We start from the raw sequence: 57,671 nt of genomic DNA on the forward strand, positions 1-57,671 counted from the left end.
AGCGCATCCAGCCACCTTCGGGCTCCAGCACCACGCGATTGCCGCCCGGCGGCAGATCGACTTTGAGGGTGTGCTGTACGTCGAGTACGAAATCCAGATTCAGTGCGCCGTCATCGGGCGTCATCAACGGCCCCAGGCTGAAGTCACCGGTTGGCCCGATCGAGTAGGTCATTGAGCCGGTGTATAACCCGGAAGACATACCCAGCGGATTGGGCGTGCGCAGTTCATAGGCGAAATCGAGGGTATCGAAGTACATCGACGGGATGCTGAAAGCCGCGACTTTGCTACACGCCGCTTCAACCGGCGCCTTCCAGAAAAAACGATAGCGATTGTCGCCATAAGCACCGACGCCGCTGTATTGGCATGGCGCAGGCGCATACACCCAACTGCTGCCGGTCCAGAGTTTTTGATGACCTTCAAGCGGGTCCGTCACCCCGACCAGTTTGTAGGCTGGATCGCTGAGAATGTACTGCGAGCCGATGCCGATGATGCGCACTTCCACCGTTTCGGCTTCCCCGGTTTCGGCATTAGTCACGGTCAACGGCCGCCAATTGGCCGGCACCCTCAGATCAATGCTGTCATTGGGCATCAGCGCCCGGGTGGAATTGAAGCGCACCGGCAACTGGATGCTGAACATATTGTTGTCTTTGCACTCGGACGGATAGCCTTCGCAGTAGCCGCTGTTCGGCGTCTGGTTGACGAACACGTTCTTGTTCGGTTGTGACGAATCCGGCTGAAACAACGCGCGAATTTCGCGACTGGCCGCCTCGATTGCCGGCGTGGCCATCACCAGGCACAAGCCCAGACCACAAGTGAGTCTTTTCATCGGATCAGCCCGCCTTCTGTTCGGTGGAGGTGACATCGGCCAAGGTATCCGGCGTACAACGCAGATCACCGATCATCAACACGTTGTTTTCCACGCGCGCCGCGTCCGTGTTCAAACGGAACCGGCAGAGCAATTGATCGCCCTGGCGCACTTCCAGCGTCGGCGCACCGGCGTTCATTTCCATCGAGAAGAACCCGTCCACTTCGCTCACGCCACGGCTGGCGTGGTTGATGATGTGGTGGCCCTTGAGCGGTTGGCTTGAGGGGTCGATCAAGCGACCGAGAACGGTCAGGGTTTTCATCACGCGGATCTTTCGATAATCGACGCCGCCCTTGTTCAAGTGATAACTCATGCGCGCCGGTTGAATCGCGGCGGCGGGCACATCGTTGCCTTCAAAATCGAAGCTCACCGTGCCGTTTTTGTACGCGGTGATCGGGATGAAGTTGCGCCCCGGCCGCAGATTGGCGCTGCCGCCGCTGAGGTCGTCGGCGCGCAGGGCGATGTCGTCCAGGTCGGACTCGACGTCGACAATCATTCCGGCGCCACCTCGGTCGTGTTGACTGGTCATGGTCAGGTGTTGGCCGCTCAGGGCAACGGTGCTGTCCAGGTTGAGGCCGCCGGTGAGGTTGCCGTTGAACGATGAGCGCTGCACAAAGCCGTCACCGTTGACCGCGTCGCTCTGGAAGCTGCCAGTACCGGAAAGCCCCAAACCATAGGTGTCGGCGATCGCCGTGGCCGAGACGCTTTGCAGCAGGTGGTCTTGCAAATCCTTGCGGTACGTCAGGGAGGCATTGTTGTCACGCCCGCCATCGCGCGAAGTGCGAGAGCCGAGGCTGCCGGAAATCTGCTCGCCCGGAGCGCCCAACGCCAGGCTTAGACTCAGATCGACCCCACGATTGCGGGCATCGCCGCTGCTGAAACTGCCGGGGCGGTCGAACACCGAAAACCGCCAGTTGGCATCGTTGCCAAACAATTCGCCGCGCTGGGTCCAGCCCAGATCAACAGCAACACCCTCGACGTTGCCGTCACTGTGCGACACCCGTGCATTGATCGAGCTTTTGTTGCTGACCCGGTGATTGACCGACAGCGCCGAGTTGCTGGTCTGGCCGATGAATACGTTGCGCTGACGCACGCGAGTGCCGTCCGGCAAGGTTTCGTAGGTGTTGGTGGTGTCGAGCCAACTGCGGTTGTGGGTGAGAAAAATACTGCCCGATCCGTAGCTGTACATGCCTTGCAGATCGAGACCGGTGCCGTGGTCTTCGGTCTGATAAAGGTTACCGAACACGCTGGTGTTGTTGGCCAGCGTCCAGTCGATCGAAGTGCCGTACTGCAATTTTTCGCTGATCTGCCGCCCGGAGAATCCGACGATGGCTCGCGGATGCAGCAAGTAGTTGAACGCAGCGCCAGCCGTCATGCCGCCGGACGCCTGGTCGTCCCAGTTGCTCCACAACTTGCTCTCGCGCCCGGCGAAGACGTTGTAACGCCAGCGTTCGTCGTGATTGCGCCAATTGTTCGGTTTGTAGATCAGTTCGGACGTGGTGGAGGTGATCTGGCCGTCTTCGATCAGGCGCACTTCAACTTCATAGATGCCGCCGGGTAGCGGTCGGGTATCCAGCGTTTGCAAACCGGCATCGACCGGTTGCGTGTTGATCAGCATGCCGTTGCGATAAATCTCCACCGAAGCTTGGCGGTTAGCGGTGACATAGAGCGGATAAACGCTGGGTTTCGGATTGTCAATGGCGAGGCTGTCGGAACTGCCGTACATGGCGCCCACTGCGGTGTCCGGGCTGGCGCCGAACGAACGCGGCTGGCGAGTCAGACCTTCAGAGTCGGGCATGAAATAGCCAAGCCGCAGGAAGCTGCCCTGCAGCTCTTTCTGGCTGTAGAGCTCTTGCACGGCGTGATACATCTGTTCGTCCGAACCGCCCAGACGGGCCATTTGCACGTTGAGACTTTGCGTCCAGTTGCCCAGGCTGCTGCTGGTGACCAGCCCGTAGCGGCCACCGAGATCCTGATCCTGGCCACCGTTGAGATTGAGCTGGTTGCGTACGATCAATCCGGTGCTGCCGGCTTGTGGTTGCAGGTAATAGCGCGGGGCCTGGCTGTCGCGCTCGGCATTTTCGGTGACGATCGACACCAGCGAATTTTCCAGGTTGTAGTGCACGGCGAGCATCTGCTCCGGGCAACTGCCCTGGCAGGCGCCCAAGGCAACACCGCGACCGAGATAGTCGGCCCAGACATCGCGCTCGGTGGCGCTGAAGTTGCTGTCGATGTTTTCGGTAAATTCGAGCAGGGTGATGCGATCATCGCGTGACAACACAATCATCGCCTCGCCCAGAAACTGTTGGTCCAACTCAACACGCACCGCCAGTGGTACATCAAAGAAGTGCTCTTCGAATTCGCTCGGCAACCCTTTCGCCTGCGCCAGCAAGTTACGCGGCGTGGTGCCGGCGGAGTTGGAAGCCACGGCTGCGCTGGCACAAAACAAAAGTGCAAGCGCCGCCGCGATGGGTGTCATCGGGAACATGAACTCTTACTCTGATTACGAAATGTGGAAGTCCGAGGGGGCAAGCACACGGCTTGCCCCCTCGGTGAGCGTTGACCTGGGGTCAGCGCTGGTTGTCGACGCGCTCGATCAAGGCGTCGCGACCGGAGGAACAGCGTCGAAGGTCATCGCAACCACACCGGTGTAATCGCCCGGCTCAAAGGAGCCGCCGACCGCGCTGATATTCAGCGCTGCACGGAAGTTCACATCCGACTCGGACTCACCCACTACCAGTTGTGGCGTCTGATTGAGGACGCGGTTGTTCAGCGTGACTTTCAACGGGATGTTGCTGGAACCGGAGATCAACTTGGCTTCACTGTCCAGGCTGGCGTGTACCGAGCCGTTGTTGTTACGCACGTCGAAGAAACCGTCGACTTCGTCCATCTTGCCCTTGCTCGGGTTGTAGTCCATGCGCTGATCCTTGTTGATCAGATCAGGGTTGGTCGGCACTACATAAAAGCCGTTGGTCGGCACATGAGCGACGATGTTGATGGAGTGAGCGGCTTCACCAGCGGCGAACGCTCCCGAGGAACCCAGTGCCAGAAGAGCCAACGGAGCAGCGATTGCGATTTTCTTGAACATCGTTCAGTACCTTGTTTTCTTGATGAGAAGGAAGAATTGAAAGTTCAGGTAAACCCTCAGGGGAGTTGAGCCAGGTCAACTTGAACTTTCAATGCCGGAGCATCATCGACTGTTGCCTCCGGAATGTAAGCAAGTAACTTCCTATAACCTCGTAGTTCGACAACCTCATGACCCGCAAGAAAAAAGAACAAAAAAACGATATTCAAAACAGTGGCTGTAAGTTATGCCCTACATACAGATTCAGTTAAAAAACCATACAGCAGCTTCGCCCAGACATAGCAGCACTTAGTTATATATTTAGAATACTTGCTCGATTAAATAGAGTGATGACTTTAACTTCAAAGTTATCCTTTGCGAAACCCTGGTGAAAATTAAGCTGTTGCATTCTCTGCAGAGATCGCCGCTCGTCAGCCGCCAGCAGGTCGGGGAAAAAACGTCTTGCGCCGGCCTAAAGATATATCTTAAGTTGTATCTAAACACGACGAGAGAAGACAGAAATGAGAGACCATCATTCCCCCCACCGCGAACACGGCGACGGCCGTGACGGCTTCGAGAAGCGTCCCGGTCGCGAACGCGGCGGCCGTGGCCCACGGGTGTTCGCACCCGGCGATCTGAAACTGCTGTTGCTGGCATTGATCGCCGAACAGCCGTGCCACGGCTACGACCTGATCCGCCAGATCGAAGGCATGTTCGACGGCGCGTACAGCCCAAGCCCCGGCGTGATCTACCCGACCCTGACCTTCCTGGAAGAAAGCGACCTGATTGCCGGCGACGCCGAGGGCGGCAAAAAACGCTACAGCGTTACCGAGGCCGGGCGTTTGTCGCTAGGCGAACAGGCCGTGGCGCTTGATGGCGTGCGCATGCGTATCGACGTCAGCAAACGCTCACTGCGCGGCCATGACCGCCCCGCCGAAATCCACGAAGCGGTGCACAACTTGCGCCATGCCCTGCAAATGCACCACGGGCGCTGGAGCCCGGAAGAAATCCTGCGCGTGCGTGACCTGCTCAACGACACCGCCAAAGCAATCGTCGACGGCCCTGCCGTTCAACCTGCCTCGGAGAAAGCCGAATGACTGCAGTCGATACCCAAACCATTCACCGCGTGATGCACGAAATCAAACGCCGCAAGCTTGAAGTGCTGCGTGTGGTCGACCTGACGCCGCGCATGCGCCGCATCACCCTCGGTGGGCCGGAACTGGCCGGCTTCATCAGCCTGGGCACGGATGATCACGTCAAACTGCTGTTCCCGCAGAACGCCGAACAGACGGCGGCACTGGAGACGATGGTACTTGGCGCTGGCAAGGACAACGGACCAATGCCCGAAATGCGCGACTACACACCGCGTCGCTACGACCTGGACAAACTGGAACTGGACATCGATTTCGTCCTGCACGGCGATGGCCCTGCCTCGACCTGGGCTGAGCAAGCCAAACCGGGACAATTCCTGCACATCGGCGGGCCGCGCGGCTCGATGATCGTGCCGGACATCTTCGACAGCTATCTGTTGATCGGTGACGAAACCGCCCTGCCCGCCATCGCCCGTCGCCTCGAAGGTCTGGCGGCGAATCGCAAGGCGCTGGTGGTGATCGAAGTGGAAAACGGACGCGAGCAACAAGTGCTGGAAAGCGCAGCACAGGTCAATGTGATCTGGGTATTGCGTGAAGGCGGCAAGGACAACCTGCTGACCACCGTCAAACAGTTGCAGGTGCCCCAAGGCAATCTGTACGCGTGGGTGGCGACGGAAACCAAAGTCTCACGGCAGATTCGCCGGGTGCTGATCGATGAGCACGGGCTGGATGAGCAACTCATCAAAGCCGTCGGCTACTGGCGCGCTGAAGGCACTCCTGAAGAGGAGTGACTTTTTGGTATTCACCCTCCACTTGAGGGGGGAACTTAATTGTGGTGAGGGGATTTATCCCCGATGGGCTGCGCAGCGGCCCCAGAACCTGCACCAGGGTGAGTAATCCGTGGAGGCAGGTTTCAGGGCCGCTCCGCGCCCCATCGGGGATAAATCCCCTCACCACAGGTTTTGCATGAATTCAGGACTGCGATCCGCGCCAGCGGTCGAGGCCGATTACCAGCAACCCGATCACCACAAACCCCACCAATATCCCCCCGGCATTAATAAACACCTGTGGATAACCCAACACCGCCACATCAATGAACGGATACGCATACGCGCCCAGCAAATGCCCGCGCAGCAAGGCGTAGATGAAATACACCAGCGGATAAATCAGCCACAGTGGCAGATGCCACAGGCGCAATCTGCCCTTCGGTACGCAAAACCACCAATACCCCAAAAACAGCAGCGGCATTACGTCGTGCAGCAATTCATCAGCAACAAACTGCCAACCCTCCGGATGCCACAAATGCCGTAGCAAAATACTGTAGGCCAGACCGACCACGACAATACTCACGGCAATCCCGCTACTCACCCACGGCTTTAAAAACCAGCGGCGTGCGGCGGATTCGCGATCAGTTACAGCGCAGGTCAACACCGTCGCCACCAGCGTGTTCGTCCAAATCGTGAAGTAACTGAAAAAGCTCACCAGCCCGCCCAACAGACTGGCGTTGACGCTCAAACGCGCGAAGAAAATCAGATAAAGCTGAATAGCCAATCCCGCCCAACCCAATACGGCAGCGCAAGTGATCAGGCGTCGCCGCCAGACGGCGTCCATCTCAGAGCGGTCGCTTGGTGCGCATCAACTTCACATACAGACGCTCGACCTTTTCGCGCGCCCACGGGGTTTTGCGCAGGAACGTCAGGCTCGACTTGATGCTCGGGTCGCTTTTGAAGCAGCGGATATCGATGCGCTCGGCCAGCCCCGACCATTCGTAATGGCTCACCAAAGCGTTGAGGATCTGTTCAAGCGTCACGCCGTGCAGCGGATCGGGGGTTTGTTCGTTCATGCCAGGCCTTTGAGCGAAGTGAAAATGCAGAAGCCGCGCACCTTAGCCGAGGGGGTGATCGGGTGGAAGGCCTACCTTCAAATGTAGGCCAACCCGCAAAGATCGCAGGCCAGCACACGGCCCACAATGCGCCCGTTTGCCGCACTGTTACCGATTGCGAAATGCTGCATGTCTGCAAAAGCCCTTTGTCTTTTTGTTACAGATCATTATCCTGCCGCCCTTCCGCTGAAACGCTTCACTGCCTGCGACATATTGAAGCGCTCGAATTGCATCCCGAAAACACCAAAAAAAGACTTATCCATGCCCGATTTTTCCTTCTCCCGAGACAGCGCTACCTCAGTACTGCGCACCCTTGGCGGCTGCACCGCGCTGGGCCTCGCCACCTGCGCTCAAGCGGCGCCCGCGTTCGACAGTGACTCACCGTGGATGCTCGGTGACTGGAACGGCACGCGCACCGAACTCTCGGAAAAAGGCTACGACTTCAAACTCGATTACACCGGCGAAATGGGCAGCAACCTGCACGGTGGCTACGATCACGACCGCACCGCGCGTTACAGCGATCAGTTTGGCCTGGGCACTCACCTGGACCTGCAAAAAATCCTCGGCTGGGACGATGCAGAATTCCAACTGACCATCACCAAGCGCAGCGGCAACAACATCAGCAACGACCGGATCAACGATCCGCGCGTCGGCGGCTTCACTTCCGCCCAGGAAGTCTGGGGCCGTGGCCAGACCACGCGCCTGACGCAGATGTGGTATCAGCAGAAATTCTTCGATCAGAAACTCGACATCAAGGTCGGCCGCTTCGGCGAAGGCGAAGACTTCAACAGCTTCCCGTGCGACTTCCAGAACCTGGCGTTCTGCGGCTCGCAGGTCGGCAACTGGGTCGGCGGCATCTGGTACAACTGGCCGGTCAGCCAATGGGCGATGCGCGTCAAATATCACCTGACCCCAGAGCTGTACGCGCAGGTCGGCGCCTATGAGCAGAACCCGTCGAACCTCGATCGCGGCAACGGTTTCAAACTCAGCGGCAGCGGCACCCAAGGCGCGATCCTGCCGATCGAGCTGGTGTGGACGCCGAAGCTCAATGGTTTGCCGGGCGAATACCGCGCCGGTTACTACTACAGCAACGCCAAGGCCACCGATGCTTATAAAGATCAGAATGGCCAACCGGCCGCCCTCAGCGGCGAAGCCTACCGCAGCGCATCGAGCAAACACGGCGTGTGGCTGGGCATTCAGCAGCAAGTCACCAGCGTGGCCAGCGACAACTCGCGCGGTTTGAGCGTGTTCGCCAACGGCACGATGCACGACAAGAAAACCAACGCCATCGATAACTATGTGCAGGCCGGCATCACCTACAAAGGCCCGTTCGATGCTCGTGCAAAAGACGACATCGGTTTCGCCCTCGCCCGCGTGCACGTCAACCCGGCCTACCGCAAAAACGCCGAAGCGAGCAATCAGGCCCACGCCGTTTATGACTACGACGATCCGTCGTTCCTGCCGCCGCAAGACACCGAATACAGCGCCGAACTGTATTACGGCGTGCACGTGACGAACTGGCTGACCGTGCGCCCGAACCTGCAATACATCCGCCACCCCGGTGGCGTGAACAACGTCGACGACGCCCTGATCGGCGGGATCAAGATCCAGTCCTCGTTCTAAACAACACCACGGATCAAATGTAGGAGCGAGCCTGCTCGCGAAAGCAATTTCAACTTCACCAAAGAAGTCGACTGACACACCGCTTTCGCGAGCAGGCTCGCTCCCACATGAAATTCGTTAGCTAGACAAGTTTTTATCTGAACCATACCCGCGCCCAATCGTCATCTACAGTGACTACAGCGCGGGACTACATAAACGTCACGGAGAATCACACTATGAGCACCGAAAGTGCTTCGAGTCGGGGCCGTCTGCTACCCAGCCTGCTCGGCATTCTGCTTCTACTGATGGGCCTGGCCATGCTGGCCGGAGGGGTCAAGCTGAGCATGCTCGGCGGCTCGCTGTACTACCTGCTGGCCGGTATCGGCATTGCGCTGACCGGTATTCTGTTGCTGCTGCGCCGTCGCGCCGCGCTGGGCCTGTACGCCATCGTGCTGTTTGCCAGCACTGTTTGGGCGCTGTGGGAAGTCGGCCTGGACTGGTGGCAACTGGTGCCACGTCTGGCCCTGTGGTTCGTTCTCGGCTTCGTGATGTTGCTGCCATGGTTCCGTCGTCCACTGCTGCTCGACGGCCCGGCGCCAATGGGCACTCGCGGCTTGACCGTGGCTGTGGTGCTGGCCGGCCTCACCGCGCTGATCAGCTTGTTCACCCACCCGGGCGAAACCTTCGGCGAACTGGGTCGCGACACCGCCGACACCACCAGCACCGCACCAGCGATGCCGGATGGGGACTGGCAGGCCTATGGCCGCACCGAATTCGGTGACCGTTACTCGCCGCTGAAGCAGATCACCCCGGCCAACGTCGGCAAGCTGCAAGAAGCCTGGCGCATCCAGACCGGCGATCTGCCGACCGCTGATGACCCGGTTGAGCTGACCAACGAAAACACCCCGCTGAAAGCCAACGGCATGATCTATGCCTGCACCGCGCACAGCAAAGTGCTCGCGCTGGACCCGGACACCGGCAAGGAACTGTGGCGCTTCGACCCGCAGATCAAGAGCCCGGTCGGCTTCAAAGGCTTCGCACACATGACTTGCCGTGGCGTGTCGTACTACGACGAAGCCGCTTACGCCAAGACTGAAAATGCTGCGTCCGCCGTTATCTCCGAAGCTGGCAAAGCCGTTGCTCAGGCCTGCCCGCGTCGTCTGTACCTGCCCACCGCTGATGCTCGCCTGATCGCCCTGAACGCCGACACCGGCAAGATCTGCGAAGGCTTCGGCAAAAACGGTGTGGTTGACCTGACCCAAGGCATCGGCCCGTTCACCGCGGGTGGCTACTACTCCACCTCGCCTGCCGCGATTACCCGTGATCTGGTGATCATGGGCGGTCACGTTACCGACAACGAATCGACCAACGAGCCATCGGGCGTGATCCGCGCTTTCGACGTGCGCGACGGTCACCTCGTATGGAACTGGGACAGCGACAAGCCAGACGCCACCGAGCCTTTGGCACCGGGCGAAATCTACAGCCGTAACTCGGCCAACATGTGGTCGCTGGCCAGTGTCGACGAAAAACTCGGCATGGTTTACCTGCCTCTGGGCAACCAGACTCCTGACCAGTGGGGCGCTGACCGCACTCCTGGCGCCGAGAAATTCAGCGCCGGCGTTGTCGCGCTGGACCTGGCCACCGGTAAAGTGCGCTGGAACTACCAGTTCACTCACCACGACCTGTGGGACATGGACGTTGGCAGCCAGCCAACCCTGCTCGACATGAAAACCGCCGACGGCGTGAAACCTGCGCTGATCGCCCCGACCAAACAGGGCAGCCTGTACGTCCTCGACCGTCGTGACGGTACGCCGATCATCCCGATCAAGGAAATCCCGGTACCGCAAGGCGCCGTGAAAGGCGACCACACCGCACCGACCCAGGCCCGTTCGGACCTCAACCTGCTGGCCCCGGAACTGACCGAAAAAGCCATGTGGGGCGCGAGCCCGTTCGACCAGATGCTGTGCCGCATACAGTTCAAGGAACTGCGTTACGAAGGCCAATACACCCCGCCGTCGGAACAGGGCAGCCTGATCTACCCGGGTAACGTCGGTGTGTTCAACTGGGGCGGCGTGTCGGTCGATCCGGTGCGTCAGATCCTGTTCACCAGCCCGAACTACATGGCCTTCGTGTCGAAAATGGTGCCGCGCGAGCAAGTCGCCGCCGACAGCAAACGCGAAAGCGAAACCGCTGGCGTGCAACCGAACACCGGCGCGCCATACGCGGTGATCATGCACCCGTTCATGTCGCCACTCGGCGTACCGTGCCAGGCCCCGGCCTGGGGCTACGTTGCTGGTATCGACCTGACCACTGGCAAAGTCGTGTGGAAACGCAAAAACGGCACCAGCCGCGACAGCTCGCCAATCCCGATCGGCTTCACCCTCGGCGTGCCGAGCATGGGCGGCTCGATGGTGACTGCCGGCGGCGTCGGCTTCCTCAGCGGCACCCTCGACCAGTACCTGCGTGCGTACGACGTGAACAGCGGTAAAGAGCTGTGGAAATCGCGTCTGCCTGCGGGCGGCCAAGCGACTCCGATGACCTACACCGGCAAGGACGGCAAGCAATACGTCCTGTTGGTTGTGGGTGGTCACGGTTCGCTGGGCACCAAAATGGGTGACTATGTGATTGCGTACAAACTGCCGGAATAAGCGTTAGCGGCGGTAAAGAAGAAGGCGATGTCCCGCAAGGGTCATCGCCTTTTTTGTGCCTGGCGAGATGAGCATATGGCAGCGTCTCAATCGCCAATCGGTATAGACAACTGTCAACTCTGACAGTCGCCACGAGAGCGTTTCTTGCCGATCATCAATGACAGGTGCACGCAATGACGCACCTATAGATGAGCGGAGCCCTCCGATGTCCATCACCCCGCATTTTGGCACTCACTGGATCGAAGCGCTGATCAACGGTGACCTGCACCTGCATCAGTTGCCGGATAACCTCACGCAAAAAGAAGCCGCGCTGATCCGCCGCGAAGCGCTGCAACACATCAGCGGTATGTCCCTGGACACCATCGGCCGTTACACCTTCGATCCGCAACCGGCAAAGTGCGAAAACTTCATCGGTGCCATCCAGATACCGCTGGGCGTTGCCGGGCCGTTACTGATCAAGGGACAGGCCATCACGGCGCAGGAACCTCTGTATGCTCCCATGGCCACCAGCGAAGGCGCGCTGATTGCCAGCGTATCCCGTGGTTGCAGTGCAATTCACGCGGCCGGCGGCGCGCTGGTTCGGGTCGAAGACATCGGCATCACCCGGGCACCGGTGTTTCGCTCCACCGGTATCTTGCAGACTGAAACTTTCCTGGCCTGGATCAGCAGCCACTTTCAGCAGATCAAATTGCTCTGCGAACAGGACAGCAGCCATCTGCAACTGCAAGACATTGTGCCGGCGGTGGTCGGCACCTCGATCTACCTGCGCTTTCGCTTCCACAGCGGCGATGCCATGGGCATGAACATGGCGAGCATCGCCTGCGACCGGGCGATCACTCAACTGATCAGTCCAGAAACCGGTGTGCCGTGCATCAGCATCTCAGGCAATTACTGCACCGACAAAAAACCTTCGCGAGTGAACTTCCTCAACGGGCGCGGCAAGCGCATTCATGCCGAAGTCCATCTGAGCGCCGACATCCTGCGCGACATTCTCAAGACCGACGCCACCTCGTTATGCGAGGTGCAATACCGGAAAAATCTGCTGGGCTCGGCCATGGCTGGAACCATTGGCTGCAACGCCCACCACGCCAACATCCTCGCCGCTTTCTTCATCGCTACGGGTCAGGACGTCGCGCAAGTGGCTGAGAGTGCAATCGGCATCACTTGTATCGAAGCCTGCGAACATGGCGCGATTTACGCCTCGATTCTGTTGCCTGATACGCCACTGGGAACCGTCGGCGGAGGCACCGGCCTGAGCACCCAACGTGAAGCACTGGCGCTGATGGGCATCGTCCCCGGCACCCGCGCGCCGGGTGTTGACACCCGGCGTCTGGCGGAAATTCTCGGGGCCCTGGTGCTCGCCGGCGAACTGTCGATCATGGCCGCACAGGCCTCTCATCAACTGGTACAGGCGCACAAGCGCCTGGGCCGCTGAAACATGCGCGTGATCCACGCCAGGGCACCAGGAAAAATCATCCTGATGGGCGAACACGCCGCCCTTCACGGCTGCCCGATACTGGCCTGCTCGGTAGGGCTGTATTGTCAGGTATGGCTACAGCCGCGTCAGGACGGGCAGCTCAAACTGCAACTGCCCGACCTGGCACTCGAAGCCGTTTATCCACCGAGTTACCTGGCCGATTACGCGCGCGATGTTCGGCAAGCATGGGAGCTCTATTGCAACACCCCCAACCCACAGACCTTTGCTCGACTGCGGTGTGACGACCGCGATCATCTGGTCAAATGCGCCATCGGCGAAATCCTCCTGCATGTGCCCGCGCAGGACTGGCGCGGCTTCAGCCTGCGCGTCCAGTCGCAGATTCCGCTCGATGCCGGATTCGGCAGTTCCGGCGCCCTTGCGGTGACGCTGATGGCCGCGTTGTCACGGCTGTTCCGGCTGAACGCGGCGCACCATCCGCTGGAATCCCTGGCGATGCAGGTCGAACGCTACCAACACGGCCAGCCTTCGGGGATCGATCACAACACCAGTCTGCGCGGCTCGCTGGTCGAACGTCGGCGCGATCCCTATGGCGCATATCATTTCACCTCGTGGTCCGACACCAACCTGAACCTGCCACTAGCAGATCTGCGCATTTACCATACCGGCGGCGCCCGTGAGAGCACCGGCCAGATCATTGCCGCTACGCGCCATCGACTCGAAGGCAGCAACAATCCGCTTTTGGCCAGCCTGTGGCGCCATACCGAACGTTTTCGCGCCCTGTTGCAGCAATCGCCCCCGCCGCTCGACGGCTTGAAAACCGTGGTGCGGGCCTACGAAGCGGATCTGGAAAGCCTGGGCGTAGTGCCCGCCCCGATCATGGAGGCGATCCGAGCCATCGAAAAATCCGGCGGCGCAGCCAAGATCTGCGGCGCGGGTGGATTGTCCGGGGATCAGGCGGGCGCGCTGTTGGTGATTGACGCAGCAGACCTGCCAGAGCTGGCGCGCTATCAGCGAATCAACGCGGCACTGGCGGTGCCTGGGCTGGAGCTCAGCGAGTCATGAAGCGCATCAGTGTCTCGTCCCCCGCCAACATCGCGCTGATCAAGTACTGGGGCATGCGCGACGTACAAAACACGGAGCCCAACAATGCCTCCCTTTCAATGACCCTGAACCGCTGCGTCAGCCGCTGCACCCTGGCGACCCTGCAACGCGGTGTGAGCGATGAAATACTCTGGCAAGTCTCCAGCGGCGCATTGGTACCGGCTGACCCGACACTGCGCCAAGGTATCGAGCGCCATCTGCAAACGCTGCGGGAACACTTCGACCACTGGCAACCCTTGCGCATCGCCACGACCAACAGCTTCCCCACCGGCGCAGGCATCGCCTCCTCGGCGGCGGGGTTCAGTGCACTGACGGTAGCCTTCGCCGTGCACTGCGGGCACTCGCCGCAGCACCCCGACCTCAGTGATCTGGCACGTCGCTCCGGCTCCGGCTCGGCGGCACGCTCAGTGCTCGGCGGCTTCGTGCAATGGCCGTGCGATGCTCTGCTGCTGTCAGGCCCCGCGCGACAAATCGCCCCGGCCCACCATTGGCCGCTGCGCGACCTGATCGCCGTGGTCGACCCTCGCCCCAAAACTGTCAGCTCCCGCCAGGGCCACCTCGCCGCTGCAAGCAGCCCCTTCTATTCGACCCGTCTGGATCGGCTCCCGGAGCGCCTGGACAACCTGCGTCGGGCCATCCTCGAACGCGACTTCGACACCTTGGCCGATCTCGTCGAGCGCGAAGCCGTGGAACTGCACATGATCGCCATGACCTCGCAACCGCCAATTTTCTACTGGCAACCCGCGACCCTGGCGATCCTCGCACGGGTACGCCAACTGCGCAGCGAAGGCCTGGAGGTTTGCGCCACCATCGACGCCGGTCCCAACGTCCACGTACTGTGCACCGCGCAAGATAGCCCCGGAATATTCGCCGAACTACGCAAACTGCACGGCATCGAACGCTGGATCCTCGACCAAGCGGGCGACGGCCCGAGGCAATTGCATGAACATCTGTTTTGATGAAGACAGACTCTTGATAGGGGGCATTATTCGATTGCGTAGATACTGCCGGAATAAGCTTTAGCGGCGGTAAAAGAAAGGCAATGTCCCGTGAGGGGCATCGCCTTTCTTTGTACGTGCAATTTCTGAATACACCGGAGAAACCTGGGCCGCCGGATCCGGTTTTAGAATATTTCGTATGGCTTTTCAGAAACGCCCTACAGCGTACCTCAAACCCTTGTAATAGGATGTTCCGCTGACTACAAGGAGTGTCACGTATGGCTAACCATGGTTACATGACCATCACCGGCAAGGCTCAAGGATTGATTTCGGCGGGTTGTTCAACCCAGGATTCTATTGGCAACAAGTGTCAGTCCGGGCATACCGACGAAATTATGGTGCTGTCTTACTCCCATAACATGGTCAACATTGGAAATATCAATAAGCCAACACATAATCCAATTATCATCACCAAAAATGTTGATAAATCCTCGCCACTCCTCGCCCAAGCACTCTCAACTAGAGAAAAAATAGACTGCACAATTAGCTTTTATCGAGTCTCTCCTTCCGGCATGCAGGAAAGATTCTATTCAGTTTCGATCAATGGCGGGGTTATTGCTGACCTGACACTTGAAATGCCTCATTCCATTTTGCAGAACGATGCCGAACCGCAAGAACATATAGCCATCCGTTACCGAGATATAACTTGGACCCACCATGCTGCTGGCACTAGCGGATATGGCACATGGGGAAATAACGAATGAAACCACTGAGCGAGAGTTGCACGCCTGGTAGTTGTGACTACTGGATGGTCAGTGCCGCCGCTGGAAAACTTGGAAACCAAGCCAGCACATTAGGTGTTAGACACATCAAAGACGGCATGCTGCGCTTGCAGTTCAACCGCGAAATCGCCTATTACGCCAAAAGCATTGTAGATGACGTTGCTCAGGGCAAAAAAACTCCTGAACAGGGTTTTCAGGAACTGAAGAACGAACAAAGTAGTTTGCTTAGTCAGTCATGGGAAATAGCCAAAAAAGGTGCCGGCGCTATCGCGGGTGCAATGCAGGTTATAACGGGCGGGGGGATATGCTATGCCTCAGCAGGTACGCTGTGTCTCGTGGCTGGAGTGCCAATGATGGCCCATGGAGCAAATAACATTTATGAAAACGGACGCAATCTTCTAGAGGATCGAACTGATACAGAAGGTCCTGTCAGGAAGGGTTATCAAGCCATAGCAAAATCGGTGGGATATGAAGCGCGTGAAGGAAATTTAGCCTACAGTACCGCTGACTTAGGCCTGTCTGTCTATGGCCTGAGTCGATACATATTAAAGCCCGATGCCTGGCGCTTGTTTAGATATGTCAGAACAGACTATGTACGATCTTATAAAGGAATGGGCGTTAGCGCATGGGGGCTTGAAATACATACCGACTTCCAAACAGGAAAACAGATCTACCAAGAGAGCGCGAAATGATTGTGTGGTTTTTCCCTATCTTGGCCGTTTGTGGCGCTTTTTTCGCCTACCTTCTAAAAGTGCGCCTCTCGGGAAATAACTTAAATAGCATTAAGCTTTTTTCTGCCTAATATTCAATGGCTTATTTGTTGTGCCTTATATAGATATCATTGAAAACAATGATTTTCTGTTTTTAGGGCATAGACCAGAAATAATTGCAGAACATCCATTTATTGGCTGGATTGCGTTTTCTTGCATATTCATTCATTCATTTTCACTACCGGTTAAGCGGAAAGTTAAGTGGTTATTTTCACGAAAGTGAGCTCACACCAATTCAATACCCATAAACACTCTTTCAAAACTGCGTCCTGGTAATCCTCACAACCATCGCTTGAATTACGCACCGCCGCTCAGCGATCAGTTCGAACTTGACCGTCTGGCGGGCAAGTCCGTTGAGCTTGCCGTAAACCGCGTCCGGACGTGTACGCCAAAACTTGGTAACGCCAACGTCGGCCGGGCGTGGACAGAAGTGATAAACAACCCGAACACCCAATCGCTGTAGGCGTCGGTATCGGTCACGATTTGTGTTGGTGCAAATCGGCTTGCTGTGCCAGCACCACCGCGAGTAATACCATCTTGTGGGAAATGTGCTTGTCCTACAGACGCTGAAAATTGCGCGGAGTTTTCCGACAAGTCGCGTCGGTTGTGCCTCGGAAATTGGCTGGATAGGCTCGGGGGGTCGCTGCATATTCAGCGAACGGGCGTCGCGGCCCGAGTAGTTCATTCGATTTGATGCATAATCGCCGGCCCAAACCAGAGCGCTTCGGTGCTAGTAGTTTGGTTTGATGGTGGCTGTGCGCGGGATACCTTCGGGTATGCCGGGTTTCCGAATGACTCGGTCCGCGAACCTGCGTACAGCTGCCTCCTCTATCGCATCGCGGTGATCGAGACTGGCAGCTCCACTTCTCATTCGGAGTTTCACCATGATCAAACCAACACCCAATCCCCCCGAAACCGACGACACTTCCCCCTACCAATCTCCAGATTCGAAAAAATTTCACGAAGCCGCCGAGCGTGCGCTCGACCACTACCTGAAACCTTCCGCCATTACGCTGAAATCCCACAAACCCAGCACCATGTTCCAGGTCGTCAGCGACATGGATAACGAGAGCCTGCTGGCCCACGCCTGCGAATCACTGGCCTCGGCCAGCATCATGACCAGCGATATTGCCGCTTATGTGGATACGCCGCAGCGGCATACGATCCTGGCGATCCAGCAAATCATCATGCTGGCAGAGCTGGCGGTGAATCGCGTGCTGGATAACCTCGAAATTCCCCAGCCCCCAGCACACAGCTAACCCCTCGTGGGAGCGAGCCTGCTCGCGAAGGCGTCATCACATCCAACATTCATGTTACCTGACACACCGCTTTCGCGAGCAGGCTCGCTCCCACAGGTAATTTGAATGCTTTCAGTAAGAAAAATGGTCGGCTGTCAGGCCGCCTTCGCGTGCAGGCTAGCCCCCACAAAACAGCATCAGCAAGATCAAAAGATCGCAGCCTTCGGCAGCTCCTACAGGGAATGCGTACATCCGCCAAAGACTGGTCAGCTATCAGGCCGCCATCGCTGGCAAAACAGCTCCCACAAAAAATGAGCACACCCCCGCACGCGGCGCAGCCGCACCACTCGCAGGATGAGCGTTAGCTCGGCTGCAGCCCTTGATCTTGATCCAAGGGCGACGTCGGAAGGCTGAGTGGAGGGAATGATCCGGGGGTGGGAGCGCAGCGACCGTTTGGCGCAGCCAAACACATCGAGAGGAGGTGCAGCGCAGCAAACCGTAGGCGATGCCCCCCGGATCAATCCCGCAGCGAAGGAACCCCGAGCCCCAGCGAGCGGGCCGCACGCAGGAGCAAAGCCTTTTCGGTTACCTTTTCGGCGTTTGGAAAAGGTGACTCGCCGTAAGGGCGAAACCTTAATCCGCCATCACCAAAAAAACCGATATACACCCAAAACCCCAAGAGCATGGTCGGCCCAAAGGCCGCCAAGTCAAAAGCGTGACCCCTGTCAAAACCCTGAACATACAAGCAGAAACATCCCCTCCCATTGAAACCACCCAAAGCCTGCCCCATCTAAGATCCATACTCCATTGCGCAGGTGCCCCATGAGCGACCAGCAAGAATTCCCGGACAACCCAGACGACTACACCGAAGCCGAACACATCGAACACACCTCTTCAGGCAAAGGCCTCGCCCTGCCCGGCCAGAACCTGCCGGACAAGGTCTACATCATCCCGATCCACAACCGCCCGTTCTTCCCGGCTCAAGTCCTGCCGGTCATCGTCAACGAAGAACCCTGGGCCGAAACCCTCGATCTGGTGAGCAAATCCGACCACCACTCCCTGGCCCTGTTCTTCATGGACACGCCCCAGGAAGACCCGCGCCACTTCAATACCGGCGCACTCCCCGAATACGGCACGCTGGTCAAAGTCCATCACGCCAGCCGCGAAAACGGCAAACTCCAGTTCGTCGCCCAAGGCCTGAGCCGCGTCCGTATCAAGACTTGGCTGAAACACCACCGTCCACCGTATCTGGTGGAAGTCGAATACCCGCACCAGCCGACCGAGCCGACCGACGAGGTCAAGGCCTACGGCATGGCGCTGATCAATGCGATCAAGGAACTGCTGCCGCTCAACCCGCTGTACAGCGAAGAGCTGAAGAACTACCTCAACCGCTTCAGCCCCAACGATCCGTCACCGCTGACCGACTTCGCCGCCGCGCTCACCTCGGCCACCGGCCCCGAACTGCAAGAAGTGCTCGACTGCGTGCCGATGCTCAAGCGCATGGAAAAAGTCCTGCCGATGCTGCGCAAGGAAGTCGAAGTCGCGCGCCTGCAAAAAGAGATCTCGGCAGAAGTTAACCGCAAGATCGGCGAGCATCAGCGTGAGTTCTTCCTCAAAGAGCAACTCAAAGTCATCCAGCAGGAACTTGGCCTGACCAAGGACGACCGCAGCGCCGACCTCGAACAGTTCGAACAGCGCCTGGAAGGCAAAGTCCTGCCGGCGCAGGTGCAAAAGCGCCTTGAAGAAGAAATGAACAAACTGTCGATCCTCGAGACCGGCTCGCCGGAGTACGCGGTCACTCGTAACTATCTCGACTGGGCAACCTCGGTGCCGTGGGGCGTCTACGGCGAGGACAAACTCGACCTCAAGCACGCCCGCAAAATCCTCGACAAACACCACGCCGGCCTTGATGACATCAAGGATCGCATCCTCGAATTCCTCGCTGTCGGTGCCTATAAAGGCGAAATCAGCGGTTCCATCGTGCTGCTGGTCGGCCCACCGGGCGTGGGTAAAACCAGCGTTGGCAAATCCATCGCCGAATCCCTTGGCCGGCCGTTCTATCGCTTCAGCCTCGGCGGCATGCGTGACGAGGCCGAGATCAAGGGCCATCGTCGCACCTACATCGGCGCGCAGCCGGGCAAACTCGTCCAGGCGTTGAAAGACGTCGAAGTGATGAACCCGGTGATCATGCTCGACGAGATCGACAAGATGGGCCAAAGCTACCAGGGCGACCCGGCCTCGGCGCTGCTGGAAACCCTCGACCCGGAACAGAACGTCGAATTCCTCGACCACTACCTGGACCTGCGCATGGACTTGTCGAAAGTCCTGTTCGTCTGCACCGCCAACACCCTCGATTCGATCCCCGGCCCGTTGCTCGACCGCATGGAAGTGATTCGCCTGTCGGGCTACATCACTGAAGAAAAAGTCGCCATCGCCAAGCGTCACCTGTGGCCGAAACTGCTGGAGAAGGCTGGCGTGTCGAAGGGCAGCCTGAGCATCAACGACAGCGCGCTCAAGGCCTTGATCGACGGTTACGCCCGTGAAGCCGGGGTGCGTCAGTTGGAAAAACAACTGGGCAAACTGGTGCGCAAAGCGGTGATGAAGCTGATTGACGATCCGAAAGCGGTGATCAAGCTCGGGCCGAAAGACCTCGAAGCGTCACTGGGACATCCGGTGTTCCGCAACGAGCAAGTGTTGTCCGGCACCGGCGTCATCACCGGACTGGCCTGGACCAGCATGGGCGGCGCCACCTTGCCGATCGAAGCGACGCGGATTCACACGCTCAATCGCGGTTTCAAACTCACCGGGCAGCTGGGTGATGTGATGAAGGAATCGGCAGAGATCGCCTACAGCTACGTCAGCTCGCACCTCAAGCAATTCGGCGGCGATGCGAAGTTCTTCGACGAAGCCTTCGTCCACCTGCACGTCCCGGAAGGCGCCACACCGAAGGACGGCCCAAGCGCCGGCGTGACCATGGCCAGCGCCCTGCTCTCGCTCGCGCGTAATCAACCGCCGAAGAAAGGCGTGGCCATGACCGGCGAATTGACGCTGACCGGGCATGTACTGCCGATTGGCGGCGTGCGCGAGAAGGTGATTGCGGCAAGAAGACAGAAGATTTTCGAACTGATTTTGCCGGAGCCGAACCGGGGTAACTTCGAGGAACTGCCGGACTACTTGAAGGAAGGCATTACTGTGCACTTTGCGAAGAAATTTGCGGATGTGGCGAAGGTGCTCTTCTGATAGTTCTTTGGTGACATGACTACCGTTATCGCGAGCAGGCTCACTCCTACAGTGAGAGGTGGTGTTCACAAATCCTGTGTTCACCACAAACCCCTGTAGGAGTGAGCCTGCTCGCGATGGCGTCAGCCCGGACACCAACCCGCCCAGACTGTCACACTTTGTCTCATCTTCAGTTATGCTCGCCGTTCGTCGTGAACGCTCGGAGCTGCTGACCTTATGTCCCCCACTCGCCTGTTTGTCCCCCTCGCCCTTTCGTTGCTGGCCGCTTGCGCCACCCAACCGAAACAGAACGTGACCGTGGAAAAACAAAGCGAATGCCCCGTCCGCCTTACCAACGGCCAAAACCTCATCATCATGCTGCCAAGCAACCCAACCACCGGCTATCGCTGGGCCATTCAGGACTCGGCTGGCGGTGTATTGCGCGCACTCAGCCCCGAGGTTTACAGCAATCCGGAAGATGCCGGTGTGGTCGGCGCGGCCGGACTTTCCACCTGGCGCTTTCAAGCGTTCGCCCCCGGCACCGGGCGTCTGCGCCTGACCTCGCAACAGCCGTGGGCCCCGGAAGTGCTGCCGGTGGAAACCTTTGACTGCGCCATTTCGGTGAACTGATCGTGGGCTGGCTGATTCTGGCGCTGATGGGCGCGGTGACCTTTCTCTACGGTGTCAGCACCCATGCGGCGTTGCTGTGTCTGCTGGTCAAACCCCTGCCGGTGCTGGCGTTGCTCGGCTGGCTGCACGATGCGCCACCCAGCGACTATCGGCGCTGGATCAGCCTCGGTCTGATTTTCTCGCTGCTGGGTGATGTGTTGCTGGCATGGCCGGGGGATCTTTTTGTATTCGGGCTCGGCGCATTTCTGGTCGCGCATCTGGCTTATCTGAAGGCTTATCTGAGTGACTGCAAGCGTCTGGCGGTGTTGCCACTGGTGCTCGCGCTCGGTGTTGGCGCGGTGTTGCTTGGGCTGCTGATTTCCAGTGGTTTGGGACCGTTGCTGTTGCCGGTGATCGTCTACGGCACGGCAATCAGCGCGATGCTCTGGCGCGCCCTCGCTCGTCTCGGAACCGATGTGCCCAAGCGTTCGGCGCTGCTGGCGGCGGGCGGTGCGCTGGCGTTTGTGTTCTCGGACAGCGTGATTGGTATTGATCGCTTTGTATCGCCATTCCACGCCGCGCCGTACGTCATCATCCTCAGCTACTGGCTGGGCCAATGGGGCATCGCCGCCTCCGCGTTCTCCCAGAAACAATCCTGACCTTTGTGGTGAGGGGATTTATCCCCGTTCGGCTGCGCAGCAGTCGTAAAAACAATGCATACACTTTGCCTGACACACCCTGTCGGGCAATTTTGGGGCTGCTTCTCAGCCCAACGGGGATAAATCCCCTCGCCACGTCGGACAACCCAAGCATCCCCGCGCCCTTTTGGCTAAAATGCCGGCCTTTCCATTTACACCGCCGGAACCGCCGTGAGCAAAGAACCCGATCGCATTTTCGCCCAGCCTTTGGCCCAAGTGCCTGACTTCGCCTTCAACGAAGACGTAGTGCGGGTGTTCCCGGACATGATCAAGCGCTCGGTGCCGGGCTACCCGACCATCGTCGAGAACCTCGGCGTGCTCGCGGCGCAGTTCGCACAGCCGAACAGCGTGCTCTACGACCTCGGTTCATCCCTCGGCGCGGTGACTCAAGCGCTACGCCGACATGTCCGCACTGACGGTTGCCGGGTAATCGCTGTGGATAACTCGGCGGCGATGGTCGAACGCTGCCGCGAGTACCTCAACGGTCAGGACTCGATGTTCCAGGAGTTGCTGCCGGTCGAGGTGATCGAAGGCGACATTCTCGCCCTCGACTTCCTGCCTGCTTCGGTGGTGGCGCTGAACTTCACTCTGCAATTTATCGCCCCGGATCAGCGCACCGCGTTGCTCTCGCGCATTCGCCAGTCGCTGCTGCCGGGCGGCGCGCTGATTCTCTCGGAGAAGCTGCGTTTCAACGATGCCGAAGAGCATGCGTTGCTCACCGATCTGCACGTCGCCTTCAAACGTGCCAACGGCTACAGCGAACTGGAAATTGCCCAGAAGCGCAGCGCCATCGAAAACGTCATGAAGCCCGACAGCCTCGAAGAACACCGCGAACGCCTGTTGGCCGCCGGGTTCTCGAAAGTCGTGCCGTGGTTCCAGTGTCTTAACTTTGCCTCGTTGATTGCCTTGCCATGATTGATCTGTCCCCCCTCGCCCGCCGCCTGGCCGGTACACCGCTGGCCGAATGGGCCAACACCCTGCAAGCGCAACTCGACAAAAAGATGGAGAAAGGCCACGGCGACCTGGAGCGCTGGCAAAGTGCGTTGGACGCCTTGCCGAAGATTCAGCCGAGCGAGATTGATCTGCTCAACGGTTTGAAACTCGATACCGATTGCGACGATGAAACCCGCGCGCAGATGCGCACGGCGTTGATGGGCCTGTCGCCATGGCGCAAGGGGCCGTTTGATTTGTTTGGTGTGCACGTCGACACCGAATGGCGCTCGGACTGGAAATGGTCGCGCGTCGCCCCGCATCTGGATCTGAAGGGCAAACGCATTCTCGATGTCGGTTGCGGCAACGGCTATTACATGTGGCGCATGCTCGGCGCGGGCGCGAACAGTGTGATTGGTGTTGATCCGAACTGGCTGTTCTTCTGCCAGTTCCAGGCGGTGCAGCGTTATCTGTCCGAGCCGAATGCCTGGCACTTGCCGTTCCCGTTTGAAGACCTGCCGCCGAATCTGGAAGGTTTCGACACCGTGTTTTCGATGGGCGTGTTCTACCACCGTCGCTCGCCGATCGAGCACTTGCTGGCGCTGAAGGATTGCCTGGTCAAGGGCGGCGAACTGGTGCTGGAGACGTTGGTGATCGAAGGCGATCAGCAACAGGTCTTGGTGCCGGAAGATCGATACGCGCAGATGCGTAACGTGTGGTTCCTGCCGTCAGTGCCGGCGCTGGAATTGTGGCTGCGTCGCGCAGGCTTCACTGATGTGAAATGCGTCGATGTCAGCACGACAACGGTCGAGGAACAGCGCGGCACCGAATGGATGAAGTATCAGTCGCTGAGCGACTTCCTTGATCCCGAAGACCACAGCAAAACCATCGAAGGCCTGCCAGCGCCGATGCGGGCCGTGATCGTCGCCCGCAAATAACCCACTCTCCCGAACAACGGAGATCCCCCTGTGGGAGCGAGCCTGCTCGCGAAAGCGGTGTGTCAGTCACCATTCATGTTGAATGTACCAACGCTTTCGCGAGCAGGCTCGCTCCCACATTGAATCCGTGTTTATTCAGTGGGTTTGGCGCGGCGGGCGCGGAAGAATTCGGTTAGCACTGCGCCACACTCTTCGGCCAACACCCCGCCTTCATACAACACCCGGTGATTCAAAAAGCCCTGGGTAAAAAACTGCCCCTGGCTCTGCACAATCCCCGCCTTCGGCTCCAGCGCCCCATACACCACGCGCGCCACCCGTGAATGCACGATCAGCCCGGCGCACATGCTGCACGGCTCCAGCGTCACGTACAGCGTGCTGCCCGGCAGACGATAGTTATCCACCGCCTGCGCCGCCGCACGGATCGCGACCATTTCGGCATGAGCACTCGGGTCGCTGGCACTGATCGGGCAATTGAAGCCGCGACCGATAATCTCACCGTTCTGCACCAGCACCGCGCCCACCGGCACTTCGCCCAACGCCGCGCCTTGCGCTGCGAGGGTCAGGGCTTCGCGCATGAAATCGCGGTCACGGCTGCGGTCGATGATCGCTGCAGGGCGAATCTGGCGCATCACTTCACCTCGATGGCGGCCATCAGGCCGGTTTCCATATGGTCGATCACGTGGCAGTGAAACATCCACACACCGGGGTTATCCGCCACCAGCGCCACTTGCGCGCGCTCGTTCTTGCCCAGCAGATACGTGTCAGTGAAATACGGGATGATCTTGTGCCGGTTCGACGACAGCACCTTGAAACTCATGCCGTGCAGGTGAATCGGGTGCTGATACTGGGTCATGTTTTTCAACTCGAAAATATAGCTCTGACCCAGTTTCAGGCTGGCGATCGGCCGATCAGCGCACGTCTTGTCGGTGATGTCCCAGGCCTTGCCGTTGATCTGCCACAGGCTCGGCGGGCGCCCGTTGTCGACATCGACCGACACCGAACCGACCCATTCGAAATTGAAGTTGAGTTTCTCGGCGTTCGCCAGATCAGGCTCGGCCACCGGGTTGGCGGGCAGAGTTTTCGGCCAGTCAGTCGGCGCATCGGCATTGGCTACCGAACGCAGAGTGCCCAGACGCACCGGGCCATTGCGCAGCGACAGTTCCTCACCGGCGGCCGGAGCCTTGATCGCCAGACAGATACGCATGCCCGGGCCCAGCCAGTATTCCTTGCCCAACGGGCGCGGCTCGACCGGATTGCCGTCCAGCGCATAAATTTTCGCTTCGACGCCCGGAATATTGATGCGATAGGTCAGGGTGTTATCGAGGTTGAGCAACCGCACCCGAGTGATCTGCCCTGCCGGCAACTCGATGACCGGCGTTGGTACACCATTGATGGTCGACAGCCGCCCGGCCGTGCCGCCACGCGCCGCTTCACGCGGAATGCTGAACTCGACGAAATTGCCTTCATCATCGATGTGCCAGTTCTTCAGGCTCAACGTCTTTTCGTACACGAAACCGGTAGGCTCGCGCTCTTCGACAATCAACGGCCCGACCAGCCCGCGACCCAGTTCTTCGCTGCTGCTGACGTGTGGGTGATACCAATAGCTGCCGGCATCCGGCACGCGGAACTTGTAATCAAAGTATTCACCCGGCAACACCGGCAGTTGCGAAACGTACGGCACGCCATCCATTTCCAGCGGCAGACGAATGCCGTGCCAGTGAATCGTAGTCGCCACCGGCAGATGGTTGATGAACCGCACCCGCAGCCATTCACCCTGACGCACGCGCAATTCGGTACCCGGCGCCGATGGGCCAAACGCCCAGGCTTCGGTCTTGTGCCCCGGCACCAGCTCAACGTCCAGTGGCGCGGCGATCAGTTCGTAGTCGTGACCGGCTTCAGCATCGGCCATCTTGCCCAGCCAATAACGCGACGCGCCCCCCGCTCCCACGCCAACGACAACAAGACCGGCCAGGCCACCGAGGATTTGGCGACGGGTAAAGGACATGAACTCAACTACCTCACGTATCAGCGGCGGGCGCTTGGCCCGCAAAAGGCGAATACGATACACCTGCGGTTGAGAAACGGTAAGGGCGACCTGAGGCCGCACATGCCCTCCGCGCTCAGGTTCGCAGGCCGGTGATCAAGTGCACCACGCCGCCCTCCAGGGGCATGACACCCGCGACACCGGCCTTGCTCAGCGCCTGGCGATCCATCAGCGACACATCGCCCAACGCCACGCGTACGCGGGTCAACGCAACCGGTTGCTGCGATTTGAGGTTATCCACACCGCCCAGCGCCACGACGATCTCGGCACTCAATCCGTCGGCTGGCTCAGCCTGCACCGGCGGCGTATCCACCACCAGATCCGGGGTCAGGGCTTTCCAGAATGCCTGCTGCAATTTATCGAACATGTTCAGTTCTCCAGAGCCGGTAAAGTTTCGACTGTCGCTTGGTGAAACAGGCGCAGCGCCTCGCGTACTTCTTCAGCGCTCTCCAGCCCTTGCACCTGCTCGGCAATGGCCTTGCAGTCGAGCAGATTCACCTCGCGTACCGCCGCTTTGATCGCCGGAATCTGCGGCACACTCACTGACAGCTCATCTACCCCCAGCCCCAGCAACAGCGGCACCGCCAGACGCTCGGAGGCCATCGCCCCACACACCCCAACCCATTTGCCGTGGGCGTGTGCGGCGTTCACGGTCAGCGCAATCAGCCGCAGTACCGAAGGATGGAAGCTGTCAGCCTGACTGGCCAGACGCGGATGATCGCGATCCATGGCCAGGGTGTATTGGGTCAGATCGTTGGTGCCGATCGAGAAGAAGTCCACGTGCGGCGCAAACACGTCGGCCATCAAAGCCGCTGCCGGCACTTCAATCATGATCCCCAGTTTTGGCAGTTGATCCAGATTCAGCGCCAGCGCTTCCTCCTCCAGCATCTGCCGCGCCAGACGCAGTTCCGATAGCTGAGTCACCATCGGCAACATGATGTGCAGGCGCGTCAGGCCGACACTGCCGAGGATGGCGCGGAACTGCTCGCGCAACAGGTCCGGGCGCTCCAGACACAGGCGAATCCCGCGCAACCCGAGGAACGGGTTGCTTTCCCTGTCCATCGGCACGTAGGCCAGCGGTTTGTCGCCGCCGACATCCAGCGTGCGCACCACCAGGTTGTGCGACGGCCCGACCGCCCGGGCGATGGCGCTGTAGGTCGAGACCTGCTCGTCACGCGTGGGCGCATGATTGCGATCCAGATAAAGAAACTCCGAACGTAAAAGCCCCACGCCTGCGCTGCCCACGGCCATCGCCCGTTCGGTTTCGCTGAGCGAGGCAACGTTGGCTGTGACCTCGATGTGATGCCCGTCGCGGGTGCAGGCAGCTTGCGTCGCCTGCGCCTGCTCGTGTTGATGACGCTGACGTTGTTGTTCGTGCCTGGCGTGCCACTGGTTGATCGCCTCAGGCTCCGGATGCACATGCAGCTCGCCCCGGTCGGCGTCGAGCAATACCTGGGCGCCATTGGCCAGCGTCAACATTTGCGCAGGCATCCCGCAGATCGCCGGCAAACCACAGGCTCGGGCCAGAATCGCGACATGACTGGTCGCCCCGCCACCGACGGTGGCGAATCCCAGCACTTTGCCGGTGTCGAGGCCGGCAGTCTGCGATGGCGTCAGTTGCTCGGCGATCAGAATGCTGCCGGCCGGCAGTTCCAGCGCATGTTCGCTGACCCCGAGGATCCGTTTGAGCACGCGCTGGCCGACGTCAGCCAGATCCGCCGCCCTTTCAGCCAGCAACGGGCTGCCGAGTTGCTGGAAAAGTGTCGCCGTCGCCGCAGTGGCCGCGCGCCAGGCAAACGCTGCACTTTTGCCCTCAGCGATCAACGCCTGAGCCTGATCAAGCAGACTCGGATCTTCGAGCAGTTCCTGATGCGCCTTGAAAATTTCTGCCTGAGTTTCACTGCTGGCGATGTCGCGCAGATGCTGCAAGGCCATGTCGGCCTCGATCAGCGCGTTCGCCAGGGTTTCGCGTTCGATGTGCGAACCGGCGCCAAACTCCTTCACGTCGAGCGTCGGTTCGGTAATCGTTATCACCGTCCCCAATGCCGAACCGGGAGATGCACAGACGCCACGCAAAACCGTCAGGACTTCTGGCTCGACACTCTCGACGGGCGCCGCAGCAACCACTGCCGTCACCGCTTCGCCGCAGCCCTCGGCCAGTAACCGGGTAAGCGTATTGATCGCGTCTTCAGCATCGTCGCCCAGCGCGCTGACCTGCACGCTGTCCCCCCAAGCGGTCTGCAACGCCATGATCGCCACCAATGACTTGGCATTGGCTTCGGCCTGCTGTTTATGCAGGTAAATCTGCGCGCAAAGCCCTTTGCCGCTTGCGCGAACACCGCCGCCGGACGCGCATGCAGGCCATTCGGATTGGGCAGTTTCAGCGATTGCGAGAACAGCCTTTCGCCCTCTGCAACCACAGGTTCGTCGCCGCTCGCCGCGGCACTGGCGAGGCTCAGCAGTGCCTGGCCGGTTTCGACCAGACCGCTTGGCGCGACTTGCCAGGTGAATGGCTCACCGCTGACCACCAGCATCAGGGTCATCAGACTGCGGGCATTCAGCGCAAGGTAATCGGCATCGAACTCGATCAGTGTCTGCCCGACTTCAACTCGCTGCCCCTCTTCGACCTGCCGGGTGAACCCCTGCCCCGCCAGGTTCACCGTATCAAGACCGATGTGCATCAATACCTGAACGCCAGTGTCGCCGGTGATGCTGATCGCATGCCCACTGGCCTGCACGTTGCTGACGACTCCCGCGAGGGGCGCGCACAACGTTGACGAAGTCGGATCGATGCACAGACCGTCGCCGATCACGCGACTGGAAAACACCGGGTCCGGCACTTGTTCCAGCGGTATCAGCACGCCGGACAAAGGTGCCAGCAGTAGCAATTGTTGGGATGTGGCCATGACGTCACCTGCGGTTTTGTTCTCTGAAGTGCCCGTGGAGCGCGACGCCCCACCAGCATCGCTTATTTCCACCAGTACTCGACCTGCAATCCGACGTTCGCACCGTGGCGCGCAGTGCCGAAGGCGCCGGTATCAGACAGGGCCGAGCCTTTGGCCAGTTCGTTGGCCGCACGTTTCGCCGCCTCGTTCCAGGTGGCATAGGTGTAATACAGCCGCACCTCGGGGCGTGCCCAGAATTCCGGGCCCTTGGGTGACCAGGTCGGAGCGAAGGTGAACTTGCTCAGCTTGCGTGTCCCGCCCGGGGCTTCGACTTGATCGTGACCCATTTCGGTGACCAGTTTGAACTGCTCGGTCAGCGCATAGGTCGGACGCACGCCCAGGGAAATCCAGTTCTGGTCAGCACCGTCCGGGCGTATGTCCTTCTGATAAACCGCCTCGACTTGCCCACCAAAACGCGGCGTCACCTGCCAGTCGAAAAACTCCACAATCCGATAGCTCTTGTTGCTGTCGTCGAGTTTGACGTTACCGGTGTAGCCCAGTCCGGTGCCCGGCCCCTCGCCGTATTGCAGTGCCAGTTTGTTCTTGCCGCCGAGAAGATCCTTCTGCACATGTTGCGTGGTGATCGCCCAGCCACGGTGGGCATCGCGGCTGTCAGGCTTGTCGATGTAGCTCAGGCCGAACTCAAGTTCACCGCCGGGATTGGTGTTGAAACCGGCCACGTTGAAATCATGCCGGTTGATGTAGTCCTTCTGGTAAAGATTGTCCTTGCGCGAGAACGCGTAGCTGTATTTCAGATCGCCGATCAGCACGTCCTCGACCCCGCCACCGGTGGCGCTTTGGTTCCAGTAGTAAAAATCGGAAATATGGATGTCGTTACGTTTGTAGTAACGGCGGCCGGCCCAGAGTGAGCCGCCGTTGAGCGCGGGCATCGCCGACCACTGGGCGTAGGCCTGCGGCAGGCGAATCGAACCGTTGTCTTCGTTGAACGTCGGGCTGCGGTTATAGCGGTTGTACAGCGAGGCCATGCCGTCGACGCTGAGCACCGAGCCGTCGTCGAGGGTGTACAGGTCCTGACGCAGCTCGAGCTCACCGTACTGTTCGCATTCGTTGCCCAAGCGGTATTTGGTTTGTGCTCCCGGTAACTGAAAACATGACTGGCCACCGCCCTTGAGCGAATTGCCAATGCCACTGCGCAAGTAACCACCGAACTCCAACGCATGCGACGACTGTGGAAACGCGAGGCATATCCCTGCCACTGCAAGGCTGCGATTTATTGTTGTTTTCATAAGCCACCCCATTATTTTTATTGTGTGTTTGCATGAATTCGGCGCGCAAAACTCCCCCGCGCAGGGCTCTGCGTGTTTATTTCAAACGGTGTTTTTCAGTGAATGATCAAGGGTCGATCAGGTGCAGAACGAACGATTCGTAAGGTCGCAAAATCACCTGTCGATTACGCTGCGGGCAGTCCGGGTAATTGCTGATCAGCAAGCGCTGGCTCAGCGTGTCGTCGATCTGCATGGGCAGTTCGACTTCGCACGGTGTGCCGTAGAAGTTGTTCACCACCAGCAGGCGCTCCCCCATCCCCTCGCGCAGGTAAACCCAGACTTGCTTGTGCTCCGGCAACAACTGCCGGTAGACACCGTCGGACATCAACGCCTCAGTGCGCCGCAACGTGATCAGGTGGCGGTAGTGATGCAGCACCGATTGCGGGTCGTCGAGCTGCTGGGCGACGTTGATCTGCGCGGCATTCGCCGGCACCCCGATCCAAGGTTCAACGCTGCTGAAACCGGCATTCGCTTCAGCGTTCCAGTGCATCGGCGTACGTCCGTTGTCGCGGGACTTCTGCATGATCGCGGCCATGTTGTCGGCGTCGCTGGTGCCCCCTTCGCGCTTGAGACGGAAGATGTTCAAGGTTTCGACATCGCGGTACTGATCGATGTGTTCGAACCCAGGGTTGGTCATCCCCAACTCTTCACCCTGATACACGAACGGCGTGCCCTGTAAAAAGTGCAGTGCGGTGCCGAGCATCTTCGCCGAGAGCTCCCGGTACTCGCCATCATGGCCAAAACGCGAGACCACCCGTGGCTGATCGTGGTTACACCAGAACAGCGCATTCCAGCCGCCACCGGCCTGCATGCCGGTCTGCCAGTCGGAGAGAATCCGCTTGAGTCGCAGGAAATCGAAATCGGCGCGAACCCATTTCTGCAGGTTCGGATAATCGACTTTCAGGTGATGAAAATTGAAAGTCATCGACAGCTCTTGCGATTGCGGATTCGAGTAGCGAATGCAGTGCTCGAGGCTGGTGGATGACATCTCGCCAACGTTGATCAGGTCGTGCCCCTCGAAGACTTCGCGATGCATCTGCTGCAAATACTCATGGACGTTCGGGCCATCGGTGTAAAAACGACGACCGTCGCTGTTGTCCTCGGGAAAGTCCGCAGGCTTGGAGATCAGATTGATCACATCGAGACGGAAACCACCCACGCCCTTGTCGCGCCAGAAGCGCATCATTTTGAACACTTCGGCGCGCACCTTGGGGTTGTCCCAATTCAGATCGGCCTGGGTGTGGTCGAACAGGTGCAGGAAATACTGCCCGGTCTGAGCTTCGTACTCCCAGGCCGAGCCACCGAACTTGGATTCCCAGTTGTTCGGCTGATCACGCCAGATATAAAAGTCGCGATACGGATTGTCGAGACTGCTGCGCGCCTGCTGGAACCAGACGTGTTCGATCGAGGTGTGGTTGACCACGATGTCGAGCATCAGCTTGATCCCGCGCTTGCCGGCTTCGGCGATCAGCAGTTCGCAGTCGGCCATGCTGCCGTAACTCGGGTCGATCGCGTAGTAATCGCTGATGTCGTAGCCGTTGTCACGTTGCGGTGAACGCAGGAACGGCGTGATCCACAGGCAATCGACACCCAGCCATTGCAGGTAATCGAGCTTGGCCACGACCCCGAGCAGATCACCGGTGGGGTTGCCGGCATGGCTGTGAAAACTCTTCGGGTAGATCTGGTAGATCACCGAACGCTGCCAGTCTTGCATGGCACATCTCCCTCTTGAATATGTTGACCTCTGTAGGAGCTGCCGCAGGCTGCGATCTTTTGATGTTTTTTTTAAAAAGCCAAAGTCAAAAGATCGCAGTCTGCGACAGCTCCTACAGGGGTTGGCATCAGGCCACCCGGTAGCCGGGACGGACAATCTTCATGCTCAGCGCACAGGTCAGAACAAACGGCACAACCATGGCAATCAGCATCCCGATCACAAACATCGGAATGAACTGCGGAATGATCGAGATGAAACCGGGTAAACCACCGACGCCAATCGCCGAGGCCTGGATCTTGTTCAGCGACAGGAAGATGCAGCCCAGCGCCGAGCCGGTCAGCGCCGCGTAGAACGGAAACTTGTAGCGCAGGTTGACCCCGAACATGGCCGGTTCGGTGATGCCGAAATACGCGGAAATCGCCGAGGTTGAAGCCATGCTTTTGTCCCGCGCATTGCGCGTCATGTAGAACACTGCCAGCGCTGCACTGCCCTGGGCGAGGTTGGACATGACGATCATCGGCCAGATAAATGTGCCGCCCTGGGTCGAGATCAACTGCAGATCGACCGCCAGGAACATGTGGTGCATGCCGGTGATCACCAACGGTGCATAGAGCAGTCCGAAAATCGCCCCGCCGACCATCGGCGCCAGATCAAACAGCATGACCACGCCTTCGGTGATCAGGATGCCGAGATGACGGGTCACCGGGCCGATCACCGCCAGCGCCAGCACACCTGTGACAACGATGGTGGTGATCGGCACCACCAGCAATTGCACCGCATTGGGCACTCGCGCCCGCAGCCATTTCTCGATGACGCTCATCACGTACGCGGCCAGCAATATCGGCAGGATCTGCCCCTGATAACCGACTTTCTCCACCTGAAACAGACCAAGGATGTCGAAGTACGGCATTTGTTGCCCGTCCAGCCCGGCCACGGCCTTGCCGTAGTTCCAGGCGTTGAGCAGATCCGGGTGAACCAGCATCAGGCCGAGCACGATGCCGAGGATTTCGCTGCCGCCAAAACGCTTGGCCGCCGACCAGCCCACCAGTGCCGGCAGAAACACAAAGGAGGTGTTGGCCATCAGATTGATCAGGCTCCAGAGCCCGTCGAGTTTCGGGTAGGCGTCCAGCAGGGTCTGGCCCTCGATGAACATGCCCTTGGCACCAAGCAGATTGTTGATGCCCATCAGCAGGCCGGCAATGATCAGTGCCGGCAGGATGGGCATGAACACATCGGAAAACACCCGCACCAGACGCTGCATGGCGTTGATCTTTTCGGCACTTTTCTGTTTGACGTCGGCGATGGTCGACGCCGCGAGACCGGTCTGCCGACGCAGCTCGGCGTAGACCTTTTCCACCTCGCCAGGACCGATCACCACCTGATACAGACCGCCAGTGAAAAACGAGCCTTTGACCAGGTCGATCTGGTTGAGCGTGGCGCTGTCGACCAGGCCGGGATTCTTCAGGGCCAGACGCAAGCGCGTGACGCAATGTGCAGCCTGTTCGAGGTTCTCACTACCGCCAAGGCTTTGCAGCAGCTCGCTGGCGATCTTCGGATAGTCATGGCTCATGCTTGTTCTTCCACTGTGGGTTGTTGTTATAGGCAGCACGTCGAAGCGAAAAATACTCGTACAGACGAGTTAATGCAATAACTCGTCTGTACGAGTTTGTTTTTGCCTGTTGCCGCCAGACCGTGGGCGAATCTTCCTACCCCGCCCTAAGGCAATTTCCATTCCCCACATGGACAAAGCCCTACCCTGCCCTTAAGGTTCGAAGCTTTGAGCACAGCCGGCACAGAGCCTACCCATGAGCAAATACAACCAGATCTATAGCGATCTGCTGGCCAGCATCACCACTGAACGCCTCGAACGCGGCGCGCGACTGCCGTCCGAAACAGAGCTGATGGACAGCTATCAGGCCAGCCGGGGCACCGTGCGCAAGGCGATCGAGCTACTTCAGGAGCGTGGTTTTGCGCAAAAGATTCATGGCAAGGGCACGTTCGTTCTGTCGACCAACCCGATCGAATTCCAGCTTGGCGGCATCGTCAGCTTTCAGGAAACCTATCCACGTCTGGGCAATGACGTCAGCACCGAAGTCGTCGAGCTGACCCAGATACCGCTCGAAGGCGCCTTGCTCGAACACATCAATGCCGAACCCGGCAGCCTGATCACCCGCGTCAAACGCGTGCGGCGAATCGACGGCAAACGGGTGATTCTCGACATCAACCACTTCGTCGCCGAGGTGATCCCCGACCTGTCTCGCGATATCGCCGAACAATCGATCTACGCCTACATCGAACAGAATCTGCAGCTACAGATCGCCTACGCCCAACGCACAATCGAAGCCGTGCCGCGCAGCAAGGATGATCTGCAGCACCTGGACCTCGACGGGCAGAGCCATGTGATCGTGGTCAGCAACCAGACGTTCCTGCAGGACGGCCGACAATTCGAGTACACCGAATCGCGCCATACCCTGGACAAGTTCTACTTCTCCGACGTAGCCCGACGCTGACCCCGACACGTTTCGCATGTCGGCGTGCGGTATCCATGTAGTGCACTCCCCGGGGCGAATCAGCCATGCTCGGCCTTCGTTTCTCAAGGATGGAGAAAGCATGAACGCCCCCGAATCACGTCCTCTGCCCAACGCAGCGGACAAAGCTGCCCTCAAGCTCATCGCCGCGACTGTCGTGCAAACCTGCCCCAGCCTGCACGACGCAGCCCATCAAGTGGCCCGCGAGCTGCTTGAGCTCAAAGGCCTGACAGACATCGATCCGGACCGGGTCTATTTCCATCGTTTCAAAGCGGCCCAGAGCAGTAGCCAGTCGTTTACCGGCTGGGAACATATCCGCGAAAAACCCTACGAATCGATGACCCTCACGCAATTGGTGATTCATCGTTTTCGCGCCACCGACGTCGACAACGCCGATCTGCTGGATCTTTACGCGGGGTTCTACACGGACGGACCAGAGACCGAAGATTTCGACCACAACAATGAAGTTTGCCTGCACGGCAACGAAGTGCTCAAAGCCTTCTGGGACATCGATTTCAGCTCGCGCTACAACGACACACTGACCACGTTCTGGAACGCACACGCCGATGATTTCCGTACATTGGCCAAGTGCAACTTCCTCAGCCGTGCCGTGCAGGCGCTCGAACTCGAGCAACTGAGCGACACGGATTTCCAGTGGATCGTCGGCGCCGTCATCGGGCCGGTCACCTGGCCGGTAACGCTGACCACGCTGCAATCGACCCACACGACTGACAGTGGCGTGAGCGCTTTCGATATCGACGGACATGTGGCGACCAACCTGCTGCGAATCGTCAGTAGCAATGGCCGGCAGGTCGTCTATCTGCCGGGGAGGCGCTGGCGTTCGTCGTGCAGCAAACCCCGGCGGACATGCACGGGTGGGTGCTTGAGCAGATGAACCTGGAGCCCACGCGCCAGTCCTTCCTCAGTCACTTTGCACTCGCCGACCGCCAGCAGATGACGACAAACATCACCGATTTGATGAACCGGTTGGTCAGTACATGGGGACACTCCGACCATCATCTGATCAATAAAACCAACGCCGTGATCAGTGGCGATGCCTTCAGTTGGCTACGCGATTCGACTCGCAATGCCATGTTTGCCGAAGCCAGCCTGACGCTGACGTCCAATGGCGATCTGCGCGAAAAGCTGTGGATCGGTTACTTGAGCGCTGGCCTCAAGGTATTTGGCCCGATGGCCGCCGTCGGGTGGCCGGTCGCATTGCCGGTGATTGGCGCCAGCATCGCCAGCATGGGGCTGAACATCGATCAGGCGGTCAACGGCAAAACCTCCAGCGAACGCAAGGCAGGCGTGCTGGGTGCCGTGTTGAGCGGCATTGATGCGCTGTTCAACCTTCCATTTCTCAAAGGCACCGGCCCGATGCTGGAGGTGGGTGTCGAGGTGGACGCAGTGGAGGCCGCGGAAATGGCCGAGCTGAACGAGCCGGCTGCAGCAGTGGAGGTACCGGATCCACTCGTCGAGCAGCAGGAAAGCGAGATTGCGGTCGAGCCCGACGTGATTGCGCCTTTGGAAACCTCTTGGCTGCCGCCGACCGAGAGTGCTGCACCACCGCCCATTCCTGACAAATACCTGTGCAACGAGCTGCTCGACGGGCTCGATGTGCAACGCGAGCCCGGGCAGTTTCAGGGGTCTTTCGTCTGGATAGCGACCCGCCCTACGCCATCCATCTGGATGACAACCCGTACTACGTGCGCTATTTCGGTGACACCGATGAGGGTGGCTATTGGGCCATCGTTGATCCGGACCGGCCCAATCAGTTTGTCCATTCATTGCCCGTCCGCCTGAACGCCGAGGGACAGTGGGAACGAATGCAAGCCCTGCGCTTGCGGGGCGGCGGCCAATGCGCGGGCAAACCGTGCGCGCCCGACCTTGCGCTCGGCTCCCCGGCGGCGGCGTTGCAACCGGAGATCGAACTACCCGGCCTGGTATCACGTCCGGTGCGCATTGTGACGTCCGCCTTCGACATCGAGCCGACGGTACGCCGTTCGATCAGAGGCTGGGCACTGAACCTGAACGAAACCCACGCTCAACTGGTGCCGGAAGCCGACGGTGCCTTCGGTATGGCTGACCCTTTTGAGCTGTATGCGGTCGATAAACGCGTTTCGTTGCAAGCCGCCGCGAAGAAGTTTTTCAGTTCACTGCCATGGATCACTCCTCCTTTTCGCGCGCCAATCCCAGCGATCAATGCGCAGATAAGCCTTTCCGAGTTTATCGATCGCCTCTTTGAATCAGCGGTCGGGCTGGTCATAGGAGAATCCCTCGATCGCATTACCAGCATGCGCTTCCTGATAGAAAACATGCCGGCACTGGCTCGGCACGCAACCACCCTCTACATGCGCGGCATCCTCAGTGATTTCGCGCAGGTGGAACTGAACCGCTATTTCACCACCGGTACCCTGTCGGCAGATCTGCAAACCTATCTGACCAGCCTGGGTACCGATCCGGCGGGACGATTCAATGCACTGGAACTGGTCAAAGTGGCCAGGGAAAACGGCGTTCGGGTCCAGGGTATCGACTGTGCTGCGAGCTTCAAGATGAAATCCCCGCTGTCGCCCTTTGACGAGCAAATGATCGGCACCTATCTGGCGAGCGACATCATGACCGGCGATGTCTACCTCAATAGCCCGAAAAAATGGATCGTGCTGACCGGCGCGCAGAACACCAACACCTTCAGAGGGCTTACCGGCCTCAGTGAAATCAAGGGTGGCATTGGTTTGCGGATCGAGGAAGTCGGCGCGGCAGACGCCATGGAAATTGATGTCGATCCGGGTATCGACGTGAACCGGGGACCGTTTGCCAATGGGGCTGCTGCAAGGAGCAATGACGATGTTCTTCGCGCCGATTTACGCCTGCGCATGCCGGCCGAACCGGTGAGCTGGAATGAGACGACGCTGGAAAACCTGCTGCATCGACGTGGCATGTACCTGTTCAGAAAAGTCGGAGACAGCTACACCGTGCTGCACCGCAGCAAGTCAGGAATGCTCGCGTACACGCCTGTGGCGAGTCTGGCCGACGGAGGCGTTGCCCTGCATCGTCCGGCATGGCCGCTGGTGAACGATGTCCGGTTTGCCAATATCGAGTAAATGTCCCAACGCCTGAGCGAGATGGGTTTGACCTTGCAGAGCCGGCTCCCGGACTGAATCCACAACGAAAAATACAGGGATAGTGCATGGCCCGTGAGCCGATGGGTCATGCTCGATCTTCGTTTCCTCATGGATGAAGAACTGCATGAACGCACCCGAACGCCACCTGCTGCCGAACGCAGCAGACAAGGCCAGCCTCAAGGCAATCGCTGCAACACTCGTACAAACTTGTCCCAGCTTGCTGGAGACGGCCCGCGAAGTCGCCAGTGAGTTACTGACTGACAAAGGACTTTCCGGTATCGATCCGGACCGTGTCTATTTCCACCGATTCAGGACGGCGCAAAGCAGCGCGCTGACGTTTACCGGTTGGGAACACGTACTGGAAAAACCTTACGAATCGTTGACCCTCACACAATTGGTGATCCATCGCTTTCGTGTCACCGATCAAGACAATGCAGACCTGCTGGGCCTGTACGGCGGCTTTTACACGGACGGGCCGCAGACCGAATCCTTCAATCAGAGCAATGAAGTGCAACTGCTGGGCAGCGAAGTTCTGAAAGCGTTCTGGAACGTCGATTTCAGCACACGTTACACCGGGCAACTGAGCACTTTCTGGCAGGCCTCGGCGGATAATTTCCGGACACTGGCCAAGTGCAACTTTCTCAGTCTGGCAGTGAATGCGCTGCAAAAGGGGCACCTGAACGGCACTGATTTTCAGCGCGTGGTCAATTCAGTGATGGGGACCATCGCCTGGCCCGTCACCCTGCAAATGCTGCAGTCGGATCACCCTGCCGGCAGTGAGGTGCGCGCGCTGGATATCGACGGCCACATCGCCGTCAATATCCTGCGCTTTGTTGAAGACAGCGGGCGGCAGACGCTGTATCTGCCGGGCGAGGCCCAAGCCTTTCAAGTGATGGAGAACGAGGCGGCCCTGCACTGGTGGGTGCTAGAGCGATTGAACGACGAGAAGCGCTGCAAGGTTTTTCTCAACCACTTCTCCTTCGCAGACCGTCACGACATCAACGAGAACTTCACCGACCTGATGAATCGTCTGGTGAGAACCTGGGGTCATTCCGATCATTATCTGATCAACAAGACCAACCTTGAAATCGGTCGTGATGCGTTCACCTGGCTACGCATTTCGGCCCGCCATTCGATGTCCGAGGAAGCCAGCCTGTCGCTGACGTCCAATGCTGATCTGCGCAAAAAAATGTGGAACGGTTATTTGAGTACCGGACTGCGGATATTCAGTCCGATGGCGGCTGTTGGCTGGCCGCTGGCGCTGCCGGTCATCGGCGCCGGCATCGTCAACATGGGGCTCAATATCGATCAGGCCGTCAACGGCAGGACAGCCGCCGAACGCAAGGCCGGCGTCAAAGGCGCCGTGCTGAACGGCATCGAAATGCTGTTCAACGTGCCATTCCTGAAAGGAACCGGCCCGCTGCTGGAAGTCGGCCCACAAGTTGAATTTGCCGAAGCTGAAGAAATGGCCGGTCTGCTCGAGTTTCCCCGGACGACGATCTTGCGCCCGCAGTCTCCGAACCAGTGCCGGCCGCGATTGAACCAGAAATGAGCAACGAGACGGATCTTACCCCGACATCTGTCGAAGTCACTGCGCAGAGTGTCAGTGCAAGCCCCGGACCTCCGGCGATTCCTGCCCAATATCGTTGCAACGTGATTCTTGATGGCCTTGTTGCGCAACGTGAATCAGGAAAATTCCAAAGCATCTACACACTCAAGAGCGATCCGCCCTACGCCATCCAGATTAAAGACAACGCTTACTATGTGCGCTACTTCGCTGATACGCCGGACAGCGGCAACTGGGCAATCGTTGACCCTGAGCGGCCCAATCAGTTTGCCCACTCCTTGCCCGTACGCCTCAACGCCGCCGGACAGTGGGAACGCATGCAAGCACTGCGGCTGCGAGGGGGAGGCCAATGTATTGGCAAGGAGTGCGCCCCGGTCGTTGAACCCGAGACATCTGAACCCTCACCTCCCGAAAACTCTCCGGCGGCCGAATCCCTCCCTGTCACCACACATGCGGTGCGGCCATTGAAAACAACTTACGACATCCCTCTCGCGGAAAGAGCCGTGTTGAGGCGTTGGGCATTGAATCTGCCTGAGAATCGGCATCAAATCGCTCCCCATCCAGCGGGTCATCTGAATATCGAGAGCCCGTTTACGACGCTTGTGGCATACAAACGAAAGCTGCTCCGGCAGGAGGCCCGAGTGTTTTTTCAGATGTCTCCTGGGCCAATTTACCTCCCCGCCCGGTGATACCCGAAGTCACCCCGTTGATGCAGACGAGCGAACTGCTGGATAGCCTCTATGCAAACGCGCCGGGTCTGGTCGTGGGTGAAACCCTGGATCGCATCACCAGCATGCGCTTCATGATCGACAACATGCCCGCCATCGCGCGCCACGCCAAAGTTCTCTACCTGCGCGGTGTACTCGGCGATTTCGCACAAACCGAACTGAACAGCTACTACACAACGGGCGAGATGTCCGCACCACTGAATGAATACCTGAGCAGTCTAGGCACTGACCCGGCCAGGCAGTTCGATACGCTGGAACTGGTCAAGGTTGCTCGCGCCAATAATGTTCGGGTCCAGGGACTCGATTGTGTCGCCAGTTACAAGATGACAACGCCCTATCCGCTGCTCGAAGAGCAGAGGATGCACACCCACTTGAGCAACATCATCCTGTGGCAGGACCAGCTCCTCAACCGGCCCGGAAAATGGATCGCACTGACGGCTGCGCAGAACCTCAACACCTTCCGGGGACTGCCGGGAATCAGTGAATTGAAGGGCGGTATCGGGTTACGGCTTGAAGAGATCAATCCTGGCGAGCCGGCAGGGATCAGTATCGATCCGGGAATGGAGGTATTCCGTGGCCCCAGCAACGCCGGCGCGATGATGACAGGGGCTTACGACGAGCTATACGCAGACCTGCGCCTGCAGATAGAAGCGTCACCGGTGATTTGGGAGGAAGACAGCCTGAAACGCCTGCTGCACCGCAGTGGCATGTACCTGTTCGAGAAATCGGCTGACGGCTATGCGCTAGTACATCGTAGCCGCCAAGGCCTTGTTGTCCGTACCCCTGTTGAAGACGTCGGCGATGGCCGGATCGCCATCCATGTTCCCTCCTGGCCCCGCATCAATGACATCCCGTTTGCCGATGTCCAGTCACTGTCCCGGCGACTGACAGAAACTGGGCTGACACTGCAAAGTCGCGTGCCAGACTAAAACACATTTGACCTATAACGCTGCCACTGGTTTGGACAATGGATAAACGACTTGTCGCTCATCAGCCCCCATTCTTCTGGCGAAGCAGCTTGTTACGGTTGAAGTACGCAGCGACCTGACAAACAGAGAAAATCTTACGTAGAATGCGTCCGTGGCTATGGAACACCTTCCTTCTAAACCTCCTATGACCTAGGGGTTTCGCTCTCCACACTACGCCTGCTTCTTGCAGGCGTTTTTATATCTGCCGTAGACACGATGCTGTGCTCGTCCATGACGGCGACCAAAGGAGAAAATCAAGGATGAATCAGGAGCTGTTCCTGCGTCGCCGTAGCAAAGTTCGCGTTCCGACGGGCAGTGGCGGCGCCACGCGCGCTCAGGTCGCGTCGGCTGTCCGGGAAGTCGCGGCGTTCCGATGCGTACTGTCAGAGTCTCTTATTGAGCAAATTGGCTGCTTGTCTCCCGCAGAACTTAAGCACTGGCTGCGCGACATTATCAGAATGCTTCGGCGGCGGGCTGGTGCGCATGTGCACCACCGGCCGTTTTATCCTGACTTTCCAGAGCAAGTTCTGCAGGCCTCAGAGGCGGAGCTGTACCTGAACGCCGTCATGCACTACCTCACGCTTCGGCGTTTACCACCGACTGAACATTCTCGACCGCCCCTGCTTGAAGGCAACTTCATACCTTGGGTGATTGAATCTGGAAGCACCTCGGAGTTCGAGTCACTGCTTGAGCCGCTGGTTTCATCGCGCACCTCGCTCTCCGAAGAGGAGACAGCCGATGTCGTCTGGTTTATCCGCGAGTACAAAAGCGATGTGTTCCGTCTGCTGCCCGAGGCCATCCCGTTCCGGGAGAACCGTGCACAGGTTGGCGGGGCGTTGATCCTGCATGTCGCCAGCGATTCTCGGGTCGACACATTTCTGCAGCGAAACGTCGAAACGGCAACTGACGTGCTACGACTGGCGGTCGCATTGAGTGGAGGAGACGTGTCCCTGGCGACTGCTTCGACACGCTTCAAAGCGATGAAGCGCTCCATACGCCGCCTGTTTTTGCGCCTGCTCGATAACATTCCCGACGCTGTGGAAGACGTGATGCGTCATGCAGAGCGCTGGAAACGTCTGGCTGAAGTACTGCATCCGGGCGACTACGCCGATAAGTACCCACGAGCGCTCGCCGCCATCACTGCTGCGCGTCGTAACGAACCGCCCGCCACCTTCAATTCACGAGCCGAAAAATTACTGGCCGATCGTGATATTGCCGCCCTCACGCTTCTACTGCAAAGCCGTCCCGGTGAGTTCGCACGACGGTTAGACGTCACCCTCCGCCGCGCGACCGAAACAGACGCTGTACTCGACGCCTTCGAGGCTGTTGCGGCGCAGGTTTCCTCGCCCGTTTTGCTGCAGTTGCTAGCCCAGTTACGTGCACCGCGCCCTCTGCCCCTGCGGGCGTTCACACCAAAAGGTTCAATCGCCAAAGTCTATGCGATCAAGGATCGACGTGAACCTCTCGCCCCTGAAACGTTGGCGCGTGCTGCCCGTATCTGCGAGAACGCTCTCGTACAACGCTTTGCCTCACTGCCGCCATTAGGCCGCTGTTTCATCGATCCAGCGTTACGTGAGTACAAGGTGCCGCTGGCGCAGCGCGCTTCATCGAAGTCACTACGTACATTGGTGCGGGGCAGTCGGCTGCCTGTGCCTGACACACGCTTCATTCGCCTGTTTCTGTGGTGGAAGAATGGCAATGAACGCACGGACATCGACCTGTCCGCCGCATTTTTTGATACCGACTTCGTGTTCAAGGATACGGTCGCGTACTACAACCTGGAGGGCTACGGCGGTTACCACAGCGGCGACATCGTCGATGCGCCCGAAGGGGCTTCGGAGTTCATCGATCTCGACATCGACGTCCTTGTCGAGCAGGGCATCCGTTATGTCGTCACGTCCATCAACTCATTCACCGAGCAGCCGTACTGCGATCTCCCGGAATGCTTCGCTGGCTGGATGGCCCGTACTGACACAGCCTCGGGTGAAGTGTACGAGCCGCGAACCGTGTTCGATCGTATCGATATCGCGTCCGACACTGTGATCTGTCTGCCATTCGTGATGGACCTGCAGGAACGACGCATGATCTGGGCCGATCTGGGGCTTACTTCATCTCCCAGATGGAACAACGTCGGGAACAACCTCAGCGGAGTGTCGTTGATGCTGCGGGCATTGGTGCATACGCCACGGCCGGATCTGGAAACCCTGTTCGATTTACATGTTCGAGCACGAGGGGAACGCGTGACTTCGCCGCAGCAGGCTCAGGTGGTATTTAAACCTGACCAAGGGATAACACCGTTCGATACGGACGTGATTCGATCACAGTTTCTTTAGTAACTACTTCAATCTTCGCGATCAATTGAGTGCAACGAATCTTGCCAAGGTGCTTTGCGCCCGAAAACAAAAATGCCAGTCAGTAAAACTGACTGGCATTGGCGAAGCGTGCGCTGTAATCAACGCGAAACAGAATAATTCTGGACGATATCGTTCTCGAAAAAGATCCTCAAACTGATCCCTTGGGCGGTGGTCTTGCCGGTGGTTACGCTGGCCACTTCATTCATGGTGCCCTGCGCATTGGCCACGTGTGACGTTGCTGTGCCAATAGCACCGCTGGTTTCCGACGAGACGAATCGGTGGGCAAGATTCACGTACTTCTCCAGCCCTTCTTCGCTTTTCACGTACGTCCAGTTAGTCATGGTGTCCGAGTCGGCCTGTTCCTGCATCGGCGGGCCAAACATCTGAGATATCTGGTTTTTAGTGGTTTTGCCACGAACGATGGCGGTCCTCAGATAAGACTCGTCGTACTTCTTCGCACCTGCGCCATTGAGATTCATTGAACCCATCATGTCATTCGAGTTGGCACAACCACTCAAAACTCCAGCCACCAGACACAGCGCAATGGCACCTCCAACTAACTTTCCATGTATGAAAGACATAACTCACCCGTATGCTTTTTCTGTAGCTGTTTTTATATTTGAGGAACAAGAATCCGCCACGCCTCGGCACTCGGCTGCGCGCAGATGTCTTATTGGTTTTCCAGAAAGTGGGGCCAACCCACAACAGAAGTTGCCTGTAGCTTAGGGCGATGAAATACGCGTAGCTATAGTACAGGTGTGCTAGTACCCACCTCGATCGCACACGATGAACTAAAAAAACCGCCTGACGCGAACGCCAGGCGGTTTTTTATTTCAATCAGTCGGCCCTCAGGCCGGTGACATTATTCCCACTCAATCGTCGCAGGCGGTTTGCTCGACACGTCGTAAGTAACGCGCGAAATGCCTTCGATTTCATTGATGATGCGGCCGGAGACGGTTTCCAGCAGTTCGTAAGGCAGGTGAGCCCAACGTGCGGTCATGAAGTCGATGGTTTCTACGGCACGCAGGGCAACGACCCAGGCGTAACGACGGCCATCGCCTACCACGCCAACCGATTTCACTGGCTGGAACACTACGAAAGCCTGGCTGACTTTGTGGTACCAGTCGGCTTTGCGCAGTTCTTCGATGAAGATGTGGTCGGCACGACGCAGCAGGTCGGCGTATTCCTTTTTCACTTCACCGAGGATGCGCACGCCCAGGCCCGGGCCCGGGAACGGGTGACGGTAGACCATGTCGTACGGCAGGCCGAGTTCCAGGCCCAGACGGCGGACTTCGTCCTTGAACAGTTCGCGCAGTGGCTCGACCAGTTTCAGGTTCATCTCTTCCGGCAGGCCGCCCACGTTGTGGTGCGACTTGATCACGTGAGCCTTGCCGCTTTTCGCGCCAGCCGACTCGATCACGTCCGGGTAGATGGTGCCCTGAGCGAGGTACTTGATGTTGTCCAGTTTGTTCGACTGGGCATCGAATACGTCGATGAAGGTGCGACCGATGATCTTGCGCTTCTTCTCTGGGTCGGCTTCGCCGGCCAGGTTGTTCAGGAACTGCTCTTCAGCGTTGGCGCGGATCACCTTGACGCCCATGTTCTCGGCGAACATGGCCATCACTTGCTCGCCTTCGTGCAGACGCAGCAGGCCGTTGTCGACGAAGACGCAAGTCAGTTGATCGCCAATGGCTTTGTGCAGCAGCGCAGCCACAACCGAGGAGTCAACACCGCCGGACAGACCCAGCAGCACGTTGTCGGTGCCGACTTGTGCGCGGATGTTGGCGATGGCGTCTTCAGCGATCTTCGACGGTGTCCACAGGGCTTCACAGCCGCAGATGTCGAGGACGAAGCGCGACAGGATGCGACCGCCCTGCTTGGTGTGAGTCACTTCCGGGTGGAACTGCACGCCGTAGTAGCCACGGGCGTCGTTGAACATGCCGGCGATCGGGCAGCTCGGGGTGCTGGCGAGGATGTGGAAGTCTTCCGGCATCTTGGTGACCTTGTCACCGTGGCTCATCCACACGTCGAGGCCGAACAGGCCATCGGCGTCGATATGGTCTTCGATACCGTCAAGCAGACGGCTCTTGCCAACCACGTCAACGCGGGCGTAACCGAACTCACGCAGCTCGGAACCTTCAACCTTGCCGCCCAGTTGCTCGGCCATGGTCTGCATGCCGTAGCAGATACCGAAGACCGGTACGCCCAGATCGAACACTGCCTGTGGGCAGCGCGGGCTGTCGGCGACGTGCACGGACTCGGGGCCACCGGCGAGGATGACGCCTTTGGGAGCGAATTCGCGGATCGCATCTTCGTCCATGTCGAACGGATGCAGTTCGCAGTACACACCGATTTCGCGCACGCGGCGGGCAATCAGTTGGGTGTATTGCGAACCGAAGTCGAGGATCAGGATGCGGTGAGCGTGAATATCGAGGGCCATGATTCAGTCTCGTCTAAGTCATTCAGAAACAGTCGTGATACAGAAACAACTCGGGGCTGAATAAAACAGCCCCGGTTGCTTAACGATTTGCTTGAAGCATCAACCTACGCGGTAGTTCGGCGCTTCTTTGGTGATCTGCACGTCGTGAACGTGGGATTCGGCCATGCCAGCACCGGTGATCCGCACGAATTCAGGCTTGGTGCGCATTTCTTCGATGTCGGCGCTGCCGGTGTAACCCATCGAGGAACGCAGACCGCCCATCAGTTGGTGAATGATCGCGCTCAGGGTGCCTTTGTAAGGCACACGGCCTTCGATGCCTTCCGGAACGAGTTTCTCGGCGCCGGCCGAGGAGTCCTGGAAGTAACGGTCGGAAGAACCTTGAGCCTGGGACATGGCGCCCAGCGAACCCATGCCGCGATAAGCCTTGTACGAACGGCCCTGGAACAGTTCGATCTCGCCTGGCGCTTCTTCAGTACCGGCGAACATCGAGCCCATCATCACGCAGGATGCACCGGCTACGATGGCCTTGGACAGGTCACCGGAGAAACGGATGCCGCCGTCGGCGATCAACGGTACGCCGGTGCCTTCAAGGGCAGCAGCAACGTTGGCGATGGCACTGATTTGCGGAACGCCGACACCGGCGACGATACGCGTGGTGCAGATCGAGCCAGGGCCGATACCGACCTTGACTGCGTCAGCGCCCGCTTCGGCCAGAGCCTTGGCGGCGGCGCCGGTGGCGATGTTGCCGCCGATCACCTGCACATCAGGGAAGTTCTGCTTGACCCAGCGAACGCGGTCGATCACGCCTTTGGAGTGACCGTGAGCGGTGTCGACCACCACCACGTCGACACCGGCATTGACCAACGCAGCTACGCGATCACCGGTGTCTTTACCGGTGCCGACAGCAGCGCCAACGCGCAGACGACCTTGGTCATCCTTGCTGGCCAGCGGGTAGGCTTTGGCTTTTTCGATGTCTTTGACGGTCATCATGCCTTTGAGGGCAAACTTGTCGTCGACGATCAGAACTTTTTCCAGACGGTGCTTGTGCAGCAGCTCGCGGACTTCGTTCTTGTTGGCGCCTTCGCGTACGGTGACCAGACGCTCTTTAGGCGTCATCACTTCACGTACGGTGGCGTCCAGACGGGTTTCGAAACGCACGTCACGGGAAGTGACGATGCCAACCAGGTCGCCATCGTGCAGTACCGGTACGCCGGAAATGTTGTGCATGCGGGTCAGTTCGAACAGATCACGCACGGTAGCATCGGCTTCGATGGTGATCGGATCCTTGACGACGCCGGCTTCGAACTTCTTGACCTTGCGAACTTCGGCAGCTTGCTGCTCGATGGTCATGTTCTTGTGGATAATGCCGATGCCACCTTCCTGAGCCATGGCGATTGCCAGACGGGCTTCAGTGACGGTGTCCATGGCGGCAGAAACCAGAGGAATGTTCAGCTCGATGCCACGGGTAAGGCGGGTTTTCAGACTGACTTCGTTAGGAAGCACCTCGGAATAACCGGGCACTAGGAGAATGTCGTCGAAGGTCAAAGCTTCTTGGCTGATACGCAGCATCGCGGGGGCTCCCGAGCGGGAAAATGGAAGCGCGCCATTATAGTCAGACACCCCCTGCTGTTCAATGTAAAACTCAGCTTAATATCAATGTTGCTGATGTACGGGGATCCCCGGCCCTACAGCTCCACCTTGACCCAAGAGACAGGTTGATCGAGCCAATCAGCAAACTCATCGATAAAGCTTTGCTTGAAGCCAGCCTCCAGCCAGTTATTGAAGATGAAACCAAGGTTGGAGAATGCGCATTCCTGCAAATACAGAAAACCGTTGATGTCGTCTTCATGCCCGCATTCGGGACAGGTGAAATTGTCGGTGCGCCCTGGCATCCAGTCTTCGAGGCTGTCGAATAGCGCTTCACCGACTTCCCGCCGACACTCGGCGCAACCGGCTTCTTCGAGAAAGCCCTTGGCCGGGGTGTAGATGCAGCGTTTGGTGACGATCTCTAGCCCATTGATTGGCTCACCGAATGGCAACGCCTGTGGATGCAGCACCACGGCACGCGCACCATCGGCAATCGCGTAAGCCATGCGGTTGCCAGTACGGCCACAGGTCGTCAGCTCTTCTTTGATGATGTTCTTGCGCACCAGCCAGCGCACGATTGCCCGGGCCCGGGGTTCGTGGACCGGCAGCGTGGAAATTTTCGGCACGATGATGCTTTGCGAATTCATGGGTACAGCCTGTTGCAAATACAGAGATTATCCCTTGTAGGCCTTCGCCTGCTCGCGATAGCGGTGGGTCAGACACATCAATATTCGCTGACACAACGCTATCGCGAGCAGGCTCACTCCTACAGGGAATGGCGGCCGGCAGCTTAATCCCTGACAAAATCCGGTCAAGTGCTGAAATAGCGCAGGATCAGGGCAATTCCGCTCGCCAACACCAGCCACGTCACCAGCCGCACAAACGCCTCGCGCGACAAGCGCATGGTCAACCGCCGCCCAATCCACAGCCCCAGCGCCATGGCCGGCAACAGACACAGCGCCAACATCAACAAGGGTAGCTCGGCATACACACCGGCGATGGCAAACAGGCTCAAACGCACCACCGTGCTGCAACTGATCAGTGCACTTTGCGTGGCCCGCGCCGCGTCTTTCGGCAAACGGCTGTTGAGATAGATCGCATATAAAAAGCCGCCACTGCCAAACAGCGCCCCGAACAGCCCGCCGATCGTGCCCATCGGCACCGCCCACGCCGCTGACAATTGTGCCGGCCGCGCTTTGACCCACAGGCTGTAAACCGCATAAGCGCTGATGAACAGCCCCATCAGCAGCAACAACAGATCGGATTTGAGGTTGAGCAGGAAGATCACCCCCAACGTACAACCCACCGCCATGCACGGCAGCAGCCGCAGCAATTCGGGTTTGGCCACGTCCTTGCGCGACGGCAGCAGATTGCCGAACGCCGCAACGAAATCCAGCAACACCAGCAACGGCACGATTTTCGACAACGGCATAAACACAATCAGAATCGGTCCCGCTACCAGCGCCGTGCCAAATCCGGCGATGCCGAACACGATATAGGCCAGTGCGATGGCCAGGCCGATAACCGCCCAGCCCTCGACGCCCCACGCCCATTCACTCAACAGCCCCAGCACACTCATCGCCACGCATCCTTTATTGACCTGAGATGACTTTAGCCAGCGCCGAGGGTTGCGACTAATATCTTCAAAGCCGACCACCCATCTCGAAAAGGCATACCTCGTGCTTTCAACCCGCCAACTGCGTTACTTCGTGGAAATCGCCGAGTGCGGCAGTTTCAGTGCCGCTGCCGAGCGCCTGTTCATCGCTCAATCGGCATTGAGCCGACAGGTCAAAGACATGGAAACGCGACTGCAAACCCCGCTGTTCGAACGCACCGCGCGCCAGCCTCGACTCACTGCGGCGGGCGAAGCATTTTTGCCGCGCGCGAGGAATCTGCTCAACGAGCTGAGCAAGGCCAGCGCCATGGCCACTGAGGTCGGCAACGGCCAACTCGGAACATTGCGCCTGAGTCATTCGAGCACCGTACCGATCAGTGGGCGTCTGCTGCGTGACATCAGTCGCTACCTCGATCAGCAACAAGGCGTGTCGCTGGACATCGGCAAACTGTCTTCGGAGGCGCAGCTTGAGGATCTGGCCGAGGGGCGCCTCGATATTGGCTTGCTGCGCCTGCCCGTACTGCGTCAGCGCGAAGGTATTCAGATTGTGCCGCTGTTTACTGAGCGCTTACTGCTGGCGGTTCCGGCCGATCATCAATTTGCATCAGCGCACTCGGTCGATCTTGCACAACTCAAGGACGAGGCGTTCATTTCCATCCCGCATCCACAGCGCGGCGGCCTCAGTTATTTATGCGCCGACCTGTGCATGCGTCAGGGCTTTTTCCCGAAAGCGGCACGGGTGATGTCGCGCAAGACCACGCAATTGCAGTTGATTCAGGCCGGATTCGGCATCGCCCTGCTGCCGGAATCGATGCAGGACCTCGCCCCGCCCGGCGTACGATTCCTGCCGCTGGCCGACGCCGACTGCCACAGCACCGTCGCCCTCGCCTACCGTCAAAACCCGACACCACTTATCCAACACTTCATCCAGACTTTCACCAATCCCGTGTAGGAGCTGCCGCAGGCTGCGATCTTTTGATTCTAAAAAACAAGATCAAAAGATCGCAGCCTGCGGCAGCTCCTACAGGGGATCGTGCATTGATTGGGGGAATGCCTTTAAACTGCGCCCATGATTAAAGATCCCTTTGCAAGACTTGGCCTGGACCGTGAAGTCCTGACCGTCAGCCAGCTCAACGGCCGCGCGCGGGTGTTGCTCGAAGACGTGTTCAGCAACATCTGGGTCGAAGGCGAAATCTCCAACCTCGCTCGCCCAGCGTCCGGCCACATCTACTTCACCCTCAAGGACAGCGGTGCGCAGGTGCGTTGCGCATTGTTCCGGCAGAACGCCGCGCGCGTTCGACAGGCGCTGAAGGACGGTCTGGCGGTCAAGGTCCGCGGCAAGGTCTCGCTGTTTGAAGGCCGTGGCGACTATCAGTTGATTCTCGACACCGTGGAGCCTGTCGGTGACGGCGCACTGCGGCTGGCTTTCGATGCGCTGAAGGAAAAGCTCAGTGCTGAAGGCCTGTTCAGCGCCGAACGCAAAGTGCCGCTGCCGGCGCATCCGCAGCGCATCGGCATCATCAGCTCGCCGACCGGTGCGGTGATTCGCGACATCATCAGCGTGTTCCGCCGCCGTGCGCCGCAGGTTCAACTGACGTTGATTCCGACTGCCGTGCAGGGTCGCGAAGCCACGGCACAAATCGTCCGCGCCCTGAAAATGGCTGATGCCCGCGGCTTTGATGCGTTGATCCTCGCCCGTGGCGGCGGCTCGCTGGAAGACCTCTGGTGCTTCAACGAAGAGGCCGTGGCCCGCGCAGTCGATGCCTGTGTGACGCCAATTGTCAGCGCTGTCGGCCATGAAACCGATGTGTCGATCAGCGACTTTGTCGCCGACGTTCGCGCACCGACGCCCTCCGCCGCCGCCGAGTTGCTCGCCCCCGACTCCAGCCATTTGATCCGCCAGGTCGAAAGCCTGCATCGCCGTTTGGTGATGCGCATGCGCGACCGCTTGATGCGTGATCGCCTGCGCCTTGAAGGCATGGCCCGACGTCTGCGTCATCCCGGTGAACGTCTGCGCCAGCAGGCACAGCGCCTGGATGATCTGGACATGCGCATGCGCCGCGCCTTCGAGCGTCATCTGAACACGCGCCGCGAACGCCTGATTCGCCTGGAAACACGCCTTGCCGGGCAACATCCGGGACGGCAACTGGCGATGCTGCGCCAACGTCTCGACAGCCTCGCCGAACGCCTGCCCCGCGCCATGCGCGAAGGCCTGAAAAACCGTCGTCTGCAATTGCACAGCCAGATGCAGACGCTGCATGTGGTCAGCCCCTTGGCGACCCTCGGCCGTGGTTACAGCATCCTGCTCGACGAGCGCGGCCATGCGATTCGCAACGCCGCACAGACTCACACCGGTCAGCGTCTGAAGGCCAAGCTCGGCGAAGGCGAACTGCAAGTGCGCGTCGAGGACAACCACCTGACGCCTGTCACTCTTTCTTTACTGGACTGATCCATGCCGCGTTTTCTGGCTTCATTGTTTTTACTGTGTCTGACCTTCAACGCCCACGCCGACAGTTACATCACCCGGCTGCTGAACAAACCGGTGCCGGGCGGCGTCGCCGTGGTTGACCTCGGCGCTGCTGCACAAGCGCCGAAAGCCACGTATCAGGGCAAACCGGTACTGGTGGTGAAAGAACAGAACAACTGGCTGGCGATTGTCGGTGTGCCGCTGACGGTCAAGCCTGGCGCGCAACAGATCAGCAGTGGCGGGCGCAATTTGCCGTTCACCGTGGGCAGCAAGAAGTACCCGGAGCAGCGCATCACCCTGAAGAACAAACAGCAGGTCAATCCGGATCAGTCAAACCTTAAACGCATCGAAGGTGAACTGGCCGAGCAGATCAAGGCTTACCGCAGCTTCAGCCCGAACACGCCGAGCAATCTGCTCTTGGACAAACCGGTGAACGGGCCGTTGTCGAGCAAGTTTGGTGTGCGTCGCTTCTTTAATGGTGAAGAGCGCAATCCGCATGCGGGTCTCGATTTTGCGGTGCCGGCGGGCACGCCGATCAAGACGCCGGCAGCGGGCAAGGTGATTCTTACCGGCAACTATTTCTTTAACGGCAACACCGTGTTTGTCGACCATGGTCAGGGCTTTATCAGCATGTTCTGCCACATGTCGAAAATCGACGTGAAGGTCGGCGATCAATTGGCGCGTGGTGCGGTGGTGGGCAAAGTCGGGGCGACTGGCCGGGCTACCGGGCCGCACATGCACTGGAACATCAGCCTGAACGATGCGCGGGTGGATCCGGCGATTTTCATTGGTGCGTTTCAGCCTTGAATATGTAGTGAGGCGACCGGCCTCTTCGCGAGCAGGCTCGCTCCCACAGGGGATCTGGGTTGTGATTAAGATCCAGAGTGGGAGCGAGCCTGCTCGCGAAAGCGGCTTACGCAACACACCAATACTCACTGAATTCCCGCAAACCTCAATTGCGCCCTAATCAACGCTCACGCAAAAATCAAAAAGATCCGCCGGCTTAGGCACAATAAAATCGCGAAAAAACCTGCTTTTCGAGTATTCCTCTCAATTTTTTTCGACTGCTTGCCATCCTTTCCCCTCGCGGTTAGGGTTGAGGGCATGAAAACCTCTCACACCCTCATTCAGCTTCGCCAGCACCGCAGCCTGTGCCTCGTCAGCGCACGACTGCCAGGCTGAATCGCTACGCCTCGTCCTACGCTTTTCCAAGAACATTCGTCACACCGGCAGGCCGCCTCTTTTCGGCCCAGACAATAAGGAATTTCCCGATGAGCATGCTCAAAGATCCGTCTTCGAAATACCGCGCGTTCCCCGTCATCAACCTGCCGGATCGTACCTGGCCGTCGAAAACCATCGACGCCGCGCCGATCTGGTGCAGCTCCGACCTGCGTGACGGCAACCAGTCGCTGATCGAGCCGATGGACGCGGTGAAAAAGCTGCGCTTCTGGAAAACGCTGGTGCAGGTCGGCGTGAAGGAAATCGAAGCGTCGTTCCCGGCCGCTTCGCAAACTGACTTCGACTTCGTGCGTACCCTCATCGAGGAAGGCCACATCCCGGACGACACCACTATTCAGGTGCTGACCCAGGGCCGTGAAGACCTGATCGAGCGCACCTTCGAATCCCTGCGCGGCGCGAAGAAAGCCATCGTTCACTTGTACAACGCGACCTCGCCGTCTTTCCGTCGCATCGTCTTCAACCAAGACAAGGACGGCATCAAGGCCATCGCCGTCAACGCGGCCAAGCTGTTCGTCAAATACGCCGCGATGCAGCCGGACACCGAGTGGACCTTCGAATACTCGCCGGAAACCTTCAGCGCCACTGAGCTGGAGTTCGCCAAGGAAGTCTGTGACGCGGTAATCGAGGTGTGGAACCCGACGCCTGAGCACAAGATGATCCTCAACCTGCCGGCCACCGTTGAATGCGCAACGCCGAACATCTACGCCGACCAGATCGAGTGGTTCGGCCGCAACATCAATCGTCGTGACAGCGTGATCATCAGCCTGCACACGCACAACGACCGTGGCACTGGCGTCGCTGCCACCGAGCTGGGCCTGATGGCTGGTGCCGATCGCGTCGAAGGCTGCCTGTTCGGCAACGGCGAGCGTACCGGCAACGTCGACCTCGTCACCGTTGCCCTGAACATGTACACCCAGGGTCTCGACCCTCAACTGGACTTCTCCGACATCGACGGCGTGCGCAAAGTCGTCGAAGAGTGCAACCAGATTCAGGTTCACCCGCGTCACCCGTACGTTGGCGACTTGGTGCACACCGCGTTCTCCGGCTCGCACCAGGATGCCATCCGCAAAGGCTTCTCTCAGCAGAAACCGGACGCTCTTTGGGAAGTGCCGTACTTGCCGATCGACCCGGCCGATATCGGTCGCAGCTACGAGGCGGTGATCCGCGTCAACAGCCAGTCGGGCAAGGGCGGCATCGCTTACTTGCTGGAGCAGGAATACGGCATCAGCTTGCCACGTCGCATGCAGATCGAGTTCAGCCAGGTCGTGCAGCGTGAAACCGACCGCCTCGGCCTGGAGATGACCGCCAAGCAGATTCACTCGCTGTTGATCAGCGAATACCTGCAAGCCAACACCCCGTACGCGCTGGTCAGCCATCGCCTGCAGGAAGAGAACGGCAACAGCAACGTCGAAGTGGAAGTGGCGAGCCAGGGTCAGGGCGAAACCAACCTGCACTGGCGCGGCAAGGGCAACGGTGCGCTGGAAGCACTGGTGGCCGGTCTGCCGGTTCCGGTGGAAATCATGGACTACAACGAACACGCGATCGGCGCGGGCACCAATGCCAAAGCGGCGGCCTACATCGAGCTGCGTGTGAACGGCGAGCGTGCAGTGCACGGCGTGGGCATCGACGAAAACATCACCACGGCCAGCTTCAAGGCACTGTTCAGCGCGCTGAACCGATCGTTGAGCCAGCCTGAGGCGAAAGCGGCTTAAGCGTTCGCTGAAACGCGAAAGGCCCCGAAGTGCGAACTTCGGGGCCTTTTTTTGCCTGATGGTTTTTTACCGATTTCAAAGCCCCCTTCGCGAGCAGGCTCGCTCCCACAGGAGATCGCGTTCCAAATGTGGGAGCGAGCCTGCTCGCGAAAGCGGCCTGCCCGCCATCCCATCAATATCAGGTGAACTCGAAATTATCCGCGTCGAGGTTTGCCGGGAAGCGCTCGCGATAAGCGGCCAGCGGTGCAGCCTCCAGAACAGCCTTGAACACGCCGTCCGCCTCCCCCGCCGCGAGCAAGGTTTCACCCTGAAAATCCAGCACCTGGCTGTCGCCTGTGTAGGCAAAACCTTTGCCGTCGGTGCCGACACGATTCACCGCCGCCACGTAGCAGAGGTTTTCGATGGCGCGCGCCGGCAACAGCCGGTTCCAGTGCAGACGGCGGGCGCCGGGCCAGTTGGCGGTGTACAGCAACAGATCGGTGTCCTGCGCATCGCGACTCCACACCGGGAAGCGCAGGTCGTAGCAGATCAGTGGACGAATGCGCCACCCCTTGAGCTCGAACTGCACCTGACGTTCGCCGGGGGTGTAATGATTGTGTTCGCCGGCCATGCGAAACAAGTGGCGCTTGTCGTAATGCAACACTTCACCGTCGGGCCGCGCCCACAGCAAGCGATTGCGGTGGCTGCCGTCGGCGGCCTGGATGATCACGCTGCCGGTGATCACCGCATTGAGTTTCGCCGCCTGAACACGCAGCCATTTGCTGGTGGGGCCGTTTTCGGCCTCGGCAAGCGTTTCCGACTCCATGGAGAAACCGGTGGTGAACATCTCCGGCAGGATGATCAGATCCGCGCCGCGTGCCTGTTCCAACAGCATTTCAAAATGCTCGAAGTTAGCCTGGCGGTCATGCCAGGCCAGACTGGTCTGGATCAGCGCCAGGTTGAGATCGGGTAACGCACTCAAATCACGCATAGTTTTGCCGCCGCTTCTCGCAGCGTTTCCTCGCGTTTGGCGAAGCACAGACGCACCAGGCGCTGGCTTGCGGGTGGGTTCTGATAGAAGACAGACACGGGAATGCTCGCCACGCCGTGCTCACGGGTCATCCACATGGCCATCTCGACGTCATTCAAGTCAGGACGAATCTGCGAGTAGTCGACCAGTTGGAAATAGGTGCCGGTGACTCGACTGAAGGTGAATCGCGACGGCGTCAGCAGATCGCAGAACAGATCGCGCTTGGCCTGATAGAAACCCGGCAGCTCTTCAACGTGTTCGGGATGCTCGGCCATGTAATCAGCCAAAGCGTACTGCAGCGGGGTGACGCCGCAGAAACTGACGTACTGATGGACTTTGCGCAGCTCGGCAGTCAGCGCAGGCGGTGCGACGACGTAGCCGGTCTTCCAGCCAGTGACGTGGTAGGTCTTGCCGAACGAGCTGACCACGAACGCACGTTGATACAGCTCTTCGTGGGCGAGCACGCTGACATGGGGCACGCCGTCGAACACCAGGTGTTCGTAGACTTCGTCACTGATCAGGTAAATGTCACGATCGCGGATAAGCGCTGCCAGTTGATCGAGTTCCGCACGACTGATCAGTGCGCCGCTCGGGTTGTGCGGGGTATTGATGACGATCATTTTCGTGCGCGGGCTCAGCGCCGCGGCGAGCTGCTCGAAATCGATGGAGAAGTCGTCCGGGTTCAACTGCACATGCACACAACGACCGCCCGCCAACTCCGTCGCCGGTTCGTAGCTGTCGTAGCACGGATCGAACACGATGACTTCGTCGCCGCTGTGAATAACCGCCTGAATCGCACAGAAGATCGCCTGAGTCGCGCCCGGCGTGACCGTCACTTCGTTATCAGCATCGACGTTGACGCCGTAGCTGCGGGCGATCTTCGCGGCAATCTGCTGACGTAGCGCCGGCAAACCGGTCATCGGCGAATATTGGTTATGCCCGCTGGCAATATGCCGACCTACCGCGTCGCGCAGCGATTGCGGGCCGTCGAAATCAGGAAAACCCTGGGACAGGTTGATGGCTCCGGTCTGCGCCGCGAGCTGAGACATCTGCGTGAAAATAGTGATGCCGACATTCGGCAGCTTACTGGTGATCATCGGGGGTTCCCTGCTCAACACCCGGCTCTGACGACGGCTCGGGAGAGACCGAGAATAGCCCATACGGCGCCCATAAAAAAAGGGCGCCCACTGGCACCCTTCTTATTGCCGCCCCTGTAGAGCTGCCGCAGGCTGCGATCTTTTGATCTTGTCTTTAAAGCAAAATCAAAAGATCGCAGCCTGCGGCAGTTCCTACATGAAGTGATGAATCACTTCTTGTCACGGCGCTTCTTGTCGGCTTTCTTGTGGTGCGACATCAAACGACGCTTCTTGTTGACCTGGCGGTCTGTCAGCGTGGTTTTTTTGCCTTCGAACGGGTTGTCGCCGCCCTTGAACTCGATGCGGATCGGCGTACCGACCAGCTTCAGCACACGGCGGTAAGTGTTCTCCAGATAGCGCACATACGACTTCGGCACTTTCTCGATCTGGTTACCGTGGATCACGATGATCGGCGGGTTCGCACCACCCAAGTGGGCGTAACGCAGCTTGATCCGGCGGTTGTTGACCATCGGAGGCGCGTGCTCGCCAACGGCGTCTTCGAGAATCTGGGTCAGACGGTTGGTCGGCCAGCGGGTGACCGCCGACTTGAACGAGTTCTGTACCGAGGCGTAGAGGTTGCCCACGCCAGTACCGTGCAGTGCCGAGATGAAGTGGATGTCGGCGTAATCAACGAAGAACAGACGACGCTGCAGCTCGACCTTCACGAAGTCGCGCTCGCTCGGCGTCATGCCGTCCCACTTGTTGATCGCGATGACCAGCGCACGGCCCGACTCGATGGCGAAGCCCAGCAGGTTGAGGTCGTGATCGACCACGCCTTCGCGGGCGTCCATCACGAAGATCACCACGTTGGCGTCTTTGATCGCCTGCAGGGTTTTGACCACGGAGAACTTTTCGACTTCTTCGTGGATCTTGCCGCGCTTGCGCACACCGGCGGTGTCGATCAGCGTGTACTTCTCTTCATTCCGTTCGAACGGGATGTAGATACTGTCGCGCGTGGTGCCCGGCTGGTCATAGACGATAACCCGGTCTTCACCGAGCATACGGTTGACCAGAGTCGACTTGCCGACGTTCGGACGGCCGATGATGGCAATCTTGATCCCGTCTTTTTCGCTTGGGCCAGGAATGCGCTTGGCTTCCTCGCCTTCAGCAACAATCTCTTCTTCGCCGTCTTCCGGCTCTTCTTCGTCCCGCGGGAATTCACCCAGAGCGATTTCCAGCATCTGTGTGATGCCACGGCCGTGAGCACCGGCGATCGGAATCGCGTGGCCCATGCCCAGCGGAGCGAATTCAGCGCGGGCCATTTCCGGGTCGATATTGTCGACCTTGTTGGCCACCACGTAGGAGCACTTGTTACGTTTGCGCAGGTGTTCGGCGATCATCTGGTCGGCGGCGGTGAAACCGGCCTTGGCATCTACCAGGAACAGCACAACATCTGC

Annotated in this window: 47 protein-coding genes and 2 pseudogenes (2 of these 49 running past the window's edge); 27 read left to right on the forward strand and 22 right to left on the reverse strand. The window is 58.9% G+C overall.

Translation table 11 applies throughout. The features are described 5' to 3' along the window. The 3 genes from JFT91_RS13040 to JFT91_RS13050 all read right to left on the reverse strand — a co-directional run. Window positions 1-826 carry the 5' portion of a hypothetical protein gene (locus tag JFT91_RS13040; protein ID WP_201232594.1) on the reverse strand. 389 nt of this gene lie to the left of the window's left edge, so only the first 826 of its 1,215 coding nucleotides appear in the window; its start codon is at window positions 824-826; its stop codon lies off the left edge, out of view. Window positions 827-830: 4 nt separating this feature from the next. Then, the gene (locus JFT91_RS13045; RefSeq protein ID WP_201232595.1) at window positions 831-3,353 is read right to left on the reverse strand and encodes a TcfC E-set like domain-containing protein; all 2,523 of its coding nucleotides are present in this window, start codon (window positions 3,351-3,353) and stop codon (window positions 831-833) included. Window positions 3,354-3,461: 108 nt separating this feature from the next. Then, window positions 3,462-3,953, reverse strand: coding sequence for a CS1 type fimbrial major subunit (locus tag JFT91_RS13050; protein WP_201232596.1), 492 nt, complete (start codon window positions 3,951-3,953; stop codon window positions 3,462-3,464). A gap of 497 nt (window positions 3,954-4,450) precedes the next feature. On the opposite strand from JFT91_RS13050, the gene JFT91_RS13055 reads away from it, so the two are divergent. Together JFT91_RS13055 and JFT91_RS13060 are read left to right on the forward strand one after the other, a co-directional pair. Beyond that, a complete protein-coding gene (locus JFT91_RS13055; protein WP_122589924.1) occupies window positions 4,451-5,026 on the forward strand; it encodes a PadR family transcriptional regulator in 576 nt (191 codons plus the stop codon). After that, complete coding sequence (locus JFT91_RS13060) at window positions 5,023-5,811, forward strand: siderophore-interacting protein (RefSeq protein ID WP_201232597.1); 789 nt, start codon at window positions 5,023-5,025, stop codon at window positions 5,809-5,811. The genes JFT91_RS13055 and JFT91_RS13060 overlap by 4 nt, the downstream gene beginning before the upstream one ends. A gap of 181 nt (window positions 5,812-5,992) precedes the next feature. Here the strand turns inward: JFT91_RS13060 and JFT91_RS13065 are convergent, their stop codons facing one another. Beyond that, complete coding sequence (locus tag JFT91_RS13065; RefSeq protein WP_201232598.1) at window positions 5,993-6,631, reverse strand: Pr6Pr family membrane protein; 639 nt, start codon at window positions 6,629-6,631, stop codon at window positions 5,993-5,995. A 1-nt stretch (window position 6,632) separates the two neighbouring features. Further along, on the reverse strand, window positions 6,633-6,863 hold the full coding sequence (locus JFT91_RS13070) for a VF530 family protein (protein WP_007916799.1): 231 nt from the start codon (window positions 6,861-6,863) through the stop codon (window positions 6,633-6,635). 300 nt (window positions 6,864-7,163) lie between these two features. Between JFT91_RS13070 and JFT91_RS13075 the strand changes: the two genes are divergently transcribed. The 7 genes from JFT91_RS13075 to JFT91_RS13105 all read left to right on the forward strand — a co-directional run bounded on the left by JFT91_RS13075 (window position 7,164) and on the right by JFT91_RS13105 (window position 16,103). Next, complete coding sequence (locus JFT91_RS13075; RefSeq protein ID WP_201228372.1) at window positions 7,164-8,525, forward strand: carbohydrate porin; 1,362 nt, start codon at window positions 7,164-7,166, stop codon at window positions 8,523-8,525. 215 nt (window positions 8,526-8,740) lie between these two features. Then, window positions 8,741-11,152 (forward strand): glucose/quinate/shikimate family membrane-bound PQQ-dependent dehydrogenase, encoded by a 2,412-nt coding sequence (locus JFT91_RS13080; protein ID WP_201232599.1) that lies wholly within the window; start codon window positions 8,741-8,743, stop codon window positions 11,150-11,152. 205 nt (window positions 11,153-11,357) lie between these two features. Then, complete coding sequence (locus JFT91_RS13085) at window positions 11,358-12,587, forward strand: hydroxymethylglutaryl-CoA reductase (RefSeq protein WP_201232600.1); 1,230 nt, start codon at window positions 11,358-11,360, stop codon at window positions 12,585-12,587. A 45-nt stretch (window positions 12,588-12,632) separates the two neighbouring features. After that, the gene (locus tag JFT91_RS13090; protein WP_201232601.1) at window positions 12,633-13,652 is read left to right on the forward strand and encodes a mevalonate kinase family protein; all 1,020 of its coding nucleotides are present in this window, start codon (window positions 12,633-12,635) and stop codon (window positions 13,650-13,652) included. After that, window positions 13,649-14,650 (forward strand): diphosphomevalonate decarboxylase, encoded by a 1,002-nt coding sequence (gene mvaD, locus JFT91_RS13095; RefSeq protein ID WP_201232602.1) that lies wholly within the window; start codon window positions 13,649-13,651, stop codon window positions 14,648-14,650. Before JFT91_RS13090 ends, mvaD begins: the two co-directional genes overlap by 4 nt. 257 nt (window positions 14,651-14,907) lie before the next feature. Continuing rightward, window positions 14,908-15,393: an Hcp family type VI secretion system effector gene (locus JFT91_RS13100; RefSeq protein WP_201232603.1), complete on the forward strand. Its 486-nt coding sequence runs from the start codon at window positions 14,908-14,910 to the stop codon at window positions 15,391-15,393. After that, window positions 15,390-16,103 carry a DUF4225 domain-containing protein gene (locus JFT91_RS13105; protein WP_242489265.1) on the forward strand — a complete coding sequence of 238 codons (714 nt, stop codon included), beginning with the start codon at window positions 15,390-15,392 and terminating at the stop codon, window positions 16,101-16,103. Before JFT91_RS13100 ends, JFT91_RS13105 begins: the two co-directional genes overlap by 4 nt. Window positions 16,104-16,497: 394 nt before the next feature. Here JFT91_RS13105 and JFT91_RS13110 read toward each other — a convergent pair. After that, window positions 16,498-16,717, reverse strand: a pseudogene (locus JFT91_RS13110) (Tn3 family transposase); the annotation flags it as partial. Between the two features lie 348 nt (window positions 16,718-17,065). On the opposite strand from JFT91_RS13110, the gene JFT91_RS13115 reads away from it, so the two are divergent. From JFT91_RS13115 to cmoB, 6 genes are all read left to right on the forward strand, one after another. Further along, the gene (locus tag JFT91_RS13115) at window positions 17,066-17,440 is read left to right on the forward strand and encodes a DUF6124 family protein (RefSeq protein WP_201232604.1); all 375 of its coding nucleotides are present in this window, start codon (window positions 17,066-17,068) and stop codon (window positions 17,438-17,440) included. An 801-nt stretch (window positions 17,441-18,241) separates the two neighbouring features. Then, complete coding sequence (gene lon, locus JFT91_RS13120) at window positions 18,242-20,659, forward strand: endopeptidase La (RefSeq protein ID WP_201232605.1); 2,418 nt, start codon at window positions 18,242-18,244, stop codon at window positions 20,657-20,659. Between the two features lie 216 nt (window positions 20,660-20,875). Beyond that, window positions 20,876-21,268, forward strand: a complete 393-nt coding sequence (locus tag JFT91_RS13125; RefSeq protein WP_201228377.1) for a protease inhibitor I42 family protein — start codon at window positions 20,876-20,878, stop codon at window positions 21,266-21,268. Between the two features lie 2 nt (window positions 21,269-21,270). Then, entirely contained in the window at window positions 21,271-21,906 is a 636-nt protein-coding gene (locus JFT91_RS13130; RefSeq protein ID WP_201232606.1) for a lysoplasmalogenase family protein, read from the forward strand. Between the two features lie 210 nt (window positions 21,907-22,116). Then, window positions 22,117-22,860, forward strand: coding sequence for a carboxy-S-adenosyl-L-methionine synthase CmoA (gene cmoA, locus JFT91_RS13135; protein ID WP_201228379.1), 744 nt, complete (start codon window positions 22,117-22,119; stop codon window positions 22,858-22,860). Then, window positions 22,857-23,813, forward strand: coding sequence for a tRNA 5-methoxyuridine(34)/uridine 5-oxyacetic acid(34) synthase CmoB (cmoB, locus tag JFT91_RS13140; protein ID WP_201228380.1), 957 nt, complete (start codon window positions 22,857-22,859; stop codon window positions 23,811-23,813). Before cmoA ends, cmoB begins: the two co-directional genes overlap by 4 nt. A 131-nt stretch (window positions 23,814-23,944) precedes the next feature. Here the strand turns inward: cmoB and tadA are convergent, their stop codons facing one another. From tadA to treP, 8 genes and pseudogenes are all read right to left on the reverse strand, one after another. Beyond that, a complete protein-coding gene (gene tadA / locus JFT91_RS13145) occupies window positions 23,945-24,442 on the reverse strand; it encodes a tRNA adenosine(34) deaminase TadA (RefSeq protein WP_201232607.1) in 498 nt (165 codons plus the stop codon). Then, window positions 24,442-25,818 carry a multicopper oxidase family protein gene (locus tag JFT91_RS13150; RefSeq protein ID WP_201228382.1) on the reverse strand — a complete coding sequence of 459 codons (1,377 nt, stop codon included), beginning with the start codon at window positions 25,816-25,818 and terminating at the stop codon, window positions 24,442-24,444. The genes tadA and JFT91_RS13150 overlap by 1 nt, the downstream gene beginning before the upstream one ends. Before the next feature lie 115 nt (window positions 25,819-25,933). Then, window positions 25,934-26,224: a PTS sugar transporter subunit IIB gene (locus JFT91_RS13155; protein ID WP_201232608.1), complete on the reverse strand. Its 291-nt coding sequence runs from the start codon at window positions 26,222-26,224 to the stop codon at window positions 25,934-25,936. Between the two features lie 2 nt (window positions 26,225-26,226). Continuing rightward, window positions 26,227-28,077 (reverse strand): phosphoenolpyruvate--protein phosphotransferase, encoded by a 1,851-nt coding sequence (gene ptsP, locus JFT91_RS13160; protein WP_518524869.1) that lies wholly within the window; start codon window positions 28,075-28,077, stop codon window positions 26,227-26,229. Beyond that, window positions 28,072-28,763, reverse strand: a pseudogene (locus JFT91_RS30215) (glucose PTS transporter subunit IIA); the annotation flags it as partial. The gene ptsP and the pseudogene JFT91_RS30215, both read right to left, overlap by 6 nt. Window positions 28,764-28,825: 62 nt before the next feature. After that, window positions 28,826-30,049 (reverse strand): maltoporin, encoded by a 1,224-nt coding sequence (locus JFT91_RS13165; RefSeq protein ID WP_201232609.1) that lies wholly within the window; start codon window positions 30,047-30,049, stop codon window positions 28,826-28,828. Window positions 30,050-30,155: 106 nt separating this feature from the next. Continuing rightward, window positions 30,156-31,802, reverse strand: coding sequence for an alpha,alpha-phosphotrehalase (treC, locus tag JFT91_RS13170; protein WP_201232610.1), 1,647 nt, complete (start codon window positions 31,800-31,802; stop codon window positions 30,156-30,158). A gap of 127 nt (window positions 31,803-31,929) precedes the next feature. Continuing rightward, entirely contained in the window at window positions 31,930-33,372 is a 1,443-nt protein-coding gene (treP, locus tag JFT91_RS13175) for a PTS system trehalose-specific EIIBC component (RefSeq protein ID WP_201232611.1), read from the reverse strand. A 235-nt stretch (window positions 33,373-33,607) separates the two neighbouring features. On the opposite strand from treP, the gene treR reads away from it, so the two are divergent. From treR to JFT91_RS13195, 8 genes are all read left to right on the forward strand, one after another. Beyond that, window positions 33,608-34,312: a trehalose operon repressor gene (gene treR / locus JFT91_RS13180; protein WP_201232612.1), complete on the forward strand. Its 705-nt coding sequence runs from the start codon at window positions 33,608-33,610 to the stop codon at window positions 34,310-34,312. A 100-nt stretch (window positions 34,313-34,412) separates the two neighbouring features. Next, window positions 34,413-35,225: a dermonecrotic toxin domain-containing protein gene (locus JFT91_RS29600; RefSeq protein WP_242489266.1), complete on the forward strand. Its 813-nt coding sequence runs from the start codon at window positions 34,413-34,415 to the stop codon at window positions 35,223-35,225. Continuing rightward, window positions 35,177-36,133, forward strand: a complete 957-nt coding sequence (locus JFT91_RS29605) for a hypothetical protein (protein WP_242489267.1) — start codon at window positions 35,177-35,179, stop codon at window positions 36,131-36,133. The genes JFT91_RS29600 and JFT91_RS29605 overlap by 49 nt, the downstream gene beginning before the upstream one ends. Window positions 36,134-36,156: 23 nt before the next feature. Further along, on the forward strand, window positions 36,157-37,431 hold the full coding sequence (locus tag JFT91_RS29610) for a membrane-targeted effector domain-containing toxin (RefSeq protein ID WP_242489268.1): 1,275 nt from the start codon (window positions 36,157-36,159) through the stop codon (window positions 37,429-37,431). Between the two features lie 145 nt (window positions 37,432-37,576). Then, window positions 37,577-39,004, forward strand: coding sequence for a dermonecrotic toxin domain-containing protein (locus tag JFT91_RS29615; RefSeq protein WP_242489269.1), 1,428 nt, complete (start codon window positions 37,577-37,579; stop codon window positions 39,002-39,004). After that, a complete protein-coding gene (locus JFT91_RS29620; protein WP_242489270.1) occupies window positions 39,001-39,708 on the forward strand; it encodes a hypothetical protein in 708 nt (235 codons plus the stop codon). The genes JFT91_RS29615 and JFT91_RS29620 overlap by 4 nt, the downstream gene beginning before the upstream one ends. A gap of 20 nt (window positions 39,709-39,728) precedes the next feature. Then, window positions 39,729-40,676, forward strand: a complete 948-nt coding sequence (locus tag JFT91_RS29625) for a membrane-targeted effector domain-containing toxin (protein ID WP_242489271.1) — start codon at window positions 39,729-39,731, stop codon at window positions 40,674-40,676. A gap of 299 nt (window positions 40,677-40,975) precedes the next feature. Next, window positions 40,976-43,048: a TerD family protein gene (locus JFT91_RS13195; RefSeq protein WP_201232613.1), complete on the forward strand. Its 2,073-nt coding sequence runs from the start codon at window positions 40,976-40,978 to the stop codon at window positions 43,046-43,048. Window positions 43,049-43,167: 119 nt separating this feature from the next. Here the strand turns inward: JFT91_RS13195 and JFT91_RS13200 are convergent, their stop codons facing one another. From JFT91_RS13200 to JFT91_RS13220, 5 genes are all read right to left on the reverse strand, one after another. After that, window positions 43,168-43,548 (reverse strand): hypothetical protein, encoded by a 381-nt coding sequence (locus JFT91_RS13200; RefSeq protein WP_242489272.1) that lies wholly within the window; start codon window positions 43,546-43,548, stop codon window positions 43,168-43,170. Window positions 43,549-43,931: 383 nt separating this feature from the next. Beyond that, window positions 43,932-45,509 (reverse strand): glutamine-hydrolyzing GMP synthase, encoded by a 1,578-nt coding sequence (gene guaA, locus JFT91_RS13205; protein ID WP_201228385.1) that lies wholly within the window; start codon window positions 45,507-45,509, stop codon window positions 43,932-43,934. 99 nt (window positions 45,510-45,608) lie between these two features. After that, window positions 45,609-47,078, reverse strand: a complete 1,470-nt coding sequence (gene guaB / locus JFT91_RS13210) for an IMP dehydrogenase (protein ID WP_201228386.1) — start codon at window positions 47,076-47,078, stop codon at window positions 45,609-45,611. A 116-nt stretch (window positions 47,079-47,194) separates the two neighbouring features. Beyond that, on the reverse strand, window positions 47,195-47,743 hold the full coding sequence (locus JFT91_RS13215; RefSeq protein WP_201228387.1) for a sugar ABC transporter ATPase: 549 nt from the start codon (window positions 47,741-47,743) through the stop codon (window positions 47,195-47,197). Between the two features lie 164 nt (window positions 47,744-47,907). Then, complete coding sequence (locus tag JFT91_RS13220; protein ID WP_201232615.1) at window positions 47,908-48,675, reverse strand: sulfite exporter TauE/SafE family protein; 768 nt, start codon at window positions 48,673-48,675, stop codon at window positions 47,908-47,910. Window positions 48,676-48,775: 100 nt separating this feature from the next. On the opposite strand from JFT91_RS13220, the gene JFT91_RS13225 reads away from it, so the two are divergent. The 4 genes from JFT91_RS13225 to leuA all read left to right on the forward strand — a co-directional run bounded on the left by JFT91_RS13225 (window position 48,776) and on the right by leuA (window position 54,129). Continuing rightward, on the forward strand, window positions 48,776-49,663 hold the full coding sequence (locus JFT91_RS13225) for a LysR substrate-binding domain-containing protein (RefSeq protein WP_201232616.1): 888 nt from the start codon (window positions 48,776-48,778) through the stop codon (window positions 49,661-49,663). Window positions 49,664-49,780: 117 nt separating this feature from the next. Then, complete coding sequence (xseA, locus tag JFT91_RS13230) at window positions 49,781-51,160, forward strand: exodeoxyribonuclease VII large subunit (protein ID WP_201232617.1); 1,380 nt, start codon at window positions 49,781-49,783, stop codon at window positions 51,158-51,160. A gap of 3 nt (window positions 51,161-51,163) precedes the next feature. Beyond that, the gene (locus JFT91_RS13235) at window positions 51,164-51,985 is read left to right on the forward strand and encodes a M23 family metallopeptidase (protein WP_201228391.1); all 822 of its coding nucleotides are present in this window, start codon (window positions 51,164-51,166) and stop codon (window positions 51,983-51,985) included. A gap of 464 nt (window positions 51,986-52,449) precedes the next feature. Then, on the forward strand, window positions 52,450-54,129 hold the full coding sequence (leuA, locus tag JFT91_RS13240; protein WP_201228392.1) for a 2-isopropylmalate synthase: 1,680 nt from the start codon (window positions 52,450-52,452) through the stop codon (window positions 54,127-54,129). A gap of 178 nt (window positions 54,130-54,307) precedes the next feature. Here the strand turns inward: leuA and JFT91_RS13245 are convergent, their stop codons facing one another. The 3 genes from JFT91_RS13245 to der form a co-directional block, all read right to left on the reverse strand. After that, on the reverse strand, window positions 54,308-55,099 hold the full coding sequence (locus tag JFT91_RS13245; RefSeq protein ID WP_201228393.1) for an amidohydrolase: 792 nt from the start codon (window positions 55,097-55,099) through the stop codon (window positions 54,308-54,310). Then, the gene (locus JFT91_RS13250; RefSeq protein ID WP_201232618.1) at window positions 55,087-56,235 is read right to left on the reverse strand and encodes a pyridoxal phosphate-dependent aminotransferase; all 1,149 of its coding nucleotides are present in this window, start codon (window positions 56,233-56,235) and stop codon (window positions 55,087-55,089) included. Before JFT91_RS13250 ends, JFT91_RS13245 begins: the two co-directional genes overlap by 13 nt. Window positions 56,236-56,444: 209 nt before the next feature. Next, window positions 56,445-57,671, reverse strand: partial view of a ribosome biogenesis GTPase Der gene (der, locus tag JFT91_RS13255; protein WP_201228395.1) — the 3' portion only. 243 nt of this gene lie beyond the right edge of the window; 1,227 of the gene's 1,470 nt are visible here — the last part of the coding sequence; the start codon falls outside the window, past its right edge — the gene reads right to left on this strand; the stop codon is at window positions 56,445-56,447.

The organism is Pseudomonas sp. TH08 (assembly GCF_016651275.1).
Classification (GTDB): Bacteria; Pseudomonadota; Gammaproteobacteria; order Pseudomonadales; family Pseudomonadaceae; genus Aquipseudomonas.

What these genes read in the sequence shown, in the direction of transcription:
- JFT91_RS13045 (WP_201232595.1), bottom strand. Translation starts at nt 3,353, where the DNA reads ATGTTCCCGATGACACCCATCGCGGCGGCGCTTGCACTTTTGTTTTGT.
- JFT91_RS13050 (WP_201232596.1), bottom strand. Translation starts at nt 3,953, where the DNA reads ATGTTCAAGAAAATCGCAATCGCTGCTCCGTTGGCTCTTCTGGCACTG.
- JFT91_RS13055 (WP_122589924.1), top strand. Translation starts at nt 4,451, where the DNA reads ATGAGAGACCATCATTCCCCCCACCGCGAACACGGCGACGGCCGTGAC.
- JFT91_RS13060 (WP_201232597.1), top strand. Translation starts at nt 5,023, where the DNA reads ATGACTGCAGTCGATACCCAAACCATTCACCGCGTGATGCACGAAATC.
- JFT91_RS13065 (WP_201232598.1), bottom strand. Translation starts at nt 6,631, where the DNA reads ATGGACGCCGTCTGGCGGCGACGCCTGATCACTTGCGCTGCCGTATTG.
- JFT91_RS13070 (WP_007916799.1), bottom strand. Translation starts at nt 6,863, where the DNA reads ATGAACGAACAAACCCCCGATCCGCTGCACGGCGTGACGCTTGAACAG.
- JFT91_RS13075 (WP_201228372.1), top strand. Translation starts at nt 7,164, where the DNA reads ATGCCCGATTTTTCCTTCTCCCGAGACAGCGCTACCTCAGTACTGCGC.
- JFT91_RS13080 (WP_201232599.1), top strand. Translation starts at nt 8,741, where the DNA reads ATGAGCACCGAAAGTGCTTCGAGTCGGGGCCGTCTGCTACCCAGCCTG.
- JFT91_RS13085 (WP_201232600.1), top strand. Translation starts at nt 11,358, where the DNA reads ATGTCCATCACCCCGCATTTTGGCACTCACTGGATCGAAGCGCTGATC.
- JFT91_RS13090 (WP_201232601.1), top strand. Translation starts at nt 12,633, where the DNA reads ATGGGCGAACACGCCGCCCTTCACGGCTGCCCGATACTGGCCTGCTCG.
- mvaD (WP_201232602.1), top strand. Translation starts at nt 13,649, where the DNA reads ATGAAGCGCATCAGTGTCTCGTCCCCCGCCAACATCGCGCTGATCAAG.
- JFT91_RS13100 (WP_201232603.1), top strand. Translation starts at nt 14,908, where the DNA reads ATGGCTAACCATGGTTACATGACCATCACCGGCAAGGCTCAAGGATTG.
- JFT91_RS13105 (WP_242489265.1), top strand. Translation starts at nt 15,390, where the DNA reads ATGAAACCACTGAGCGAGAGTTGCACGCCTGGTAGTTGTGACTACTGG.
- JFT91_RS13115 (WP_201232604.1), top strand. Translation starts at nt 17,066, where the DNA reads ATGATCAAACCAACACCCAATCCCCCCGAAACCGACGACACTTCCCCC.
- lon (WP_201232605.1), top strand. Translation starts at nt 18,242, where the DNA reads ATGAGCGACCAGCAAGAATTCCCGGACAACCCAGACGACTACACCGAA.
- JFT91_RS13125 (WP_201228377.1), top strand. Translation starts at nt 20,876, where the DNA reads ATGTCCCCCACTCGCCTGTTTGTCCCCCTCGCCCTTTCGTTGCTGGCC.
- cmoB (WP_201228380.1), top strand. Translation starts at nt 22,857, where the DNA reads ATGATTGATCTGTCCCCCCTCGCCCGCCGCCTGGCCGGTACACCGCTG.
- tadA (WP_201232607.1), bottom strand. Translation starts at nt 24,442, where the DNA reads ATGCGCCAGATTCGCCCTGCAGCGATCATCGACCGCAGCCGTGACCGC.
- JFT91_RS13150 (WP_201228382.1), bottom strand. Translation starts at nt 25,818, where the DNA reads ATGTCCTTTACCCGTCGCCAAATCCTCGGTGGCCTGGCCGGTCTTGTT.
- JFT91_RS13155 (WP_201232608.1), bottom strand. Translation starts at nt 26,224, where the DNA reads ATGTTCGATAAATTGCAGCAGGCATTCTGGAAAGCCCTGACCCCGGAT.
- JFT91_RS13165 (WP_201232609.1), bottom strand. Translation starts at nt 30,049, where the DNA reads ATGAAAACAACAATAAATCGCAGCCTTGCAGTGGCAGGGATATGCCTC.
- treC (WP_201232610.1), bottom strand. Translation starts at nt 31,802, where the DNA reads ATGCAAGACTGGCAGCGTTCGGTGATCTACCAGATCTACCCGAAGAGT.
- treP (WP_201232611.1), bottom strand. Translation starts at nt 33,372, where the DNA reads ATGAGCCATGACTATCCGAAGATCGCCAGCGAGCTGCTGCAAAGCCTT.
- treR (WP_201232612.1), top strand. Translation starts at nt 33,608, where the DNA reads ATGAGCAAATACAACCAGATCTATAGCGATCTGCTGGCCAGCATCACC.
- JFT91_RS29600 (WP_242489266.1), top strand. Translation starts at nt 34,413, where the DNA reads ATGAACGCCCCCGAATCACGTCCTCTGCCCAACGCAGCGGACAAAGCT.
- JFT91_RS29610 (WP_242489268.1), top strand. Translation starts at nt 36,157, where the DNA reads ATGCAAGCCCTGCGCTTGCGGGGCGGCGGCCAATGCGCGGGCAAACCG.
- JFT91_RS29615 (WP_242489269.1), top strand. Translation starts at nt 37,577, where the DNA reads ATGAACGCACCCGAACGCCACCTGCTGCCGAACGCAGCAGACAAGGCC.
- JFT91_RS29620 (WP_242489270.1), top strand. Translation starts at nt 39,001, where the DNA reads ATGAGCAACGAGACGGATCTTACCCCGACATCTGTCGAAGTCACTGCG.
- JFT91_RS29625 (WP_242489271.1), top strand. Translation starts at nt 39,729, where the DNA reads ATGCAGACGAGCGAACTGCTGGATAGCCTCTATGCAAACGCGCCGGGT.
- JFT91_RS13195 (WP_201232613.1), top strand. Translation starts at nt 40,976, where the DNA reads ATGAATCAGGAGCTGTTCCTGCGTCGCCGTAGCAAAGTTCGCGTTCCG.
- JFT91_RS13200 (WP_242489272.1), bottom strand. Translation starts at nt 43,548, where the DNA reads ATGAATCTCAATGGCGCAGGTGCGAAGAAGTACGACGAGTCTTATCTG.
- guaA (WP_201228385.1), bottom strand. Translation starts at nt 45,509, where the DNA reads ATGGCCCTCGATATTCACGCTCACCGCATCCTGATCCTCGACTTCGGT.
- guaB (WP_201228386.1), bottom strand. Translation starts at nt 47,078, where the DNA reads ATGCTGCGTATCAGCCAAGAAGCTTTGACCTTCGACGACATTCTCCTA.
- JFT91_RS13215 (WP_201228387.1), bottom strand. Translation starts at nt 47,743, where the DNA reads ATGAATTCGCAAAGCATCATCGTGCCGAAAATTTCCACGCTGCCGGTC.
- JFT91_RS13220 (WP_201232615.1), bottom strand. Translation starts at nt 48,675, where the DNA reads ATGAGTGTGCTGGGGCTGTTGAGTGAATGGGCGTGGGGCGTCGAGGGC.
- xseA (WP_201232617.1), top strand. Translation starts at nt 49,781, where the DNA reads ATGATTAAAGATCCCTTTGCAAGACTTGGCCTGGACCGTGAAGTCCTG.
- JFT91_RS13235 (WP_201228391.1), top strand. Translation starts at nt 51,164, where the DNA reads ATGCCGCGTTTTCTGGCTTCATTGTTTTTACTGTGTCTGACCTTCAAC.
- leuA (WP_201228392.1), top strand. Translation starts at nt 52,450, where the DNA reads ATGAGCATGCTCAAAGATCCGTCTTCGAAATACCGCGCGTTCCCCGTC.
- JFT91_RS13245 (WP_201228393.1), bottom strand. Translation starts at nt 55,099, where the DNA reads ATGCGTGATTTGAGTGCGTTACCCGATCTCAACCTGGCGCTGATCCAG.
- JFT91_RS13250 (WP_201232618.1), bottom strand. Translation starts at nt 56,235, where the DNA reads ATGATCACCAGTAAGCTGCCGAATGTCGGCATCACTATTTTCACGCAG.